Genomic DNA, 55,861 nt, shown 5'->3' with positions numbered 1-55,861 from the left:
GATGCGCCTGTTAGGGCGCGGCTGGTAACAGAGCCTTACAGGCGCATTTGAAAAACCTCCGGCTATGCCGGAGGATACTTATTATCACGCCGTCAGCCAAACCAGACGGAAGCAGAAATCGCCGGCAGGGAGAGGATCCCCTCCTGCACGCTCCCTTTCCCCTCTTTTAGCTGCCACGCGCTCACGTTAAGCAGCGGAGAGTCATCCAGCACCACTTCGCACGCCTCGCCCCGGTTCATGGCTACCAGCACGCGCTGCTGGTTATAGACGCGGACAAACACCACCACGTTGTCGTGGGCATAAACCACCTGACAACCGCCGTAGCGCAGCGCCTGGCTCTGCTTACGCAGCTTCGCCAGACGCTGGTACAGACTGAACAGCGCTTTGTCCTGCTTCGCCGGATCCCATGGGAAGGTTTTGCGGCAGAACGGATCGTTGTTCCCGTCCAGCCCCACCTCATCGCCGTAATAGATGCACGGCACGCCCGGCCAGGTAAAGAGCCAGGTCACCGCCAGCGGCAGGCGCGCGACATCCTTACCGAGCAGGGATTTAAATCGCGCGGTGTCATGGCTGTCCAGCTGGTTAAACATCCGTAACTGCTGCTGATGCGAAAGACTGGCGCGGTAGTTATCCATCCATGCCATGCAGGTTTCCGCATCAATATGCTGCGGATCGTAGGAAATATCGGTGTTAGCAAGGAATCCCCACAGCGGGAAGGTAAAACCGCGATAGTTCATTGCCGCATCTTCCGCGTCCGCCTGCAGCCACTGGCGCGCGTCGCCAAAATGTTCGCCAAACACGAACGCCTCGGGCTGCGCGGCTTTTGCTGCACGGGTGATCCCGGCGACGTGCTGAAGATTATTACGCGCCCCGCCCGCTTCACCGAGCATATGCACCACGTCAAGACGCCAGCCATCCATATTCCATGGCTCACTCAACCAGTGGCGCACAATGCTGTTTTCACCGCCGTAAATCTCGTTCACCAGCGTTGCGGACTGGAAATCCAGCTTCGGCAGGCTCGGATAGCCCAGCCAGTCCAGCGCGCGCCCCTCCTCGTTGAAGCTGTACCAGTCGCGCTGGGGTGAATCCGGGTTATGGCACGCCCCGCCCATCGACTGGTTATGACGGTCAAACCACGCGTGTGAGTCGCCGCTGTGGTTAAACACGCCATCCAGAATCAGACGCATGCCCTCTTTTTGCGTATTTTTACGCAGACGAAGCAGCGCGTCATCACCGCCAAACTGCGGGTCAACGTGGCGATAATCGGCGGTATCGTATTTATGCACGCTCGGTGCTTTAAACACCGGGTTAAGGTACAGCGCCGTCACGCCCAGCTTCTTCAGATACGGTAGCTTTTCGCTGATGCCGTCAAGATCGCCGCCGTAGAACGTCGAGCCGCCCGCCTGCGCGGTTAACGGCTCATCCCATTCTTTCAGGATAATGTCGTGTCCTGCAGCGTGGTGGTAATAAACTTTATCCTGCCCGGCGGTGCGCGTTTCGCTGCGCGCAAAGCGATCCGGGAAGATCTGATAAAAGACCTGATCGTTAACCCACTGCGGGCCAGCGTCCGGGTAATCGACGGCAAACTGCTCCAGCCGCGCCGGAGGAAAACGGCTAAATCCCTGCGGGGTAAACCACAGCTGGCGGTTATTCCAGAGCAGCTTAAAGCTATAGCGTCGGCGCGGCTGGCCGCTGCGCAAGTCGATGTTTGCCCGCCATGCCGTTACGCCAGGCTGCGGCTGGCTGCGCTGCTTGTGCATTTTCAGCGTGGTTTCTTCATTATCGACTTCAGCGCGTAGCGTCACGCGTTCAGGCTGATTTTCCCCCGCCAGCCAGAGCGTAATCACAAGGTTGTCTTTGTTTTGCTTAACAAATGGGGCAACCGGAAGGTGCCAGGCGTTTAACATCACGAATCCCCTTTGATGAAATTGACGTCACCTTGCCACAGGGTGATTAAGGTTAGCTCACCATGACGTGATTTATTGGGGGAGGAGAAAGGAGGAGGAGACAAAATTCCCTCTCCCACAGGGAGAGGGCATAAAATATTACTGCGCCTGCGCCAGCTGACGGTCGCGGCGGCATTTAAACACCCAACCCAACAGCAGCAGCACGATCCACGCACAGCCCACGTAGAGGGAAATACGGGTATCAGGATGGTAGCCAATCAGGCCGATGATAAACACCAGGAAGATCAGCCCAACGACGGTCGTCGCTACCCCGCCTGGCACTTTAAACTTCAGCGCTTTTGCCTCCTCAGGGGACAGACGGCGGCGGAACGCAATCTGTGACAGCAGGATCATGATCCACACCCACACGGTCGCGAAGGTCGCCAGAGAAGCGATCACCAGGAAGACGTTTTCCGGCATGATGTAGTTCAGGTAGACCGACAGCAGCAGCGCAACGGTCATCACCATAACCGTCACCCACGGCGTGCCGCGACGGGAGGTTTTGGCAAAGACCTTTGGCGCACTGCCCTGCTCTGCCATGCCGTGCAGCATGCGGCCCACGCCAAAGACGTCACTGTTGATCGCTGAAAGCGACGCGGTCAGGACCACAAAGTTCAGGATGCTGGCCGCAAAGGCGATGCCCATATGCTGGAAGGTCAGCACAAACGGGCTACCGTTGGTCCCCACCTGGTTCCACGGATAGATAGACATAATGACGAACAGCGTACCCACATAGAACACCAGAATACGCATCGGCACCGAGTTGATGGCGCGTGGAATGGATTTCTCCGGGTCTTTGGCTTCCCCGGCGGTAATCCCGATGATCTCAATCCCGCCGTAGGCGAACATCACCATCTGGAGCGACATCACCATGCCGAGCCAGCCGTTGCTGAAGAAGCCACCGTTGCTCCAGAGGTTATGAATACCGGTTGGCTGGCCCCCGTTACCGATCCCCCAGATGATGATGCCGAAACCGGCCACAATCATGATGATGATGGTGGCAACCTTGAAGAAGGAGAACCAGAACTCCAGCTCACCGAAGACCTTCACGCTCATCAGGTTGACGGCGCAGATAATCAGCACCACGCTCAACACCCAAATCCAGTGTGGTACCGCCGGGAACCAGACGCCCATGTAGATGCCAAAGGCGGTGACGTCGGCAATGGCCACAATCAGAATTTCGAAGCAGTAGGTCCAGCCGGTGATAAACCCGGCCAGCGGGCCTAAATTCTCCTGCGCATAGCGCGAGAATGAACTGGCTGAAGGGTTATGAACCGACATCTCTCCCAGCGCACGCATGATGATATACGCCGCCACGCCGCCGATGATGTAGGCCAGCAGAACGCTTGGACCGGCCATTTTGATGGCATCTGCCGAGCCATAAAAAAGACCGGTACCGATAGCGGAGCCGAGCGCCATAAATCGAATGTGGCGCGTGCTCAGCCCACGTTTGAGTTTGTTAGTGCTTTCCATTTAAATCTTGCCATTCAACACGAAAAAAACAAAAAACCACGGGGCCTTAAGCCCCGTGGTTAAACAGTTTGTTGCCGTTGATTAATGGGCGTTCGATGTAACCTGACGCCCTGCAGCACGGTCCCAGATAATGGCCAGAACCAGTGCAACAACGGTAGGCATCAGCCAGGCCAGACCTTGCTCAGACAGCGGCAGACGCTGTGTCCAGGCTGGCAGGATGTGAGCAAACGCTGATGCTTTAATCCCGTCAAGGATACCAAAAATCAGGCTGATAAACATGGCTGGCGCAATAATTCGCGAGGAGTTGTTCCACCACGGGCGCGTAAAGCTCAACACCACCAGCACGATACACGGCGGATAGATGGCCGTCAGCACCGGAATGGAGACCTGAATCAGGTGGCTCAGACCGAGGTTAGACACCGCCATGGAGAAGATGCCGAGGATGAATACCAGCGTGCGGTAAGAGAGCGGCAGATACTGCGCAAAGAACTCCGCACAGGCACAGGTCAGGCCAACCGCCGTCACCAGACAGGCCAGGAAGATCAGGGCCGCCAGCAGCATGCTGCCCGCACCGCCAAAGGTGTGCTGAACGTAAGCGTGCAGAATTGCCGCACCATTCGCGTTCTGATCGACCAGCGTGGCGCTATCGGAACCCAGGCGGAACAGCGCCAGATAGAGCAGCGTCAGGCCCACACCGGCCATCAGACCAGCCCAGATGGTATAGCGGGTCAGCAGACGCGCTTCGGTTACGCCACGAGAACGGGCAGCGTTCACGATAACGATACCAAACACCATCGCGCCCAGCGTATCCATGGTCAGATAGCCGTTCACAAATCCGTTAGAGAAGGCCGCGTTTTGATAGGCATCCATCGCGCTGCTGATAGGACCCGCAGGCCAGATAATGGCCGCAACCGCCAGCACGATCAGCGCGATAATTTTAAGTGGAGCCAGGAAGTTACCCACGGTATCCAGCAGTTTGCCCGGATAGAGGGAGACCAGAATCACAATAGCGAAGTAAACCAGACTGTAGATAAACAGCGGCATCGCACCGTCACCGGTCAGTGGCGCAATCCCCACTTCGAAGGAGACTGTCGCGGTACGCGGGGTCGCAAACAGCGGGCCAACGGCCAGATAACACACCGTTGCCAGCAGAACGCCAGCCACTTTGCCAATTGGGGTGCTGAGGCTATCAACGCCGCCGCCAACTTTCGCCAGCGCAACCACGGTCAACACCGGCAGGCCCACGGCAGTGATCAGGAAACCAAATGCTGCTGTCCAGACGTGTTCACCCGCCTGTAAGCCAACCATTGGAGGAAAAATGATGTTGCCTGCGCCAACGAACAGCGCAAATGTCATAAAGCCCAGCGCGATGATGTCACGCGATTTTAAGTGATGGGTCATAAAACCTTACTGCCTGTGGATGTGGTGTTGAATATATTGAGATTTTCGCCATCCCCAATGGGACGATACAGCGGAAATTTTGCTCAATTTCAGCGGGATATGCTCCCGTCCTGGCGTGGAGAAGAATAGTTTTTCGATTTACCACGCAAATACAGTCGGTCTGACAGTATCTGGGGGGCAATTTAAACGCTTATAACGTTTAAAGGCAAGGAGGGATCGTAAAACCAGAACAATATGCCAGCATGAAAATACCAACCAGAATAATTCGCTAATATCATGAAAAAGCCATGGCTAATCATGCGAACAAAAAAGCACCAGCCGTATAAAATTCATTCGCGTTTCGCTTTACTGCAAAGCAAACGGGCCAGCAATAGCTGGCCCGTGGAAAGGTAAAATGACACACCCGCCGTCAGGCGATCTTTTTGGCAATTAATCGTTCCGGTATAACGAAACTGAAACGGGTGCCTTTGCCCAGCGTGCTTTGAATATCGAGGCGGCTTTCATGGTGATTCACCGCGTGCTTCACAATGGCCAGCCCCAGCCCGCTTCCCCCCGTCTGCCGGGAACGGGCTTTATCTACCCGGTAAAACCGCTCGGTCAGACGTGGAAGATGCTCAGGCGCAATGCCCGGCCCGTTATCCTCGACGCTAAACTCGGCACCCGTTGGTGTCTGCTGCCAGCGCACCATAATATCCGTTCCTTCCGGGGTATGATTAACCGCGTTATAGACCAGGTTAGAGATAGCACTCCGCAGTTCATCCTCGCTCCCGAGCACCTTCAGATTGTTATCGACGTCAAAGGTCAGATGATGTTTTTTATGGCTTAAGGTTTGCGCTTCGCGCTCCACTACCCGCAGCATCATCGGTACGTCGATAGTGTCATTTAAGGCAAGCGTCGGGGCCGCCTCAATCTTCGACAGCGTCAGCAGCTGTTTCACCAGCCCTTCCATACGGTGCGTCTGCTCGCGCATGGTATGCAGCGCCTTCTCACGCGGCGCACCTTCAAGCGTCTGCTCCTGCATCATCTCCAGATAGCCCTGCAGCACCGTCAGCGGCGTGCGCAGCTCGTGGCTCACGTTGGCGAAGAAGTTGCGTCGTGCCCCTTCCAGCTGGTGCATCTGGGTGACGTCACGCGCTACCATCAGCCATTGCCGATCGCTGTAGGGCATCACACGTATTTCAAGATGACGGCCATTGTTGAGCTTCAGATTGTGCGGACGCGTGAAATCACGTTTTTTCAGATACTGCGTGAACTCCGGATAACGCAGAAGGTTGAGGATGTTCTGGCCATTATCGTCCGGCCAGCGCAGGCCCAGCAGCTGTTGGGCGAGACCGTTACACCAGAAGATTGTCCCCTCTTCCGTGGTCAGAATCACCGCATCCGGCAGCGATTCCGCACCGCTGCGAAAGCGTTTAATCAGGCTTCCCAGCTCGCGACGGCGCTTTTTATTACGCATCTGCATCTGGTGCAAGCCGTAAAGCAGCGGCTCCCAGCTCCCGCTTCCCGGGGGAGGCGTCATACTTCTGTCAACCCACAGCCACCAGGAGAGGCGCAGTAAGTTCCAGAAATGCCAGATCAGCAGCCCGGTCACAGACGCCAGCAGAAACCACGGCAGGTATCCAAGAAAGGCCCCCAAAATGAAGGCCGGAATACAACATAAGATCAGTTCAAAGACGAGCCTTTTCCATGACAGACGTTCCAGCACGCGTCACACTCCTGTCATTGTTCAGAAACGGGTAGAAAAACGATAACCCGTGCCGCGGACCGTCTGTACCATGCGATCGTGGCCGCTCAGTTCCAGCGCTTTACGCAGGCGGCGGATATGTACGTCAACCGTCCGGTCTTCGACATACACGTTAGTTCCCCAGACGTTATTCAGCAACTGCTCGCGGCTGTAAACACGCTCCGGGTGAGTCATAAAGAAATGCAGGAGTTTGAATTCGGTAGGCCCCATGTCGAGGGGATTTTCGCCCGTCATAACACGGTGTGAGGTAGGATCAAGGCTCAGGCCCTGCATCTCAATGACCTCTTCCACCGCCATCGGTGAAATACGGCGCATCACAGCTTTAATACGGGCAACCAGCTCTTTCGGTGAGAAGGGTTTGGTAATGTAATCATCCGCGCCGGTCTCAAGGCCGCGCACGCGATCTTCCTCTTCACCGCGCGCGGTAAGCATGACAACGGGGATATCGCGGGTCATCGCTTCACGCTTGAGGTGTTTGATAAACTGCAGTCCGGAGCCGCCAGGCAACATCCAGTCAAGCAGGATCAGATCGGGCCAGGGTTCATTCAGCTGGTTCACCGCGCTGTCATAATCTTCCGCTTCAACCGGCTGGAAGCCATTTTGTTCGAGCACGAAGCACACCATTTCACGAATTGGAGCTTCATCTTCTACGACCAGAATACGTCTCGCCATACTTTGCCCTGTCTTATCTTATTTAAGTTACAAGTTTGTAATGCGGCGTCATTATGCGTCAGATTTATGACAGATTTATGAAAAACAGTACCACGTAAAATGGCAAACTGTTGTTTTATTACAGCGGTTATTTTCCAGCTTCTGAAAGTTTATAATCCCCATTCCCTTTTTTTGCCACGGATTCGCTATGCGCATATTACACACCTCGGACTGGCATCTGGGTCAAAACTTTTACAGCAAAAGCCGGGCAGCGGAGCATGAAGCGTTCCTGAACTGGCTGCTGGACACGGCCCGATCGCACGAGGTGGACGCGATTATTGTTGCGGGTGACATTTTCGATACCGGTTCGCCGCCAAGCTATGCGCGTGAGCTCTACAACCGCTTCGTGGTAAATCTGCAACAAACCGGCTGTCATCTGGTGATTGTCGCCGGTAACCACGACTCCGTCGCAACGCTGAATGAATCCCGCGATATCCTGGCCTTCCTTAACACGACCGTGGTAGCCAGCGCCGGTCATGCGCCGCAGATCCTGAAAAAACGTGACGGTACACCGGGAGCGGTGCTGTGTCCGGTGCCCTTCCTGCGCCCACGCGATATCGTGCAAAGCCAGGCGGGGATGTCCGGCGGGGAAAAGCAGCAGCATCTGTTGCAGAGCATCACGGACTATTATCACCAGCAACATACGGATGCCTGCGCCCTGCGCGGCGAACAGGCCATTCCGGTGATTGCCACCGGGCATCTTACTACCGTCGGTGCGAGTAAAAGTGACGCGGTGCGTGACATCTATATTGGTACGCTGGACGCCTTCCCGGCGCAAAATTTCCCGCCAGCGGATTATATCGCGCTCGGGCATATTCACCGGGCGCAGGTCATCGGCGGCTGCGAGCACATTCGCTACTGCGGCTCGCCCATTGCGCTCAGTTTTGATGAGACCGGCAAAGCCAAATGTGTGCACCTGGTGAGCTTTAATGAGGGCAAACTCAGCGCCGTGGAGTCGCTGGAGGTTCCCGTCACCCAACCGCTGGCGGTGCTGAAGGGCGATCTGGCGGCGATTACCGCCCAACTGGAGCAGTGGCGCGGTGTCGAACAAAATCCGCCCATCTGGCTGGATATTGAAATCACGACCGACGACTACCTGCATGATATGCAGCGTAAAATTCAGGCATTGACGGAAGATCTGCCCGTCGAGGTCTTACTGGTTCGCCGCAGCCGCGAACAGCGCGAGAAAATTCTGCTGGGTGCACAGCGTGAAACGCTCAGCGAACTGAGGGTGGAAGAGGTATTTGAACGCCGACTGTCGCAGGAAGAGATTGACGACACCACGCGCGCAAGGCTTAACGAGCTGTTCCTTCATACCCTGCACGCGCTCAGTGATGAGGAAGAAAACGCATGAAAATTCTGAGCCTGCGTCTGAAAAACCTCAACTCCCTTAAGGGCGAGTGGAAAATTGACTTTACCGCCGAGCCGTTTGCCAGCAACGGGCTGTTCGCCATTACCGGCGCGACCGGTGCCGGGAAAACGACCCTGCTCGACGCCATCTGTCTGGCCCTTTACCACGAAACGCCGCGTCTGCAAAAAGTCTCCCAGGCACAAAACGACCTGATGACCCGCGATACCGCCGAGTGCCTGGCCGAGGTGGAGTTTGAGGTAAAAGGCATAGCGTATCGTGCGTTCTGGAGCCAGAACCGCGCGCGCAATCAACCAGACGGAAACCTGCAGGCACCGCGCGTTGAACTGGCGCGTTGTGAAGACGGTAAAATTCTTGCAGATAAAGTGACGGACAAACTGGAGCAAACCGCCGCGCTCACCGGGCTGGATTATAGCCGTTTTACCCGTTCAATGTTGCTCTCCCAGGGGCAGTTTGCCGCCTTCCTCAACGCTAAACCGGGCGATCGCGCCGAACTGCTGGAAGAGCTGACCGGCACCGAGATCTACGGTCAGATCTCAGCCATGGTGTTCGAGAAACATAAGGCCGCCCGTAACGCGCTTGAGATGTGCGAGGCGCAGGCCGCAGGGGTGGTGCTACTGAGCGAAGCGCAACAGCAGCAGTTACAGCAGAGTTTGCAGGCACTTACTGACGAAGAGAAAACCCTGCTGACTCAGCAGCAGAACCAACAGCGCGATTTTCAGTGGCTGACGCGCAACGACGAGCTTATTCGCGAGCAGCAGCGGGTTATGCTCCTGCAACAGCAGGCGCAGCAGGCGCTGACCGACGCCGCGCCTGAGCTGGCCAAGCTCCAGCTTGCGCAGCCCGCCGCCCAGCTTCGCCCCCTGTGGGATAGCCAGCAAGAACAAACCACGCGCCTCGCGCAGACAAAGCAGCGCATTGTCGAAGTAAATACTCGCTTACAGGCCAAAGTCGCGCAGCGCTCACGCATCCGTCATACGGCGCTGCGTACCCATGCGCAACTGCAGAGTGACCTTATGACACAGGCAACATGGCTGGCGGAGCATGAACGTTACCGCGTGTGGGGCCAGGAGATTGCTGGCTGGCGCGCCCATTTTGCGCAGTTGAACCGCGATAAACATCAGATTGCCACGCTTGCAGCCCGTATTGCTGAATTACGTCAGAAGCTCGCCGGGATGCCGGAAAATCCCCTGACGCTGACGGCGGATGACGTGGCAGCGGCAATGGAGCAACAGTCCCGGTCACGTCCTTTACGCCAGCGCCTGACCACGCTTCATGCCCGCTATCAGCCGCTGCAAAAACGGCTGCAAGAGAACGCGGATACCCGGCAAAAAGCGCAGTCCGAGCAGGTAAAACTCAATGAAACGCTGACGCTGCGCCGCCAGCAGTACAAAGAAAAAAACCAGCACTATGTCGATTTGAAAGCGTTGTGTGAAAGCGAAGCGACGATCAAAAAGCTGGAAAGCTATCGCTCGCAGCTTGAGGCCGGAAAACCCTGCCCACTGTGCGGCTCCAGTGAACATCCCGCCATTGAGACGTATCAGGCGCTTGAACTCACCGATAACCAGCGACGCCGGGACGCGCTGGAAAAAGAGGTTGCCGCGCTTAAAGAGGAGGGTCTGCTGGTGCTGGGACAGGTCAATGCCCTGACGCAGCAGATCCAGCGAGCAACAGACGAAGCGCAGGCGCTCTCTCAGGAAGAGCAAGCACTCACTAAAGAGTGGCAGGAGGTCTGCGCCGACCTGAATATCTCATTGAATATTCAGGAAGATATCGCCCCATGGATGAACGAACAGGAACAGTACGAACGTCAGCTCTATCAGCTCAGCCAGCGCCTGACGCTGCAAAACCAGCTTAACGAACAGCAAGCGCAGGAGCGTCAGTACCAGCAGCAGCTGTCGGCTACGCGTCAGGCACTGGAAAACGCCCTGCTCGCGCTGTCGCTGCATGTTCCTGAAGAGGGGGAAGAGACCGCCTGGCTGTACGCCCGGGAAACGGAATTCAACCTGTGGCAGGAAAAACAGACGCAGCATGCTGCGATTCAGGAGCGCATTAATACCCTGAAACCGCTGCTCGACACGCTTCCGGCAGGCGATGACACCGAGGCAGAACCGGCCATTCCTGAGAACTGGCGCGAGATCCATGACGAATGCCTGTCCCTGCAAAGCCAGCTTGCCACCCTGCAGCAGCAGGAGAGTCTGGAAAGCGAGCGGCTACAGCACGCCACAGCGCAATTTGCCACCGCGCTGGCGGCAAGCTGCTTCGCCGATCGCGAGGCCTTTCTCGCCGCGCTGCTGGATGAGGAGACCATCCGCCGTCTTGAACAACGCAAGCAGACGCTGGAGAGCCAGCTTCAGCAGGCAATTGCGCTTAGCGGGCAGGCTGAACAGCAGCTACAGGCCCACCAGCATCAGCGACCGGAAGGGCTGGACGCCGACGCGCAAACCCTGCATGCGCAGCTACAGCAGTTGGCGCAGCAGCTCCGTGAGAACACCACTCATCAGGGGGAGATCCGCCAGCAGCTTAAGCAGGACAGCGATAACCGCCAGCACCAGCTGGCGCTGATGCAGCAAATTGACGAGGCCTCACGTCTGGCCGAGGACTGGGGTTATCTGAATGCGCTGATAGGCTCCAGCACCGGCGACAAGTTCCGTAAATTCGCCCAGGGTCTGACGCTGGATAATCTGGTCTGGCTCGCTAACCAGCAGCTTAACCGCCTGCACGGGCGCTATTTGCTGCAGCGTAAAGTCAGCGACGCACTGGAGCTGGAGGTGGTCGATACCTGGCAGGCCGATGCCGTACGCGATACCCGCACGCTTTCTGGCGGCGAAAGCTTCCTCGTCAGTCTGGCGCTGGCGCTGGCACTTTCCGACCTGGTGAGCCACAAAACGCGAATCGATTCGCTGTTCCTGGATGAAGGTTTCGGCACGCTCGACAGCGAGACGCTGGACACCGCGCTGGATGCGCTCGACGCGCTGAATGCCACCGGGAAAACCATCGGCGTGATAAGCCACGTCGAGGCTATGAAGGAGCGTATTCCGGTGCAAATCAAAGTTAAGAAGATTAATGGACTGGGGTATAGCAGGCTGGATAAGGAGTTTGCGGTGCAGTGAAAGGCGGATCGGCGCGGTCTGGTGCCCTCACCCTGGCCCTCTCCCACAGGGAGAGGGTACAAACATAAAAAACCGCAACGTGCGTTGCTGTTTTGCTTTTATTCCGGCCATAACCACGCTGCGCCGCGCACGCCGCTGGAGTCACCGTGGACGGCTTTGCGGATTGGGGTTTCGCATTCACCGCCGAAGACCCACTGTTTGACGAGAGCAGGCACCGTCGCGTACAGCCGGTCAACGTTGCTCATCCCACCGCCCAGCACAATCACATCAGGATCGAGAATGTTCACCACATGCGCCAGCGATTTCGCCAGGCGCATTTCGTAGCGGCTCAACGCCAGTTCCGCCACGGGATCCTGCTCCTCAACCAGACGCATGATCTCGTTACCCTTAAGCGGCTGACCGCTCAGCCGGTGGTAATCGGTGGCAAAACCGGTGCCGGAGATAAACGTCTCAATACAGCCCTGCTTTCCACAGTAGCACGGTACTTCAGTACGGTATTTAAGTTCGTCTTCATCCATCCATGGCAATGGGTTATGTCCCCACTCGCCTGCCGTACCGTTACCGCCAATATGCGCACGCCCGCCGAACGCCACACCGGCCCCGCAGCCGGTACCGATGATGACAGCAAAAACGGTCTGGGCACCGGCCGCCGCACCGTCAATCGCCTCTGATACCGCCAGACAGTTCGCATCATTTGCCAGACGCACCTCACGCTGCAGACGCGCGCTCAAATCTTTATCAAAAGGCTGGCCATTGAGCCAGGTGGAGTTGGCGTTTTTCACCACCCCGGTATAAGGCGAAATGGACCCGGGAATGCCCATCCCGACGGAGCCGGTCTGTCCTGTCGCCTGCTCTGCCATCTCAACCAGCCGGGCAATCGTCTCGATAGTCTGGTGATAATCGTCGCGCGGCGTGGGCAGGCGGTGACGGAAAAGCTGCTCCCCCTGCTCGCTTAGTGCGATAACTTCAGTTTTGGTGCCGCCCAAATCAATCCCAATACGCACAAGACTCTCCTCATTATTTTGATTATCAACAGAGTAGAAGCACGCTTCCCGATTAGCAATGCAAGCGATGCGACAATTCGTTATCATGCCCGCTGATTTAACGACAAGGCCGTGGAAATTATCATGCTGTGGTTCAAAAATTTGATGGTTTACCGTCTCAGCCGCGACGTTTCGCTGCGTGCAGAAGAGATGGAAAAACAGTTAGCCGCTTATACCTTTTCCCCTTGCGGAAGCCAGGATATGGCAAAAACCGGTTGGGTTCCGCCAATGGGTTCACAAAGCGATGCCCTGACCCACGCCAGCAGCACGGGTCAAATCATCGTTTGCGCCCGTAAAGAAGAGAAAATCCTGCCCACGCCGGTGGTGAAGCAAGCGCTGGAAGCGAAAATTTTTAAGCTTGAAGCCGAACAGGGCCGCAAGCTGAAAAAGACCGAAAAAGATTCCCTGAAAGACGAAGTGTTGCACTCCCTGCTGCCGCGCGCGTTTAGCCGCTTCAGCCAGACCATGATGTGGATCGATACCGTCAACGGGCTGATCATGGTGGACTGCGCCAGCGCCAAAAAAGCGGAAGATACGCTGGCCCTGCTGCGTAAGAGCATCGGCTCTTTGCCGGTGGTTCCACTGGCGCTGGAAACGCCTATCGAGTTAACCCTGACCGAATGGGTTCGCAGCGGCACGGCGGCGCAAGGGTTCCAGATCCTCGATGAAGCCGAACTGAAAGCCCTGCTTGAGGATGGCGGTGTCATTCGTGCGAAAAAGCAGGATCTGGTGAGCGATGAGATCGCCGTCCACATTGAAGCAGGCAAAGTGGTCACTAAACTGGCGCTCGACTGGCAGCAGCGTATTCAGTTTGTGATGTGTGACGATGGCTCTGTTAAGCGCCTGAAGTTCTGCGATGAACTGCGCGATCAGAACGAAGATATCGATCGTGAAGATTACGCCCAGCGCTTTGATGCGGACTTTATCCTGATGACCGGCGAGCTGGCCGCGTTGATTCAAAATCTGGTAGAAGGCCTCGGCGGCGAAGCGCAGAGATAATTTCGTCTCAACCTGACCCTCTCCCCAACGGGGAGAGGGAAGAAGATTATTTCAGATAACGGCACAGATAAGAGGTCGGTTCAGCAACCTGCAGATGGAACTCACTGTGGCCAGGGACGTTGAAAACTTCGCCGGCAGAGTAAACTTTCCATTCCGTTTCACCCGGCAGTAAGACGTTAAGCGCACCACTTACCACCGTCATCTCTTCAGCTTCGGCCGTACCAAAGGTGTATTCCCCTTCAGCCATCACGCCGACACTGGCGCGGCCAGTGCTGCTGCTGGTAAAACCAATGGATTTCACTTTACCGGAAAAGTATTCGTTACTTTGAAGCATGAACTGGCCCTTATATTTTTAGATAAAAATTCACTATAGGGGCCATGCTCATGACCTGTCACGCAAAATCATCAGGTAAGGAGTTCTGAGGCCAGACGCGCCATCAGAACGTTCGACAACAGTACCGGCACATCCAGCGCTTTTTGCAGTAGATCGCGGTGATGCTGGTGGAACCCCAGGCAGTCGAGGATCAATACATCAGCCCCGCGCTCCAGTAACTCCTTCCCGGCCGCAATGAGTTTGGCCTCACTGTCCCAGAAGGGATTGGCCAGCGCATACAGGGGCGTTTTTTCAAGCACGTGCCATTTTGCTTCCTGGTTGTCCATGAGTTCTTCAATGGGCACAATCACCCCCACCTGGTGTCCGTCCACAATGGATGCCACCAGCGGCGGAATGATTCGCATCGGCTCGAGTAAAATCGCATTACGCGCCATGAGCCCCTTAATGGGAGCAGTACTCATCAGCAAAATAACGTCATACTCTTGATTATCGAGCACTTCTATTACTGCCTGCAGCGAGCGCTCAATTTTCTGTCGCGAAACATGCGCCAGTTTACCGTCGCTTAATAACGTCGCCAGGGGATCCTCCCCCGCCTCTACAGCGTAGTCCTCCATGACCTCTTCCCGGCTCATCTTCCCCAGCAGGCTGAGATGCGTGATCTGTTGTTCAGATACATGCTCGGTTAAGAGCGGTAACACTTCGCTTACAGGGACCACACCAATAGTGATGATCGCCAACGTTGCCTTCATCGTCTTCGCCTTCCATTACTACAAAAACTTATTACACAGGTACAGGCTCACTACGCTGCACAGTTCGTTTTTTCAACAAAACAGCACCAAGCGTAGCAGGTGATCTCCATCCCGAAATGTAAAGATCACCTGCCGGTAGCGGAGCTACCTGTAATAACTAAATATTAACTCCTGCTTAACATTAGCGATGAGTAAAAAGTGTGATTCAGGCACGGTATTGGAGCGTTTAGGAAAACATCTATGACTTATCGGGATCTTCGTAGCGCCGTTTCGCATCCAGCGCTTCCTGTTCAGTCTCATGTTCACTGATGAGAGAGTCGGGTTTAGGGTGATCGGCACGCAGTTGATACCAGGTCACGGTTTGATCGCCATTGCCTTTTTCAACGGTAACAATACGTGCTTCACGCGGATAGGGAGGTCTGGTTGGCATAGCTCATCCTTTTTTTATGTCAGAGCTATAAGTATAGACGGCGGTTAGCTGGCACAAGCCAAACGCAGGGCGGTAATAATCTGAATCACAACCTCTTCGGGCGACGCGGAAGCATCCACCACGTGATGTGCCGCTTCGCGGTATAACACATCGCGCTCCGCCAGCACTTCGCTCACCTCTTCGCTGAGCGGTCTGGAGGTCAGCGCAGGGCGTTGCCCCTCTTCCGGAAACGCTTCCAGACGCCCCACCAGCGCAGCCACGGGTGCACAGAGATAAATCACTATCCCTTTTTCACGCATAAAGCGGCGGTTATATTCCGCCAGAATAATTCCGCCGCCTGTGGCAATTACCGCATCGGGTGCCGTTACCGCTTCCAGCGCGGCCGTTTCACGGCAGCGAAAGCTCTCCCAGCCCTCTTTTTCGACGATATCCGCGATGGTTTGTCCGGCCTGAGTCTGCAGCCAGTGGTCGGTATCAACAAAATGACGTTGACAGGCACGCGCCAGCTCCAGGCCAACGGTGGTTTTCCCACAGCCGCGGGGGCCAACTAAAAAGATGGGTTGGGTCATAACCAGGTGTTTCCCCTTGATGCCGGATGGCTGAAGAGTGTAAAGAAATAATTGCAGAAGATGTTGCGTTTACTTTACTGCAAAGCGGTACGGAATGACAACCCTGTCACTGCCATACTGTACCACATATTGACAATGATTATCATTTAGCAGTGCGACGTTTCACTTCCAGCAGCCACTTATCCAGCTCTGCGGCAAACTGCTGGCGGTCACGTTGAGATAAACTGTCTGGCCCGCCGGTCTGCACACCGCTGGCGCGAAGCGTATCCATGAAATCACGCATGGTCAGTTTTTCCCGGATGGTTGCTGGTGAGTAACGCTCCCCGCGCGGGTTCAGCGCTGCGGCGCCCTTTTCCAGTACCTCTGCGGCCAAAGGAATATCCGCCGTGATCACCAGATCTTCCGCGCTGCACAGCCGTACGATCTCGTTATCCGCCACATCAAAACCGGCAGGAACCCGCAACGCACGAATGAATCGGGAAGGCGGTACGCGGATATTCTGGTTTGCCACCAGCGTAAGCGGCATCTGAACACGCTCGGCAGCGCGGAACAAAATCTCTTTAATCACATTCGGACATGCGTCCGCATCAACCCAAATCGCCATAATGTCTCCCCTATTGATACTGGCGACTATTGTCGCCTGCATTTCGTTGTTAAGCTATCAATCAGAGAAAACAACGCATAACGACGGAGAAACGTGATGGATAAGAAAATCGGGTTTATTGGCTGCGGTAACATGGGCAAAGCCATCCTGGGTGGCCTGATCGCCAGCGGGCAGGTCCTGCCGGGTCAGATTTGGGTCTATACACCATCACCGGATAAAGTCGCGGCGTTACGTGATGAGTATGGTATTAACGCAGCCGAAAGCGCGCAGGAAGTGGCCCAGGTCGCCGATATCGTCTTTGGGGCGGTTAAACCGAATATCATGATCAAAGTCCTGAGCGAGATCACCTCCAGCCTGAATAAAGACACGCTGGTGGTGTCGATTGCCGCAGGCGTGACGCTCGATCAGCTGGCCCGTGCACTGGGTCATGACCGTAAAATTGTTCGCGCAATGCCCAATACCCCTTCACTGGTCAATGCCGGGATGACCTCCATCACCCCTAATGCGCTGGTGACCACGGAAGATGTGGCCGATGTGCTGAACATTTTCCGCTGCTTCGGCGAAGCGGAAGTGATTGCCGAGTCGATGATCCATCCGGTTGTGGGCGTGAGTGGCTCTGCTCCTGCGTATGTCTTCATGTTCCTGGAAGCGATGGCGGATGCTGCGGTGCTTGGCGGTATGCCACGTGCGCAGGCCTATAAATTTGCCGCACAGGCGGTGATGGGCTCAGCCAAAATGGTGCTGGAAACCGGTAAGCATCCAGGGGAACTGAAAGATATGGTCTGCTCGCCTGGCGGTACCACCATCGAAGCGGTGCGGGTGCTGGAAGAGCGCGGATTCCGTGCGGCGGTCATTGAAGCGATGGCGAAATGCATGGAAAAGTCAGAGAAGCTGAGTAAGTCCTGACCAAACTAAGCCGGATGTCAGGCGGCCACCTCGGTACGTCCGCGTCCGGCATTTTTGGCTTTATAAAGCGCGATATCTGCCGCTTTTAACCACTCGCGGTAGTGGGCAAACTGTGTTCCCCATGGCGCAACCCCCACGCTGATGCGAAGCCGTTCGTTCGGGGCACAGGGTAACGACAGTTTTTTTAGCCGCTCGTGGACGCGGGACATCGCCGCAATTGCACTTTCTGCCGGGGTCCCGGACATGATGATCGCGAACTCATCGCCACCGAAACGGCCAATATAATCCCCGGCCCGCAGCGTCATCTGCAGTTGACGAGTGATAGCAATGATCGCTTCATCGCCCACATCATGTCCCCAGGTATCATTGATGCTCTTGAAGTGATCGATATCGATAAGCAGGATCGTGGTTTGACAATGATCCCGTCGGCACTTTTCATACTCCATCCGCAGCAACGTTTCCCAGTGGCGCCGGTTATAAACGCCCGTCATGCCATCGCGGGTACTCATCAGCTCAAGTCTTCGCTTATTTTCCGCCAGGCGAATGGCCGTCTGATGGCTCACCCAGGCAAAGAGTATTGGGTAGATCATCAAGACAGGCAGCGTCAGCCACCACTCCAGCGCTCCGGAAGAGAGCACCACAACATTTCCGGTTAGCTTCAGCGTCACGACAGCGGATAACGTGGTTATGGCAATGCCTGCGAGAAACAGGCGACAGCCGCCGGATCCCATCATATTCATGCCCATCATCATAACCAGCGCAGCCGATGGCAGAGCGTTCACGCCCATCAGGCCAATCCAGATCCCGGCAAAAATAGCGTCGATCTTCAGATTGAAGATTTCACATTGATAAGGTTGAGATGAACGGCAGGTGAACTGCCAGGCAAGATGCGGCCAGATAAAAACCCAGCTCACCAGTAATAACCACCAGCCGCCGGGCAGAAAATGCGTGACCAGAACGCCGGCAACAGGAAAAAACATCGCCGCCAGACCCACAATCCGCCCCAGCCGGACGCGCCGGGCAAAGCGTATGCCGGTACGGTGCGCGTCATCCTGAGAAAGGTTTTGAAGCCACTCTTCCCCGATACGCTCTTTATTGTAAAAGTTTTCGTCGTTCATCATATTTTGGGAATATTCTGAAACATTTTCCCAAATTATAGAGAGGGGGGATGCGGAGAAAGTATGAAATTTCGGGTGAGTCACCGTAAGGACTCACCCGATAGGACTATGCCTGTTTCTTCAGACAACCACTCATAAACTTGCTGCGATCGTCGCCTTTCAGCATTTGTTGCGTGGCCTGAGCGTTACATTCACGCATTTTTTGCTGCTGCGGCGTCAGGCTTTTTTCATCTGGTTTGGATGCACCATTTTTGAGGCAATCGCTCATATATGTCTTACGGACATCCCCTTTCAGCGCTTTTGCTGTCGCCTGTTGGTTGCAGGTTGTCATACGCTGCTGTTGAGGTGTTAAGGTTTTCTCTTCCGCATGCGCTGAGGCGATCAGGCACAGGCCGGAAAACAGGGTAACCAGTATTGTTGTTTTCATTGCACCATCCTTTATGTGAAGTTCCACATTAAGTCTGGTTCGTTGCGGGAAAAAAACCACCCTGCGACAATGATTTTCTTCGGGTTTATGGATTATTTCATCTCTGGCGCGGCACGCTGTTCATTACCCGGTTTCGCCTGACGCGTTAGGGTATTTAATAGCGAGAGGCATGAGATGAAATAGAGGCTCTGTTTAAATTCTTTTCTCCCAGTGCGAAGGCCAAAAATAAAAACAGAGCGACGACAGGCATCCTGCATGACCATTCTATGACAGGCCATTCTCTTTCAGCAGGCTAGCTGCGAGGATGCCTTAATAGCTTCTTTACGTATTGCTGAAGCATCTCCGCGTCTTCAGCGGGGACCAGCGAATCGGGACGAGCCTTGTCCAGCGCGCTTTCTACATTATCGATTAACGCCTGTTGCTGCGGTTGTGTCATTTGTCGGAGCAACGCCGTAACGACAATTTCCAGCGCCTCGACCTGGGCGACCAGTTCTTTTGACTCTTCTTCCTTTTGTGCAAGCTTGACCAGCAACTCAGCAATGAGATTTTTCATCGTGCTATTTCCTTATGCGTTTTTTCTGAACTTAGCATTCAGAATGAATAATGCAAAGAGGAGAAAAGTATTATCTTATGCAAAAGTGATGCTGCTGCCAAAATAAAGATGAATGGCAAGCAGCGAAACGTTTTTCTCTTTAGAAAAAGCCGCATTTAGTTATATAAAAATGCGGCAACCATAAGAATATATAATACATTACGTCAGAAAATTAACGCGCTGCTCTCGCCTGCTCTAATTGGCGACGGCGTCTCAGCGCAATCGCCAGCTGGATAATATTGATCAACACCACAATCGCCGTGGCCGCAAATACCCAACGAAAACCGGCCATCGCCGAAACGGATGCGCCAATAAGCGGACCGGCAACATTACCTAAATACATAAATGACTGGTTATAGCCAAAAATACGCCCTGTCACCTGGTCACTTGAATATTTCACCAGCAAGGTCTGCACCGCAGGTAACATGGCGCCATCGGCAAAGCCGAGCAGGAATCGCAGCACGCCGAGCTGAAGCGGTGAGGTGACGAACGACATCGCAAAAAAGAGTACCACGGCAAAAATCAGCGTGGCCATCAGGATACGCGCCGTACCGATCCTGTCGCCCAGTTTTCCCAGCCGCGGCGCAGAGATTAACGCCGATACGCCCGGCACGGCAGCAATCATCCCGCTGAGAAACGCAATATTGCTGCTGTCTGGCTCCATCGATTTTATAAACAGCGCCAGAATCGGGCCTACCGAACCGTTACAGAGCTGGATCACCATGGTGGTTACGAACAGGCTTATCATCAGACCGGGATACGGCAGCGAGGCGAAGACCGCTTTGCCGCTCAGGCGTTCAGATTTACTGACCACCGGACGTCCCCCCTCCTTGATCAGAAACAGCGTCACCAGAAAACTGATCACCAGCAGGATAGCGGTAATGAAGAAGACGGCGCGCAACCCTACGTGGTCGGCCAGAAAGCCGCCTAACAACGGGCCGCCGATAACGCCACTGATCTGTGCGGTGGAGAGCGTACTCAACGCCCAGCCGCTACGTTCACGCGGCACCTGTGAAGCGACCAGCGCCATGGCGTTCGGAATATAGCCGGATGTCAGCCCCATGATCGCCCGCAGGATAAACAGCTGCCAGACGTTAGTGGCAAAGGCCTGCAGCAGGATGGCTATTGCCATTCCCAGCGAAGCGCGCAGCAGCATCAGTTTGCGCCCTTTTCGATCCGCCAGGCTCCCCCACATGGGTGACACAATGGCGGAAACCAGAAACGTCACGCTGAACGTCAGCCCCGACCACATGGAGAGGGCTTCATGCGAGGTCACGCCCAGCTGCGAGACGTACAGCGGCAGAAAGGGCAAAATCTGGCTGATGGCCAGCCCGGTGAAGAAACACCCGAACCAGACCGAGATGAGGTTAACTTTCCAGGATTCCATAAAAGAAATAGTCTTCATTTTTAGGCAAATGCGCCGACAGATTAGCAAGTTACCGGCATCTACGCCGTGCCAGAGATGCGGCCTTGCTGACTTTGGTGTTTTATCTTCCCAGTCATCATATTTGTGAAATATGTCACAAATCATCCAATTTCTGGCGGAAGATTATGCTTTAGCGGCAGAGTCCAAAGCCGCGCATTCCCAGATGGAAATGGTTGGCGTGCGCCGCGTTATACTCCGGCCCCAGGCCGTTCCCGTAGTAGCCGCAGCTCTCCGTCAGCAGCGCCTGTAGCCACGGCTGCGTTTTGGTCGATCTCCAGCCGTGCAGAATGGTGACCCGTTCACCGTTCGCCAGCCGAAACGCGCTGATATCCAGCGCCTCTGCCGTGGCATGTTCGCTGCGTCTTGCATCAGGGCGGTGGTAAATATTGCGACAGGCGTAGCTGCCCAGGTGCTCAATGCGCACCAGCTCGCTTCCGGTCCAGGTTCTGGTGAGTGGCCGGGCCTGCTGGCTGACAAACAGTGCAGAACTCAGCGCCAGCGGGCAGCTGGCAAGAAAGCTGCTGTTCAGGCTGACCGGTCCGAAGTCACGCACGCGCACCACGTTGTGAAGGGGGCATGCTCCGGCGCTGTCGGCGACAGGCTGTGTGCGAATAAGGGCCTTCTGATTGGCCTGCGATAACAGGCTGGCACACGCCTCGGGGGTAAGGCGCCGCAGTTTGTACTGAGTGATTGGGCCTGGCGGGTCGTCAAGCGAGAGCGGCGTAAAAGGGTTGTAGTGAGACGGCAACCAGCGGTAACCCACCGTTGCGACTGCCACCAGAATGAAAACGATCAGCAACGTTTTGCCTTTCACACTCCCCCCTCTTTACTCCCAAAACATTATGGCAGAAGGTCGCGAAACCCGCAGGGCATCGTGGTATGTTATTGGCTTTTCGTCAGACTGGAAGAGAGTGAGATGGCAAAGCAGCGCGTAGGTATTGTCTTTGGGGGAAAATCAGCGGAGCACGAGGTTTCATTGCAGTCGGCAAAAAATATTGTCGATGCGATTGATAAAAACCGTTTCGACGTAGTGCTGCTGGGCATCGATAAACAGGGCCAGTGGCATGTGAACGATGCGAGTCAGTATCTGTTAAACGCCAACGATCCGGCACATATCGCCCTTAATCCTTCTGAAATCAGCGTCGCCACCGTCCCTGGCGTAGTGAAGGGGCAACTTATCGACGCCGGTAATGCACAGGCTCTTGCTCAGATTGACGTCGTGTTCCCAATCGTCCACGGCACGCTGGGCGAAGATGGTTCGCTGCAGGGTATGCTGCGCATGGCTAACCTGCCGTTTGTCGGCTCCGATGTGCTGGGCTCCGCCGCCTGTATGGATAAAGACGTCACCAAACGCCTGCTGCGCGATGCCGGGCTGAACGTTGCCCCGTTCGTGACGCTCACCCGCGCCAACCGCGATAAATACACCTGCAGCCAGATTTCCGCCCAGTTGGGTCTGCCGCTGTTCGTGAAGCCTGCGAACCAGGGCTCCTCCGTTGGCGTCAGCAAAGTGACAAGCGAAGCGCAGTTCACCGAAGCCGTTCGTCTGGCTTTTGAGTTTGACCACAAAGTCGTGGTTGAGCAGGGTATCAAAGGCCGTGAAATTGAGTGCGCGGTGCTGGGCAATGATTTCCCACAGGCAAGCACCTGCGGTGAAGTGGTGTTAAACAGCGATTTCTACTCTTACGACACCAAATACATTGATGATAAAGGCGCTCAGGTCGTCGTGCCGGCAAATATCGATCCGGCCATCAACGATAAGATCCGGGCGATCGCCATCAACGCCTGGCAGGCTCTTGGCTGCTGCGGCATGGCGCGTGTGGATGTGTTCCTGACGCCAGATAATGAGGTGGTGATTAATGAAATCAACACCCTGCCGGGCTTTACCAACATCAGCATGTATCCAAAACTGTGGCAGGCCAGCGGTCTGGGTTACTCTGAGCTGATCACCCGTCTGATCGAACTGGCGCTGGAGCGTCATGCCGCTGACAGCGCACTCAAAAGTTCCGTAAACGGTTAATCGGTTCTTTTCACCGTCTCCGTCTCATCCGCTGTCGTCTCTTCCGGACGACGGCGGATAATTAACCCAGCCAGCCAGAAACTGATCACCCAGGTCACCAGCCCGACAGCATAGGTTTGCCATCCTTTGGCTTCAAACCCCAGCAGCCCTACGACACCGTTAAGAATAAAGATCAGCCCGATAGCAAAGGCGTAGTAGTGCCAGTCACGGCGTAGTTTGGACGTGAGCTTCATAACAACTCCGGCAGGAAAAAAAGACATCCTCTCACAGTTTTACGATCGGGTCTGTGGCAGATGGGGAAAATCTGAAACACGACGCAATTTCAGTTAAGTAATGAATTTGTGATGTGCTGCAGAAATCGACAATCCAGGAGAATTCCGCAGGGGAAATTACCACGATTCTGATATTGACAAATGCTATGACCTGTCAAACTCACCGTGTGCGAAGCGTATTAACAGAGTGATATTTCCGGAGGTCTTTATGGCTGACTTTACATTGTCGAAACCGATTTTTGGCGGCACACCACCAAAAACCTCCACTGCGGGTAATATTGCGTATGCCCTGTTTGTCCTGTTCTGCTTCTGGGCAGGCTCCCAGCTTCTCAACATGCTGGTTCACGCGCCTGGCGTCTATGAACATCTGATGCAGGTGCAGGATAACGGACGCCCGCGGGTTGAGATTGGTTTGGGTGTGAGCACCTTGTTTGGCCTTGTCCCCTTCCTCGCGGGTTGTCTGATTCTCGGTGTTGTCGCGTTAGTCGTACGCCTGCGTCGTCGCCATTAACGTCCCATGCAACGAGCCCGACGATCGTCGACGCGTTTGGCGAACCATGCCGTTGTCAGGTTACGCGTGATTTTCGGGCTTTCCAGTTGAATACCCGGCAGGATTGCCCGCGGTAACGCTTTTCCACTCTTCTTCTCGGCCAGCGCGAAAACCTTCTTGTAGAGATCCGTCTTCTCGAACGCCAGGCTATCCCCTTTCTCCAGCTGACGGCGAATGTCGCTATCGCTCATGCCAAGCGTTGTTGACAGTTTGCGCACCGCCAGTTCCGTAGTGCCCGCCTTGCTGCTGCCGTAGGCGATGAGATCGCCGTCCAGCGCCAGCTTCACCCCGCTGGCACGGCTGACCGCACTCTGAAACGCCGCGTTTCGGCTGGCATACCAGCCCGCGTTAAAGTCAGCAAAGCGGTACAACGGCTCGCTGTAGCTCGCCGGATAGTTCAGCAGATGGTACGTGCCAAACCACAGTCCGCCACGCAGGGAGAAGACTTCCTGGCGCACCGTCCCGTCGATTTTCCACGGATAACCGTCCGTATGCTGCTCGGCAAACGCAATGCTGACCTGCATCGGGCCGCCGGTGTGCACCGGATTAAGCGAGCCGAACAGTTTCTGCCCCATCGGCACCATATTGATGAAATCATCAAAAATGGCGCTCAGCTGTTTCTCGGTTTTCACCGTGTCCAGCCGATCGCTGTAGCTTTTGCCGTTTGGCGAGGTGATTTTAAGGGCGGTATGCACCAGGAACACCGGGATATGCATCGATTCCGCGCGACGGTCGATCTCTTTCCAGGCAATTTTGTTCAGCCCCGGCACCACCGGATCTGACTGGTACATCGACTCCTGCTGCGCCACTGCCAGCACCGAGCAGATATTCTCCTCGGTAGGGGCAATTTTCTGACTTTCAAAGGTCTTCGCTAACGCCTCGGCCCACGCATTGCGGTCTTTCACCGTAGAGGGCATTTTTTGCCGCACCACGCTCGCCACATCTACAGGTTTCTCACCTTTATTAAGCGGGGCGGCCCCTTTTTCGGCACACCCCGCCAGCACGAGTGCGGCGAGTAAAGAGAGCGATAATGTACGCGGTACGGCAAAAGACATAGCAATTCCCTTTTTAGCTAAATGTATTGGTGACTTCCTGCAGATCCCGATCGTCCAGCTCGCGTTCAAAGCTGCGCAGACGTTTGTAGATGGACATCAGTTCCACCAGCGTGGTCCAGGAGCTAATCAGATACTGGAACGACCCGCGAACCTGACCAAATACGTTGGTGATCTGTGTCATCAGACCCAGCGTTATCGTACCCGCAACAATGGACGGGAACAGCAGGAACAAACCGAAAACGTTATCCACCTGCAGATACAAAATGCGCGCAATGTTGAAGTACATATAGTGGAAGTAAAGACGGAAATAGTTGCGACGCACGGCGCCAAACAGTTCACGTACGGTTGGCGGCGAGGCGCGGTTGGCGTCATCTTCACCATACACCAGCTCTTTACGATACGCCGCTTCGACGCGCTGATTTTTAAACTCCAGCCCAGGTAGCTTGATCCCCACCACGGCCAGCAGCCCCGTTCCCATTAATGACCAGACAATAGCGGCAATCACCAGGCCATACGGCAGATGACCAACAATCGGCAGGTCTGGCACGTGCGCCGAGAGCGTCACCAGCACCGGCAGGAAGGCAATCAGGGTCATAATGGCATTGATAAAGCTCACGCCCATGTCTTCAAGGGTCGAGGCGAAACGCATGGTGTCTTCCTGCACACGCTGTGCGGCGCCTTCGATATGACGCAGGTGTTGCCAGTGCGCCATATAATGTTCGTTCATCGCGGTACGCCAGCGGAAGACGTAGTGGCTGACAAAGAAATTGTTCATGACGCCAATCACCACCGCAATAAGGGCAATACCGAGGAAGATGCCAACTTCATGGTAGAACTGATTGATAGTCACCTTATGCGGTGAACTCAGCGCACTCTGGATCAGATCGTAGAACGGGGCATACCAGGCGTTAACCGCCACCCCCACTTCCACCAGAAACCAGGTGACAAAGATGATCAGCGACGTGCCCAGAATCGACCAGTACTGCCAGCGATGTGGCGAATAGACAAACCAGAACAGGGCAAAAAGCCCTACGCAGACCATGTAGTAGGCATAAAACAGCAGATAGCTCAGCGACCAGAAACGCGCCGCGCTAATGGGAACCTCGCCCGTCGCGCCCGTGATACGCGTCAACCACGCTCCGCCGCCGGCCTGCCAGAAAATGACAGCGATCAGTGCCCAAATAAATGCCGACAGGAAAAATGGCCCCGGCTTTGGGAAAAAAGACTTAAACATGATACATCCTTCTTGTTGTTATGGCTGTTGCTGTGCTCAACACATCACCACACGAAAATCTTGCCTGGGCCAGGTGCCTGGCGCAGGCAAAAAGGTCAGACCCGAGGGTTTATTATTAGTTCGCTTTCCAGTTTTCAAGAATTGTTTCGGTGCGTTTCACCGCGGGCGGGTTTGCGGGCGCAATGAAGTTGCGCCAGACGTCGTTGTAGTGGTTAATCAGAATGCGGGCTTCGGCCGCCGGGCGATTCGCGGTGGTATGCGCATCCTCCGCCACGGTGATGTGGTAGCCCCGGCTGACGCCATTCTTGAACGTGGCATCGACACAGTAATCGGTGGCACAACCGCAGATGACAAACTCCCGGATCCCCTGCTCGCGGAGCAGTGCCTCAAGCGTGGTGTTATAGAATGCATCGCAGGCCGTCTTGGTCACGTAAAGGGCATCAGCAGGTTGATGCAGTTCAGGCAGCAAGGCAAACCCTTCACTGCCCTCTTCCAGACCGCCGGGCTCGGTATGCTGAATAAAAATCACCCGATCGGCTGCCTGCGTAAGCTGATTGATCAATGAAACACATTTTTCACGCTGATGACGAGGCGTTTCGAACACCCCCTGCTGCATATCGACAACCATAACCACACGCTTTCCGGACATACCCTTCTCCGCAAGATTGAGTAACACAGCCCCCTATCATAAGGCCGATGTCACAAAATGGGAGACTGACGGTAAGTAAATTCTTCTGATTTACTCGCAGTTACGTTTTTCTGGTTATCGTTATGTAATTCGGGGCATTGCACCGTACGGTTTAGTAGTATAAATACCCATTACTTTCCTCATTCACACTATGGATGCTTTTCGTTGAAACGTTGTCTGCTCTTTTTCGCCGCGCTGTGTGCGGTGAGCTTCTCAACCGCCCAGGCAGCCCAACCGCTGACGGCGCCCGTTCTGGCATCAGATATTGCCGATCGCTACGCGAACCTGATTTATTACGGCAGCGGCGCGACGGGAATGGCGATGGTCGTCATCGACGGTAATCAGCGCGTGTTTCGCAGTTTCGGTGAAACGCGTCCCGGTAATAATGTTCATCCGCAGCTGGATTCCGTCATCCGCATCGCGTCCCTGACCAAGCTGATGACCAGCGAAATGCTGGTGAAATTGCTGGACCAGGGCGTGGTGAAACTCGACGATCCGCTCAGCAAGTATGCTCCGCCGGGCGCACGTGTCCCGACGTATCAGGGAACGCCGATAAGGCTGGTCAACCTGGCAACGCATACCAGCGCCCTGCCTCGCGAGCAGCCAGGGGGTGCGGCGCATCGCGACGTTTTTGTCTGGCCAACGCGTGAACAGCGCTGGAACTACCTGAGCAAAGCCACGTTGAAGTCCGCGCCCGGTTCTCAGGCCTCTTACTCCAACCTGGCGTTTGACCTGCTGGCCGATGCGCTGTCGACGGCAGCGGGCAAACCGTATACGCAGCTGTTTGAAGAGCAGATCACGCGCCCGCTGGGCATGAAGGACACCACCTTCACCCCATCACCGGATCAGTGCCGCCGTCTGATGGTCGCCGAAAAAGGTGCCAGCCCGTGTAACAACACGCTGGCAGCCATCGGCAGCGGCGGGGTTTATTCCACCCCTGGCGACATGATGCGCTGGATGCAGCAGTTCCTCTCATCAGACTTCTACTCACGCAGCCATCAGGCCGACCGAATGCAGACGCTGATTTACCAGCGCAGCCAGTTGCACCGCGTGATCGGTATGGACGTGCCGGGCAAAGCCGACGCCCTCGGTCTGGGCTGGGTATATATGGCACCTAAAAATGGCCGTCCGGGCATTATTCAGAAAACGGGGGGTGGTGGAGGATTCATTACCTATATGGCAATGATCCCCCAGTCCAACGTGGGCGCTTTTGTGGTGGTCACCCGCTCGCCAAATACCCGTTTCGTCAATATGAGCGATGGCATCAATAACTTAGTGGCTGAGCTCAGCGCCAATAAAGCCCAGGTGCTTACCGCCTCCGTCCAGCCTTAATATTCCGTGGGCAAACGGTTGATGCTAACCAGTTTGCCCCGGCTCATATTGATGTAGTTCCCCTGTCGAAGCGCAGCGAGTACCTCTGCCACGACCGAACGCGAAATGCGCGTGCTTTGTTGAATATGATTCATCACACCAATTTTTGAGCGCAGGGTTTCATCCCATTCGGCCATATTCAGCAGCATGGCGCGGATTTGGTGATAGGAGTTATTTCCTACCAGTTGCCTGTCCCGCTTTTCCAGAATGGATTTAATCCAGGACAGCCAGCAGAAAGCTTCTTTCCAGAGAGAACTTTGCTGAATAAGCTGCAGAGAGGTCGAAGCAGGTAAATAAAAGCCTGTGCACGGATTTTTGGCAACGACCCGATATTCCTTGCTGTAATCAAGCATGCCTGCAGTCAGCCCCAAAATAAAGGGCGCGGTGGCAATGCCAATCAGCAACTCGTCAGAACGGCGATAGATTTCAATAACGCCGGTCTGTAATACAAAGGTGCTGGGTTCATCATTATCATCATTTGAAATAATCTGCTGGGGAGCAGATTTAAATGGGGTACTGGCTACTTTCAAACACTGTTCGAGCCGGCTTAATTCAGAAAGTGGTTTCGCATTAACTTTCATGCAGACCTCTGGACATCCGTATTTGTCGGTTCAATATTATTTTTTTTAGATGACAAAGCGGGGGATATATTCCCCCGCTTTTATACTTTACCAGGTATATTTCACACCCAAATTGGCGCCCCAGTTCTGGTCAACGTCACCGCCGCCCAGGTAAGTGGCATCCGTGTATGCACTGAAGTTTTTGGTGAAGCTGAACTGTGTGCCCAGACCCACACGCACCGCAGAGCCTTCAACGCCGTTATCAATGCTGTCGCCATTCACGTTCGTATTGTTATCAGCATCGTCATACACATACGCCAGTTTGACGTATGGCGTCAGAGCCTGATCGCCGCCGTAGTTGAAGGTATACCCTGCGTCGACACCGAGTTCATAGCGCAGGCTGTCGTAAGACTGGCCATCAATTCGCATGTCATTGCTCAAGCGGTAGTCGTCACCCGACTGGAACAGCCCAGACACTGCCGCATAAGGCGTGACGTAGCCGGACAGGTTTGGTTTCCAGTCATAACCCAGTTTCATACCGAAACCAACCGCATCTGTCGTGGTATTACCGTCCACGTACTGACCGTTACTCATGGTCGCGGAGAGATCGTTATTGAAGCGGGTGTAGCTCAGGGAGCTGTCGAGGAAGACATCGTTGGCAAACTTCGCAGAGGCATAGATCATCGCCGTCTGGCTATCCTGATCAACCTGACCGGTACGATCGCTGATATCCCCCTTCGCGAAACCTGCCGCGCCACCCACGATCCACTTCGCGTTGTTACCGTCAATCTGCGTATCCAGACCAACCATAATCCCGCTTACGTCCTGATCGTAGCTGATAACACCATTGTCAGCGTCAAAGTTGCCGCCGAAGTAGCTCACCCACGCCCCGCCGTTATCGGCCAGACCGTGACGGCTGTTAGTCAGACGGGTTCCAACGGTATCCTGCTGCAGATCCCAGATATTGGTATTCGCTGACGGAATGCTCAGCGCCATATTGGCGTAGTCAGTCAGCGCTTTCTGCTGCAGAACAACCGTGTCACCCTTCTGCTGCGCCTGGTAGGTATAGGCACCTAAATCGGCTTTGTTTGCTGCCGTAAAGCGGGCCGCAGTGTCTGCGTTATTGTCATAAACGCGGATGATCTCTTTGTTTTTATAATCAGCAACAGAACCGGCGCCGGTCGCATCGTCGATACGCACGGTGTAGTTACCTGCCACATCACCGTTCACCGCCAGATGACCGTCTGAGTTAAGCGCCACGACGCCATAGTCGTAATCTGCTTTGCTCTTGTCGTTGGTAATAAAGCGAGCGTTGTTCAGATCGCTGTTCAGCACGTAGTCACGGCTGGCAACGTTCAGCACACCGCCATCGGTCAGCACCATGTTGTGCGTGTCCACCTGACCCAGGCCCAGTGCCAGTTCCGCACCGTTGTCGACGGTGATGGTGTTGGCATACAGTTCAGCCGTTTCTTCCGTCAGCGCGGCACGGCTATAGCTGTCCAGATACAGGCTGTCTGTCGCCACTGCACCGCTGTCGCCAATATTCAGGGTAGAGGCGTTGGTCAGGGTGATGGAATCCGCCAGCAGGCCAGAGTCTTCAACATTGACCTGCGACTGGTTATTCACTGCCAGCGTGTCGATGTTAGACAGTTTGCGGGTATCCCACTCTGAACCGTTGTTCAGGGTGACGTTGAACAGACCGCTCTGGTATACCTCTTCACCTGCAACGTGACCGTTGGTGTCGTAGGTGGAATCAGGCCAGATGCTGTTTGGAGACAGGGTTCTCCAGTCAACGCTGCTGTAACCCTCACCATACATCTGCGCGGTGCCGATCGCTTCAACGCTGGATTGTGCTGCGCCAACCCATTTGCTGCCGTTGGTCAGTGTGACATCCAGCTTATCGGTACCATCCCAGCCGTTGGTGGTTGGGTTATACACACCGTCTTCGGTGGTATCGGTTGCCGGGTCGCCATTCTCGTAGAAGTTATTGTCGAAGGTGCTGGAGAACAGGATATCGCCGGTAACGGTAGAGTGATCGAAGGTGGCGGTGGTTTGCATGGCGTTGTCAGACGCGCTGGCCGCGACGATCAGTGCCGCGTCATCTGCGCCGGTCGCGTTGGTTTCACCGTAGTCGCTCGGCTTCGCGGTTTGACCATAGAACCCGCTGGTACCCAGATCGCTGTATGCGCCGGAGGTCAAAACAGAGTCTTTGACCACCAGGGTGTTAGTAAAGACATTACTGCTATCCGCAACGCCTTCAACGCCGTCATACGGGGTATTGTCCAGCTCATGGTAACCCTGAGTCAGCGTGATACCTGCAACGTGGGAGTTGTTCTGGATAACAATATCCGATTCCACATCCAGCGTAATCGCATTACCCAGTCCATAGGTATCCAGATAGTGGGTTTCGGTGTTGTCACCATTCAGAACATCATACGCATAATGCTCATAGGTATCGTTAATGGTGGAGTGATCTACTGTCAGGCTAAAACGATCGTACTGTGTATGGGTCGTATCATCGGAGTCTACGCCTCCAGTACATGTAGTAGTCACGCATCTTTCCGAGGTGATCATGCCATTAATGGTGCTGTTAGAAATGCTCAGCGCATTCGCTCTTCCATTGACACCATCGTCAAGGTAGTACGTCGAAATAACACCGTTCACCGTTGACTTATTAATCACCGGATAAATGTCACCGTCGTGGGTTACATCCGAGTAATCCCAGTCAGCGTAGCCATAATACCAAGGTGTTGATGCTGTATTATCATATCCGAAGGTATTATATGTGGTACCAGAAATATCTTTCGCATTGGCCTGAGAAGCGATAGCCAGGGTGCAGGCTAATGCAAGTTGTGATACAACCAGTTTCTTTTTCCATGTTTGCATTGGGTCATCCCTCCTCAGGGACGTAAGCAAGTTTGTCCATCAAATCATTTGGCAACATTGTATTGCGGAGGGAATTATGCATTTTCATTTCGAAAAGGTTCAATGAATGATTCCATTAAGTCCGTATACAGACTAATAACATGAAAAAAATGCAACGACATTAAAAATTATAAATAAACACTATAAAAACAGCGAATTAAAATCATCTGATATAAATATAGAAAATATAATAAAGAATAATAGATCATTATTAATGATATATTTACTTCAATTTAGAAATCGCACCAATATCTCGAGCGTGTGAAAAACAGGCTGACGTTGGTTATATATATTGACCATGTGAAACATCGCAAACCCCATTTCGCATTAACAAAAAGCCTACTTTCGTAAAACCCTCTCCTCCACTTTCATGTACACTAGCCTTCTTTGTTCCACAAACGTCAGGCATATCATGACCGATTTAATTGCTCGTCCCCGTCGTCTGCGCAAGTCACCTGCACTGCGCGCTATGTTTGAAGAGACAACACTGACCTTAAACGATCTGGTGTTGCCGATTTTTGTTGAAGAAGAGATCGATGACTACAAAGCCATCGACGCCATGCCAGGCGTGATGCGCATTCCGGAAAAATATCTGGCGCGTGAGATCGAACGTATCGCCAACGCGGGGATCCGCTCGGTGATGACCTTTGGCATCTCCCACCACACTGACGCTACCGGCAGCGATGCCTGGAAAGAGGACGGTCTGGTCGCCCGGATGTCGCGGATCTGCAAAGAGACCGTGCCGGAAATGATCGTCATGTCAGACACCTGTTTCTGTGAATATACCTCTCATGGCCACTGCGGTGTGCTGTGCGATCACGGTGTCGATAACGACGCCACTTTGCTGAATCTCGGCAAGCAGGCGGTGGTAGCTGCAGCAGCCGGTGCGGATTTCATCGCACCTTCCGCTGCCATGGACGGGCAGGTTCAGGCGATCCGCCAGGCGCTTGATGCGGCCGGATTCACCGATACCGCCATCATGTCCTACTCCACCAAGTTTGCCTCTTCGTTCTACGGTCCGTTCCGTGAAGCGGCCGGTACAGCGCTGAAAGGCGATCGCAAAACCTATCAGATGAACCCGCTGAACCGCCGTGAAGCCATCCGTGAATCACTGCTGGATGAAGCCCAGGGCGCAGATTGCCTGATGGTGAAACCAGCTGGCGCGTATCTGGATATCCTGCGCGACATTCGCGAGCGCACCGAGCTGCCGCTGGGTGCATACCAGGTGAGCGGCGAGTACGCGATGATCAAATTCGCCGCGCAGGCGGGTGCGATCGACGAAGAGAAAGTGATCCTGGAAAGCCTGGGCGCGATCAAACGTGCTGGCGCGGATCTGATCTTCAGCTACTTTGCGCTGGATCTGGCCGAGAAGAAAATTCTGCGTTAATCCGCTTTAGCGCCGGGTGGCGGCTTCGCCTTACCCGGCCTCCTCTCTGCGCTAATCTTCACCAAACTGCAATACAACCGACATCTCTCCCTTCTACTGTCTGAGCAAGACGGCAGGAGGAGTAACCATGTTTAGTCTCGATAGCGTTCTCGACGACCTTTGGCCTCAGGCGAGGCCTGCACCCTGGCAAAAAAGTCTGTTAAAAAGACTGTTCTACGAAGAAGAATTCCAGCAATTTGCCGCGACACACCGCCATCTGAAAGGCCTGGATATGGTGGAGCAGGTTCTGGAGCACCTCGATATACTCTGCACCGTTTCCGCCCGCGATCTCGAACAAATCCCTGAACATGGCCCGCTGGTCATTATTGCCAACCACCCAACCGGAACGCTGGACGGGCTGGCGCTGATGTATGCCGTTTCCCGTGTACGGCGCGATGTGAAAGTCGTCACTAACCGGATGCTGACCCACCTTGAACCGCTTAGCTCGCTGTTTATTCCGGTGGACAACATGGGCGGCAGAACGGCAAAAACGTCCCTGATGCAGATGGAACAGCATCTGCAAAACGCTGGGGTGCTGATCTTCTTCCCGGCGGGAGAAGTGTCCCGTCCTACGCGCAAAGGGATCCGCGATAAAAAATGGCACCCCGGCTTTATTAAACTCGCCAGTAAGCTGCGCGTACCGCTGCTGCCGGTGCATATTCAGGCACACAACAGCCTGCTCTTTTATGCCAGCACGCTGGTGTCCCCCACCGTATCGATGCTCTTGCTGATGCAGCAGATGTTCCGCCGCCGCCACAGCCAGCTACCGATAAAGATCGGCCAGCAGATAGCCTGGCATCACTGGTATAGCACAACCCTTTCATCGCGTGAGATGGCCGAGCAGTGCCGTCAGCACGTGATACGTCTTGGCAAGGGAGTGCCTGGCGTCTTTAAAACCCAATGCGCCATTGCCCGTCCGGAAGACCGGGCCACGCTGAAGCGCGAACTGGCCCAGGCCGAATGTCTGGGCAAAACCAGCGATGGCAAAACCATTTATCTGTGGCAACGCAACGGACAGGAAGAGGCTCCCCTGCTGCGCGAGCTGGGACGCCTGCGCGAGATCGCGTTTCGCGCCGTGGAGGAAGGGAGCGGTAAACGTCGGGACACCGACAGTTACGACGATGACTATCTGCACCTGATCCTGTGGGATGAAGACGATCTGGAGATCGTCGGCGCCTATCGCTTTATGCCCACTGCCAGACAGGTCGAGCAACGCGGTCTGGAAGGGCTTTATAGCTACAGTCTGTTTAACTACGACGATAAAATGCAGGGCGTGCTGGAACACGGTATTGAACTGGGGCGCAGCTTTATTCAACCACGCTACTGGGGTCGTCGCGGTCTGGACTATCTGTGGTCCGGTATTGGTGCCTATCTGGCGCGTTATCCGCACTACCGCTACCTCTTTGGCCCGGTCTCGATTTCCGGTGGCTTACCGCCTGCCGCACGGGATCTGCTGGTGGCGTTTTACCGCCTCTGGTTCCCGGCGACACATCCCTTAGCCGCGTCACGTCAGCCTTATCCGGCCTCCCTGCCGGACGTGCTGGCACAGTTTGGCGGGGTCGATTACGTGGATGACCTGACGAAGCTGAAATCCCTGCTTGGTAATCTGGGTTGCGGTATTCCACCGCTCTACAAACAGTATTCCGAGCTGTGTGAACCCGGCGGCGTGCAGTTTATCGATTTTGGCAGCGATCCGGCGTTCAACAACTGCATCGACGGGCTGGTGCTGGTGGACTTGTGCTACCTCAAGGCAAACCGCTATCAGCGGTATATTGAGGCGCACCTTTAACTGTGCGGTTTTTTGTAGGCCGGGTAAGCGCAGCGCCACCCGGCAAGAACGGTGCACATTTGCCGGGTGGCGGCTACGCCTTACCCGGCCTACGGGAGCGATGGTTCAAGGACGGTAAAACGGCTTATCCCCCAAAATTGTCGCCCGCTGCATAATCCGACGCTGTGGCAGATAATCCGCATTCGCATAGTGCTGCGTCACGCGGTTATCCCAGATCGCCAGATCGTTCTCCTGCCAGCGCCAGCGCACCTGAAACTCCGGTTTGGTGATATGCGCAAACAGGAAACGTAACAGCGCCTCGCTCTCTTTTTCCGTCACGTCCACAATCCGCGTCGTGAATCCCTCATTCACAAACAGCGCCTGCTTGCCGGTTACCGGATGGGTGCGCACGACCGGATGCAGCAGCGGCGGATGTTTCGCAACCGCCTCCTGCCAGCGTTGATGCTCCGCTTCTGTTTTGCGGTACTTGTACTCCTGGAACGATTTTTTGAAGTCATGCTCCGCCCGCAGGCCGCTCAGCAGGGTACGGAAGGGTGCGGATAGCGCCTCAAAGGCCGCAATGCCGCTGGCCCACAGCGTATCGCCGCCCGTCTCCGGCAGCAGCTTCGCCGAAAGAATCGCCCCTGCAGGTGGCGTCTCGATAAACGTCACATCCGTGTGCCAGTTGTCGTTGTCCGGCGGATTATCGTTATGCGTGTCGAGCACAATAATCTCCTCCACCCCTTCCGCATGCGGATAAACCGGATGGATATGCAGATCGCCAAAGCGCAGTGCCAGGGCGCGTTGCTGCTGCGGGGTGATTGCCTGTTCGCGCAGGAATACCACCTGATGGCGCAGCACCGCATGATAAAGCTGCTCAAACTGGTTATCGCTCAGCGGACGGGTCACATCCAGGCCCGACACCTGCGCACCAATATATGGCCCCAGCGGGGTAATGGTCAGACGTTCACTCATTGTATTTCTCCATGCCAGGGCGTCAGACGACGCTGCAGCGCACGCAGCCCCAGTTCTAATCCAAAGGCGATCACGGCGATAACCGCAATCCCGGCCAGTACCACGTCAGTCGCCAGAAACTCCCCCGCCGACTGCACCATAAACCCTAACCCTCGGGTGGCGGCGATCAGCTCTGCCGCCACCAGCGTTGACCAGCCCACGCCAAGGCCGATGCGTAATCCGGTTAAAATCTCCGGCAGTGCGCCCGGTAAAATCACAAACAGCAGCACCTGTGTCCGGCTGGCTCCCAGCGACTGCGCCGCGCGGATCCGCACCTGCTGAGCGCTTTTAACACCCGCCAGAGCCGACATGGCAACCGGGGCGAAAATCGCCAGATAAATCAGCAGGATTTTTGACGTTTCACCGATGCCGAACCAGATCACCATCAGCGGCAGATAGGCCAGCGGCGGCACCGGACGGTAAAGCTCAATCAGCGGGTCGAGGATGCCGCGCACCGTCGGGCTTAAGCCCATCGCGATCCCGACCGGAATGCCGATTATCACCGCCGCCAGTAGCGCCACCAGAATGCGCGCCAGGCTTGCACCTAAGTGTTGCCAGAGTGTGGCGTCCATAAAGCCCTGCGGCCCGGCAATGGTGATGAGTTTTGCCAGCACCTGTCCCGGCGGCGGCAGAAACAGTGGGCTGATCCATGCCTGCGCGGCAACCAGCCACCAGACCGCCAGCAGCACCAGCAGTGTGCCGACACTGAGTGTTATCTGGCGCGAGAAAGGCCAGCGTAAGGCCGGGCGCGCGCGTCGCGTTTTCTCGCTGAAGACGATGCTCATGAGAAGGCCTCCCGTTGTTCAAACACACGGCTTAAGACGTATTCACGCTGTTCAATAAACCGCGGATCGGATTTGATGCTGCGCACCGGCTCCCCCGCGACATAGCGACGGGCAAACTCAAGCGGCAGCCGCTCCAGCACGCGCCCCGGGCCAGGGGACAACAGCACCAGCTCGGTCGCCATAAACACCGCCTCTTCGATATCGTGGGTGATCAGCAGCACCTGTTTACCCGTTTCATGCCACAGGCGTAAAAGCAGGGTTTGCATCTGCTCGCGGGTAAAGGCATCCAACGCCCCGAACGGCTCATCCAGCAGCAAAAGCTGCGGATTGGCCGCCAGCGCGCGGGCAATTCCAACCCGCTGACGCTGGCCGCCGGAAAGCTGCCAGATAAACCGTTTTTCAGCCCCTTCAAGACCGACCTTTTTGAGCATGTCCCGTGCTGTTGCCAGCCGTTGCTCGCGGCTTACGCCCGCCAGTTGCAACCCAAACGCCACGTTTTCCTGCACGTTGCGCCAGGGAAGCAGACCTTCGTTCTGAAAGACCACCCCACGCTCAGCGCCCGGGCCCTCCACTTTTTTACCTTCCAGTTGAATGGAGCCATGCTGATATGGCACAAACCCGGCAATCAGATTCAGCAGCGTGGTTTTCCCGCACCCGGACGGGCCAAGCACAACCAGCAGCTCACCGCTGTCCAGCGTCAGGTTGATGTTCTCCAGGGCCGGTTTGCCACCGTAATCAGCAGACAGATTTGTAATATTCAGCATCGCAGCCCCCTTATTTCACAAAGCGATCGGTCACGTACTGGCTGTAGTCCGCCGCCACCGCCGGCACTTTGCCCTGCTCTTTCAGGAACGTGGCGGTATCGACAATCGCTTTGTTTACCGGCCCGGTCAGCTGTTTTACCTGCTGGGCAGGCGTGAGATAGGTATTACCTTTCACCAGCCCCGGAACGTCCGCTTGCGGCACGCCACTCAGACGGGACAGTTTTTCGAGATTGGCAGGCTGCTTCAGCCATGCATCCGGGTTGCTGATATAGGGCTGCTGAGCGTCGATGGCGCTTTTGGCAAAGGCCTTCACGACCTCAGGATGTTTCTCGGCAAAATCTTTGCGCACCACCCACACGTCGAGCGTTGGCGCGCCCCACTGGCCCACTTTTTCGGAGTCGGTCAGCACGGTGCCGTCTTTTTCCAGCTCATTGACGGCCGGTGCCCAGACGTATGCGCCATCAATATCGCCGCGCTGCCAGGCCGCAATAATCGCCGGTGGCTGCAGATTAATGATTTGCACCTGGCCTGGCTTGATGCCCCAGTGTTTCAGCGCCGCCAGCAGGCTGTAGTGAGTGGTCGAAATGAACGGCACGGCGATGCGCTTGCCGATCAGGTCTTCCGGTTTGGTGATGTTTTTCTTCACCACCAGTGCTTCGGAGTTGCCCAACTGTGAAGCGAGCAGGAAAACTTCAATCGGCACCTGCTGGCTGGCCGCTACCGCCAGCGGGCTGGAGCCGATATTACCAATCTGCACGTCGCCGGACGCAAGCGCACGCACCACGGCCGCCCCGCTGTCGAACTTACGCCAGTCGACGTTTGCGCCGCTCTCTTTGGCAAAGGTGTTATCCGCCTGCGCGACTTTCGCAGGCTCTGCGGAGGTCTGATACGCAACGGTGACGTCCACCGCCTGCGCCTGAAATGCCCACAGCGCCAGCGCGCCGAGTAATGTAATTCGCGATGAAATTGCCATCCTGTCTGCTCCCCTTGTTGTTATGAGGGCAGTATTTCCGGCGCGGGAATTTTGATAAAGGAATTAAAACGAATCGCTAATAACGATTCGTTTTTAGAAAAAAAGCGGGAAAGGATAGTTGGTTTTGTGCGGTTGTTTTTTTCCCTCTCCCTGTGGGAGAGGGTCAGGGTGAGGGCATCAGCGCTGCGCGTTAAGCTCAGCAATATCTTTCGGCGTGGTGCGACAGCATCCACCGATTAATCTGGCACCGGCCTCCAGCCACTGGGGCAAATATCCCGCCAGCGTCTCGCACGCTTCACCGTGATGGTGCCAGGTTTTGGTCACCGCATCATAATGCTCGCCCGAGTTCGGATAGACCACCAGCGGCAGTGCCGTCAGGCTGTGCAGGTGTTTCAGCGCCGCGGTGGTGTTTTCCAGCGCGATACAGTTGATGCCCAGCGCCACGACCTGCGAATTATCTTTCAGGGCCGCGACAACTTCCCGCAGCGGTGTCCCGTCGCTCAGGTGCTCGCTGTCGCGCAGGGTAAACGAGAACCATGCCCGGGCGCGGGAATACTCAGCCACAAGTGCTGCCAGCGCCTTGATCTCCTCAAAGGAGGGTAGCGTTTCGCAAGCCAGCAGATCCGCCCCCGCATCCAGCAACGCCTCAATGCGCGGACGATGAAACGCGGTAAACTCTTCGGCGCGACGCACATAATCTCCGCGATACTCAGAGCCATCCGCCAGATAGGCGCCATACGGCCCAACGGACCCCGCCACCAGCAGCGTGCCCGCATGCGGATTTTCCGCCAGATACGCTTCACGCGCCTTACGCGCCAGCTCCACGCTTTTGCCGATCAACGCGCGGGACTGCGCCTCGTCCAGACCGCGCGCCGCAAAGCCCGCAGGCGTGGCCTGATAGCTGGCGGTGATCGCCACCTGCGCACCCGCACGGTAGTAGTCGAGGTGGACTTCACGGATAAGCTCCGGGTTTTCCATCAATACTTTGGCAGACCAGAGGTTGTCTGCAAGGTTGCACCCGCGCGCTTCCAGTTCAGTTGCCATTGCGCCATCCAGCACCACAAACGGCTGCTTTTCAAGGAGGGCGGTAAGCGGATTATTCTGCGACATGTTCAGGCTCCTGCGATGTCAGGTTTCGGGTCAGGTAGTAGGCACCATAACACAGGGCGACGAACGGCAGGCCACAATAAAGGGCAATGCGCTGGCTCGGATCAAACCACAGGCCGATACATGCCACCATGCAGAGGATAAACCCGAGCACCGGCACCAGCGGATACCACGGCGCGCGATAGTGCAGAGCAGACAGCGGCTGTCCGGACTGCAGATGACGACGACGGAAGACAAAGTGCGACGCGCAGATGCTGATCCACACCGCCACCACCGCAAAACCGGAAATGGCCGACAGCGCCACAAACACCGTGTCCGGCGCAACCACGCTTGAGAAGAGCGCCAGCACGCCACCGAGCATGGAAACAGAGAGCGCCGTCAGCGGCACGCCGTTTTTATTGACGCGGGCAAAGCAGCGCGGCAGCGTTTTCTCGTTAGAAAGCGACCACAGCATGCGCCCTGAGGCGTACAAGCCAGAGTTTGCCGCCGAGAGGATCGCGGTCAAAATCACAAAGTTAAAGATATCTGCCGCATACGGGATCCCGACTTTTTCAAACACCAGCACAAACGGGCTCTTTTCCACCCCGGCCTGCTGCATCGGGATCAGCGCCGCCAGCACAAACACGGTGCCGATAAAGAAGATGATCAACCGGGCAATGGTCGCACGGATCGCCACCGGAATAACCTTATGCGGGTTTTCCGTTTCGCCCGCCGCAATGCCGATAAGCTCGGTGCCGGAGAAGGCAAAGTTCACCGCCACCATGGTCATCAGGATCGGCAGGCCGCCATGCGGGAACCAGCCTTCAGCGGTAATGTTGCTCAGACCCGGCGCAGGCGAACCGTCCTGCATCGGGATAAAGCCAAAGATCGCCGCACCGCCAAGAATAATAAAGGCGATGATGGTGATAACTTTCACCAGCGAGAACCAGAATTCGCCCTCGGCAAAGAAACGCGTGGAGATGACGTTAAGGCCAAAAATCACCACGCAGAAGACCACGCACCATACCCAGACGGGCACCTGTGGGAACCAGTACTGCATACAGAACCCGGCGGCGGTAAAGCTCGATCCTAGCGCCACCGTCCAGGTGAGCCAGTACAGCCACGCCACGGTATAGCCCGTCGCCGGGCCGAGGTAACGAGCGGCATAGACGTGAAACGCGCCGGTTTCCGGCATCGCCACCGACAGTTCGCCCAGACACTGCATCACCAGCCAGACTACCAGTGCGCCAATGAGATAGGCCAGCAGCGTGCCTGCTGCCCCGGTTGTCGAAATGATATAACCGGTATTAAAGAATAACCCTGTGCCAATCACGCCACCCAGCGAGAGCATAATCAGGTGGCGTGTTTTCATGGTGCGCTTTAGCTGCCCATTTTCTTGTTGTGTTTGCATATTACCTTCTATACGTATGGACATCTAAACATCCAAAGAAGGTGTGTTATACCGCGATTAACATCAAAAAGCTAGACGACCAGACGCAACCGGGCGCGTCGCGCACTGAGTCGGGGATGGGTTGTGAGGATCACATACAGAATCGGACGCCAGGCCATAAGCACCTCCACAAGCAGATACTTACAGCATGGCGCGGACGGCTGTGATTCTGGCTCAGACAAAAGTTGTATCTGCCCGCTACCAGCTAAACCCTCTGCATGCTTCGCGCAGGCGAATCAAAAACTGACGCGCGTTGGTGGTCATCGCCGACTTTTGCGACCACACCGCGCAATACTGCGCCGACGGCAGTTGGGTGATGGGCAACGCCACCAGCTTGTCATCAAGCTGCAGCGGCTGACACATTGCCCGCGCGACCACCGTCAGATAGTCCGCGTTAAGCACCATATTCAGCCCCGTGATGACGGAATCGGTGCGCAGTGGGGTGATATCCACCTGTCGATAAAAATGGCTGAGCTCATTTTGTAGCTGCTGGTAGTAGCCCATGGATGACTCCGGCAGCAGCCATTTGGCCTGACGCAGCGCCATCAGATCGCGGGCTTCTGCCAGTGGGTGCCCCTTGCGTGAGATGATGCAAAACGGCGAGGTAAACAGCGGTTCGATCATCACCCCTTCCGGCGGCGCCATCGGATCCACCGAGCCGATAGCCATATCTATTTCACCGTTTCGTACGCCAGGCAGGAGCGAGGAGAGCTGCCCCTCCTTCACCGTCAGCAAGACCTGGGGCAGCGTTTTCTTGAACGCCTCGGCCACATCAGGAAAGACGGTCAGCGCAATAAGCGAAGAGAACCCCACCGTCAGACGCCCGTGAGTAAAATGGTTAATCTGCTCCACTTCATCCGCCGCACGCCGCAGCTCTTCAAGCACCCACTCCGCCCGTTGGGAAAACGCCATTCCCGCCTCGGTAAGGGCAATTCCCTCTTTGCTGCGCAATAAAAGTTGGGTGCCTAAAGTTTGCTCAAGCTCACGCAATGTACGGCTCAATCCGGGCTGCGAAACGCCCAGTTCCCGTGCGGCCGAACGGATACTGCCGCTGCGCGCCACCTGACGAAAGGCCTGAAGATGGCCGAGTTTTGGCAGATATTTCATCGCTCGCCCTATAACAAAAAAGCATCACCTATAGCAAAATTATATCTTCCCGCCTGTCTGGTAAACCCCTAGATTCAGAGTGCACACAACAATTCTCATCACACTCTGACGTCAGGCGGAAAACACAATGAAAAGCCAGTCACAGATGATTTTTTTGCTTTTTATCGGCTATGTCGTGGTCTACATCGATAAAACCGTAATGGGTTTTGCCCTGCTGCCGATCGAAAAAGAGTTCGGGCTTACCACCGCGCAGCTGGGCTATATCACTGGGATCTTTTTTCTCGCCTACTCTCTCTTTCAGGTGCCTGCGGGCTGGCTAAACGACCGAATCGGCTACAAAACCATGCTGATCCTTTCTCTGTGCGCGCTGGGGATCTTCGCCCTCTGCTTTGGCGCGCTGGGTATGAGCGTTGGCCTGCTGCTGGTGTTTCGCTTTCTCTCCGGCGTGGGGCATTCCGGCTATCCCTGCTCCTGCGCGAAAGCGGTGGTCAGCAATTTTACGCTGGAAAAACGCACCTTCGCCCAGTCGGTACTGCTCTCCTCCGCCGGGCTGGCGATGACCGTCGGGCCGATTGTGGCCGTCTCGGCGCTGGAACACCTGGGCTGGCACACCTCGTTTGTGGCATTAGGGATCGTTGCCTGCGCCATCGCCCTGTTGATCGCCTTGCGCGTGCCGTATCAGAAACCCGCGCCACGCCAGGCCGCACATGGGCAACGCGAGGCGCTGTGGCGTAACCCCACGGTGCTGCTGCTGTTTTTCTCGGTGTTTTGCATCAATATCCCAAGCTATGGCCTGTTGGCCTGGCTGCCTAAATTCTTTGTCCAGAGCATGGGCATGCCGATTGAGGTGTCCGGTTATATCGTGGCGGCTGGCGGCGCGGGGATCTGGCTTTCGTCGTTGTGCACCGGCTGGCTGGTCGGAAAATACTTCCACCACCGCGAGCCACAGGTGATTTTGATCTGCGCACTGGTGAGCGCTGCTGCCATTCTCGGCATCTTCCACACCGCCACGGCGGTGAGTGCCAGCATCCTGCTGTTTGTGGGGGAGATCTTCCTGATGGCCACCTTTGTGACCGCGTTTACCCTGCCAATGAAACGCCTGCCGGAGAACATCATGGGCTCGGCCATCGGGCTGATAAACACCGGAGGGACGCTGGGGGGCTTCGTTTCACCGGTTGTTATTGGCTATCTCGTTGGAAAAAGCCACAGTTATGAAAGCGCATTTATTTTCTTGTCACTGGCAATGGTGTGCGCGGGCGTGGCGATAGTGCCATTGATAAAAAAACCTGCGCCCTCACTGCCGGTGACTGACTGAAGGAGACTGTCATGAAAAGTAGCACTGAAAACCTTATCCGCGACGTTCACGACGAGGTGATCCGCTGGCGCAGGCATATTCATGCCAACCCGGATCTCTCATTTCAGGAAAAGCCGACCGCAGATTTTATCGCCCGTGAACTGGCTAATCTGCCGGAGCTGACGATTAGCCGCCCGCTGGAGAACAGCGTGGTGGCGGTATTACAGGGTGAAAGACCCGGCCCGATGTGGGCACTGCGTGCTGATATCGACGCCCTGCCGCTGCAGGAAGAGAGCGGTGAAACATTCAGCTCAACCAAACCCGGCGTAATGCACGCCTGCGGTCACGATGCCCACACCGCCATGCTGATGGGCGCGGCGAAAGTGCTTTGCCACCTGCGCAGCCAGCTGTGCGGCAGCATCAAGTTTATCTTCCAGCCTGCCGAAGAAGTGCCGCCGGGCGGCGCGCGCGAACTGGTGGAGAAAGGCGTGGTTGACGATGTCGAGAAGATCTTCGGTCTGCACGTTTTCCCGACCAGTCCTACCGGTAACATTACGCTGAAAGAAGGGGTCTATGTCGCCTCCAGCGATAATTTTGATATCACGATCTTCGGCCGGGGCGGACATGGCTCAATGCCGCAGTTCTGCATCGACCCGGTGGTAATCGGCGCTGAAGTTGTCACCGCGCTGCAAAACGTAGTGGCGCGTAATCTCGACCCGATTAACGCCCCGGTGCTGACCATCTCGACTTTCCAGGCCGGTGACAGCTATAACGTGATTCCGGACAGCGCCCGCCTGGCCGGAACAGTGCGTACTCATAATCAGCAGGTACGCGAGCAGGTACCGCAGCTGGTGCAGCGTATTGTCGAGGGCGTCGTCAGTGCCCACGGCGCGCGCTGTGAGATCCGCTGGCAGCAGGGTTACGCCGTTGGCAACAACCATGCCGACACCAATGCCATCGCCAAAGCGGCGATTGCAGCGCACTTCGAAGAAGGAACGTTGCAGCTTGCCGATCGGGCCCTGTTCGGCAGCGAGGATTTCTCCTCGTATCAGGAGAAAGTCCCGGGAACGTTTCTGTTCATCGGCTGCGGCAACGAGGAAAAAGGCGCGGTCTGGAACGTCCACAATCCACACTTTCGCATCGACGAGGCCGCGCTGGCAGTGGGCGTGAAAACGCACGTTGCGCTGGTGAGCCCGCTGTTTGAGGAGATTTGACCCCTCCCATCCTGACATTGCCCGGCGGCGCGTCGCCTGCGCAGGCCGGCGCAATGGTTGGTAAATCCGTCAATCAGTTCTATAGTCGTCACAGTTTCTTAGTAACCAGGACTGACTGATGCGCTTTAACGGACTGACCAAAGGTTTCTTTATCTTTATTCTCGCCCTCGTGACGTGGGCGTTTTTCGACGTGCTATCGCCCTACTTCTCCGCCATTCTGTGGGCCGCCATTCTGACCGTTATCTTTAACCCGGTAAAAAACAAGCTGCGCGCCGCACTGGGAGATCGCAACGGGCTGGCCTCGCTGCTGACCATCGGCATAATCTGCCTGATTGTCTTTATCCCGTTGATGGTGATCTTCTCCTCGCTCGCCATAGAGCTGAACGTGGTGTACACCAAACTGCAGGAGAACAACACCCAGTTCCCGGAGGTGGTGGCGAGCATCTTTAACCATCTGCCGGACTGGGCCAGCGGTTTCCTCGCGGATCACAACCTGACCAACGCCGCGCAGATCCAGAAAAAACTCTCCGATGTCGCCCTGCAGGGCGGGCAGTATCTGGCGGGCAGCGCGTTTCTGATCGGCAAAGGGACGTTCGGCTTTGCCATTAGCTTCGGCATCATGCTGTATCTGCTGTTCTTCCTGCTGAAAGACGGGCCGTTCCTGGTGCGCCAGATCCTCGACTCCCTGCCTCTGTCCGATTTCGCCAAGCAGCACCTGTTCGCCAAGTTTGTCGGCGTCTCGCGGGCGACGGTAAAAGGCACGGCGGTTGTCGCGGTGGTTCAGGGCACGCTCGGCGGGATTGCGTTTGCCATTGCCGGTATCGACGGCAGCATCCTCTGGGGAGCACTGATGGCCTTCCTCTCCCTGGTGCCTGCGGTGGGGTCGGCGATTGTCTGGGTTCCGGCTGCCATTTTCCTCTTCGCGACGCATCAGATCTGGCAGGGGTTGTTCATTGTCGGCTTCTTCGTGATTATCGTCGGGCTGGTGGACAATATCCTGCGCCCGCTGCTGGTAGGCAAAGACACCAAAATGCCGGACTACCTGATCCTGATCTCAACGCTTGGCGGCATGGAGCTGTACGGCATTAACGGCTTCGTGATTGGCCCGCTGATTGCCGCGCTGTTTATCGCCTGCTGGAACCTCTTCTCCGGTCGCGATCATGCGGGTAACGCCGAAGAGCTGGATGCCGCGTTTATTGAAGAAGGGAAAAATCCTCCAGATTTATAAACCGCTGACGATAACCTTCCCAACAGGCGGCGCTGTGCCGCCTTTTTTTTCGCCTTAAATCAAACGTTTTCTATAATTTGAAAGAACGCCATCCTTCTTTGGTCGTAAAAGGATCACCAGGTGCGAATCGCGACGATAACAAACTGGGCCTACGGTGCCACGGTCTGCCTGACCCTCGCTTCCGGCATCATCATGCTGATGGCGTCCAATGCTGACACCCTTGAGCGTCAGGCCGTTGAACAGCGGCAGAAATTTGATGCGCTCACGGAAGATATCGAAACCGATATCTGGGTGCAGTCTGATTTAGCCCGCCTGTACGTGATTAAAAAAGATCCGCAGATCCTCAGGGAATACAACCAGTCAGAGAACAAGCTGAAGAGTACCGAACTCCGGCTGGAAAAACTGCAGGATGTCGGCGCGTCAGATGATGAGCTGTCCCTGCTGCATGAAGGGATAAAAATCGTCGATGAACTACAGGACGAACAGCAGGTCGCCCTCACCCATACGGCGCAGGGAGAAGATGCGCAGGCCATCGCCCTGCTCTACGGCGCGCCCTATGAGCAGGAGCTGGAACGCGCCCAGAATCAGATCGATCACTTCCGCCAGATACTCGACAAGCGGGTGATCGCTTCCGTTCAGGAGGCAACCAAAAAATCGAAAACGCTGCGGACAATCTCTGAAATGATGGTTGGCCTGACCGCCCTGCTGTTCCTGTTTGTGCTTGGCTTTATCTTAAAACGGCGCGTGCTGCGCCCGGTGGTACGCCTGAGCGATGTGGTGCATCGCCTGGCGTCGCAGGACTATGCCGTAGAAACACCCAATTTCAACCAGATCGATGAGATTGGCGATATGGCACAGGCAATTCGTATCTTTCGTGAGAATGGCCTTGCGCGGCAGCGTCTGGAAAAAGAGCGCGACGCCGACTGGGCCATCCGCGAGCTGCTGGCGCGCATGACCCAGCGGCTGCAAGGGTGTGAGAACTTTGCGGACGTGATTAACGTAGCGGAGCTGTTCGCCCCCAATATCGCGCCGGGAATTGCCGGGCGGCTCTATATCCTCGACCGCGATCCGTGGCAGATGCGCTGCGTCGCGCAGTGGCTTTCGCCGCCAGGAGAGGATACGCCTTTTCATCCCGATGAGTGCTGGGCGGTCAGACGTGGGCAAAGCCATCCTCCGGTGAATGGCGAGCCGGATATCGCCTGCTACCATCTGCCGGCGTCGCACACGCATACGTCGCTCTGTGTTCCTATGATTGCCCAGGGCGAAGCCATTGGGTTGCTCTCCTTCCAGAACATCACTGCGGACAATGCCCCTTCCCGCGCCTATCTGGAGCTGATGGCTGAAGCGCTCGGCCTGGCGCTGGCCAACCAACGTCTGCGCGATGCCCTGCTGGAAAAAGCCCTCTTCGATCCGCTCACCGGCTTGCGTAACCGTCATCATCTGGAAGATACCCTGCGCACCCAAATGGCGCAGGCGGTGCGCAATGAAGAGCCGGTAAGCTGCCTGATGATCGACATCGACCACTTCAAAAGCATCAATGACCGCTTTGGTCATGAAGCGGGCGATCAGGTCATCAAAAGCGTGGCCACCATCATACAACGCGCCGTACACGACAGCGGGCTGGCATTCCGCTATGGCGGCGAAGAGTTTCTGGTGTTGCTTTCCGGCGTCGATGAAGAGGCGGCGCAGGCGTGCGCCAAAGAGATTTATAACGGCGTGCATGAACTGTCGCTGCGCTATGGGCTTTCAGAGATTGGCCCGGTGGATGTGTCGATTGGCGTCGCCAGCTATCCGCAGCACGCTCAGAGCGATAACCTGCTGCGCGCTGCCGACGTGGCCTTATACCGGGCGAAAGAGCTGGGCCGTTCGCGTATTGTGAGCTTTGGGATGCTGGAGGCGGGCTGACGGTGATTTTCGCGCCCTGAGCTTCACCGATTCAGGCGCGCGTGATCGCCCAGAGCACCACAATCCCCAGCGTATTACTCCGCTTTTCCACGTACAGGGTAGAGTTGGAATAAACGTTACCCTTCGGGTTACAGATGCGGATCTCTTTTTTTAACTCCGGCTCGTAGACTTCTGCCCCCGAGCAGCTGTGGCGGGTACTGGATTCATACCGGTAAGGTTTGCTCCATGAGGAATAGTCTCCCTCCAGTAGCCAGGCCGTTGTAAAAATCACGAACATGGCAACCGGCAGGCTGCAAATGAAGAAGCCAAGGTATAGTTTTATCGCGCCAGCAACACGCTTGCCTTTGAGTCGTCCCTTTCTGATAAAAATAACCATCGGCACCAGCGCCAGCAGCAACGCCCCTCCGGCCAGATACTGCTCCCCGCGGATCGTAAGGTATGTCACGCGATAAACGTTAACTGACCAGACCACAAAACCAGATAGCAGTGCTATACCGCCCACGATGAGTGGGAGCCAAAAGGTATAAGTCTCTTTTTTCATGGTGGACATATCCTTGTCATTTTTGGGTGGTGAGAAGATCAATCATCGCCCGGGTGGCCGCCGACTGGCGTCGGTGTGGCGCGAAGAGCACGGAGAACGGCCGCGACCGTCCACGCAGGTGTGGCAGCACCTCGACTAACTGACCGCGCTGTATCCTGTCGCGGACGATAAATTCATAGCTCTGGCAGATCCCCATCCCCTGCTCCGCCAGCGAAACCACGCCGAGTACATCGTCTGAGATTTCGATAGTTGAACCCGGCAGCCAGTCAATATCACGTTCCTCATCACGAAACACCCATGGGGCAATGCGCCCGGTACGCGGCATGATAAAGGGCAGACAGGTGTGGCAATGCAACTCCTCCAGCGTCTGCGGGCTCCCCATGCGGTGCAGGTAATCAGGCGATGCAACCAGCAGCAGCGCTGCGTCTTCCAGCTTGCGCGCGACTAACCCACTGTCGGGCAACTGCCCCAGGCGAATCGCCAGATCGAATCCCTCCGCAATCAGATCAACGTTGCGATTGGTGATGTTCAGCTCCACCTGGACGCGTGGGTAGTGTTGGGCAAAGCGCGCCAGCAGCGGCGGCAGACGGTAGTGCCCATAGGTGGTTGGAACGCTCATTCGCACGCGACCGGTCAGATCGCCTTCCTGGCCCCGCCCCTCGCGTTCGGCGTCATCAAGCAGTGCAAACGCAGACCTCGCCTGTTCCAGATAAACGCGTCCGGCCTCCGTCAGCCCCACGCGGCGGGTCGTTCGCTGTAATAACTGCCGTCCAAGACGCGCTTCCAGGCGGGAAACCGCGCGACTCAGGACAGAGGGTGTGGTGGAAAGGACAACCGCTGCGGCAGTAAAAGAGCCGTGTTCAACGACAGTAATGAAGACTTCAACGTCTCCGAGATAATCGAATTTGCGGCTCATTTTGCTCTTTCAGGAACAAATGTTTTTCAATCTGGCTAATTTATCCCCTCCGGAGTGATGAGTAAAGTGAGCTGCATTCATCATCAGAGGGTAAACACTATGGATCTTAAACTCACCGGTAAGACCGCGCTGGTTACGGGCGCAACCGCAGGCATTGGTTTGGCCATCGCCCGCACGCTCGCTCAAGAAGGGGTTGCCGTCACCCTTACCGGACGCGACCCGGCAAAGCTGCAAAAAGCCGCGGCCACCATCACCGACGCGACGCCTGACGCACAGGTCTCCACCGTTGTCGTTGACCTCGGTACCATGAATGGAGCAGAAACCCTGTTCGCCGCCTGCCCTGATACCGATATTCTGATTAATAACCTGGGGTTCTACGAAGCCAAAGCCTTCGCGGATATTAACGACGAAGACTGGCTGCGCATGTTCAACACCAATGTGATGTCCGGCGTCCGCCTCTCACGCCACTACTTCCCGCGCATGCTGGAACGGAACTGGGGACGGGTGATTTTTATATCCAGCGAAGTGGGCGCCTTTACGCCGCCAGACATGGTGCATTACGGCGTCAGCAAATCAGCGCAGCTTGCTGTTTCGCGCGGTATGGCCGAACTGACCCGGGGAACCGGCGTGACGGTTAACAGCGTGCTGCCGTCGGCGACGCGCTCGGACGGCATTATTGAGTACCTTCGCCAGACCGCGCCTGCCCCGGATATGACCGATCGGGAGATCGAAGCGCATTTCTTCCAGACCTACCGCCCCAGCTCGTTGATTGCCAGAATGATTGAGGCAGACGAGATCGCGGCGATGGTCGCTCTGTTAGCCAGCCCACTGGGCGCGGCATCCAACGGGGCGGCTGTACGCGTCGAGGGCGGCACGTTCCGTTCCATCCTTTAATGCTGAACTCACCGGAGCCTTTTCATGTTCATTCGCACCCGTAGTCTGTCCGCCATTGCGCTGGCGGCGCTGATCGCTTTCCCGAGTCTCGCCAGTGCGGCGACGCTCCAGCCCCTGGAACGCTGGCGCAGCTATGCTGGCGTGAGCTGGGATACCCCGCAGAATGGGCAAACGCCGACGCGGTTTTCCGGCTCGGTTAACGCGCCCATTGCCGGTATCCATTTTGATGCAAAGGGCCGGGCCTTTGTCAGTACGCCCCGGCTGGTTTCTGCCGCCGCCCCCGCCACGCTGAGCATTCTGGATACGACTGTTCAGTCCGGCCCTGCCCGCCTGACGGCGTTTCCGTCACGCGAGGGGAACGCGGTAAACACCGATCCCGCGCAGAACCTGCGCAACGTGCTTGGCTTTTATATTGATCGTCAAAACGGCTGGCTATGGGCGCTGGACATGGGGTTTGTCGCAGGCGAAGCGGAGTCGCCCGTGGGCTCGCAGAAACTGGTCGTGCTGGATCTCAACACAGGCCGCACCCTTAAACGTATCGCCCTGGATGGCGTGGCGGACCGCAAAGCCAGCTTCCTGAACGATGTGGTTGTCGATGAGAAACGCCGCGTCGCCTATATCTCCGACAGCGGCTCGCGGAGCGCACCGGAAAACCGCGTGGGCCTTATCGTCGTAGATTTCACCACCGGCACGGCGCGACGCGTGCTCGACCGTCACCCTGCGCTACAGATTGAGCCGGGCGTCAAGGTGGTTTCACACGGTGCGGAGGTCTGGCCGGGTAAACCCTTATTAATTGGCATCAACGGTATTGCGCTCTCCCCGGATGCGGACACGCTGTACTGGACGGTCACAACGGGAACCCATGCCTGGGCAGCGCCCACGGCATTGCTGAGGCAGGCAGGATCAACCGATGCGCAGATTGCCGCCAGTATCCAGGATCTTGGCGTGGTGGGCGGTAACACCGACGGTCTTGTAACCGATGCAAAGGGCAACCTCTATATCACGGATGTTACCCGCAACGGCATTGTCCGGTTTGATCCGAAGCACCGCGCTATGTCGCTTATCGCCGCCAGCGAAGACGTTTACTGGCCAGACACACCGGCAATCCGTCCGGACGGGGATTTGATCTTTACCTCGAGTCGCCTCAATGACCACTTCGCGGGAGCCGTTAAACCCGGAGAGGAACGCTATGATTTGTGGCGTTTGCCTCTCGGTGCGTCACATAATACGGGCGAATAATAAAATACCCGTGGCTGGATAATCGCGAACGATTATTGATGCGAGTCAAAGGAATGTGGCTGATTGACTAAAGAACAGGGTCAGGGAGTCGATATTTATCTGGATAGTTGTCAGCCTGTGTCTGCAGGCTGGCAACTCTGTCGGGCAAGATAAACGGCCCTTTTCGGCTCAGGAACATCCACGCAGCCACCTAAATAAAATTATCTCATGGAGAGAAAATGAAAGTTCGTCTTCTAGCGATTGTATCTGCATCCTTAATTCTTGCGGGCTGTGCTGGCTCGGTAAAACCCGACACCGTGAAAGCGGCAAATGGCAGCGCAATTGATATTTATAGCGTATCAGCACTGCCGGAACTGAATGACAACCGTATCGCCGACAATACATTGCGCGAAGTGACCCCGACGCATGCCGCAGCCGGTATGGGGCTTGCCGTTCTCGGCGCGTTAACCGGTAACATTAACTCCGGTGACTTTGATAAAGAGAACTATAAAGGGACAGCGATCGAAACCCTGCAAAACCCGACGAACAGCTGGTTTGTTCCTAAAGCGAAACAAAATATCAGCAAGTGGCTGAACGAAAAAGGCAATGGCCACGTTTACAAGCAGCCGCTCTATATTGGTAAAGCAACCTGGGCGCTGATCTATAAAGACGCCACCGCGACCACACCTCTCTATCAGCTGAAATACAAAGTCCTCTTCTATAAACGTCCGGAAAGCGGAAATATGTTCTCTGCATTTACGGTAGCGGAATGCGCCCCTACGCCAGTTGAAGCGCCACTGAGCGAGTGGAGTGCAAATAATTACCAAAAAGTGACCAGCCAAACTGAAAGCTACATGAAAAGCTGCCTGCTTGAGCTGGACAACCAGCTGCCGCGTTTGCTGAAGCTGTAATGTGATGTGCTGTACGGCCCGCTTCGTGCGGGCTTGTGTGGGAGTACGCTCATCCTGAAATACCATGAGGTTTCAGGATGAAAAAGCTAGATAGCCGGACCACAGGCTTACCTTTTCACTTCCAGCCTGCCGGGAATACAACATTCTGGCGCCGCCCCCTACCCTTCTGGATCACACTTTTTATCCCTGGCTATTCACTTACCAAAAAGCGGTGTTATCATTCGCCTCGTAAATACCTTTCAACTCTACCCGAGGCTTTGATGCTGGAGAATGTAATCATCTGATAATCAGCACCCCGACCTTTCAGGCCGGACTGATTATCAATGCGCTGAAATCGAATGCGGACACCGCTGTGTGTTTGCACGTTTTGCACATGATGATTAAACAGGTTTTCCAGTATGAATTTATCCCGTCAGGAACAACGTACCTTACACGTTCTCGCTAAAGGTGGACGTATTGTGCACGTCCGCGATGCATCTGGCCGCGTCACTTCTGTTGAATGCTACAGCCGGGAAGGGCTTCTGCTCACCGACTGCACACTCGCCGTCTTTAAAAAACTCAAAACCAAAAAGCTGATCAAATCCGTCAACGGTCAGCCCTACCGCATCAATACCACCGGGCTGAACAACGTTCGCGCCCAGCCTGATAATCGATAAGGAGAGGATTATGGATATCCCACGTATTTTTACTATCAGCGAAAGTGAACACCGCATTCACAACCCCTTCACGCCAGAGAAGTACGCCACGCTGGGCCGCGTGTTACGCATGAAGCCAGGCGCGCGCATTCTCGATCTCGGCAGCGGCTCGGGAGAGATGCTGTGTACCTGGGCACGTGACTACGGCATTACCGGTACCGGCATCGACATGAGCCCGCTCTTCACTGCTCAGGCAAAGCTGCGCGCTGAAGAGCTTGGCGTCAGTGAACACGTTCATTTTATTCATAACGACGCGGCGGGCTATGTCGCGGATGAAAAATGCGACGTGGCGGCCTGCGTAGGGGCCACCGGGATTGCGGGCGGCGTCGCCGGGACGATCGAACTGCTGGCAAAGAGCCTTAAGCCAGGCGGACTGGTGCTTATCGGCGAACCGTACTGGCGTCAGGTACCTGCAACGGAAGAGATTGCCCAGGCCTGTGGCGTTTCATCGGTGGCCGATTTCCTCACCCTGCCCGACCTTGTCGCCTCTTTCGATGAACAGGGCTATGACCTGGTCGAAATGGTACTGGCAGACCAGGAAGGCTGGGATCGGTATGAAGCCGCTAAATGGCTGACCATGCGCCGCTGGCTGGAGGAGAACCCTGACGATGACTTTGCGCATGAGGTTCGGGCAGAGCTGACGAATGCGCCTAAACGCCATGTGACATATACGCGGGAGTATTTTGGCTGGGGCGTGTTTGCGTTAATCGCACGATAATATGGAGCTGGCGGTATAGCCTTAGCGGGATACCGCCATTTATTCAGACAAGGTATATGCTGACCAAATACACTAATCTCACGCACAGCCACTTATAACTGAAATACCTGCCTTCTGTGTGGTAGTACGCTGAAATACCAACAGGATTATGACACTGAACGTCTGCGGTTCGAACACCAAATCAACACATTGACCGTAACCCTGAGGCAAAGGAAATAAGATGAATTCGGGAGTGGTGTAGTGACGTGGCAATTCAGCGCTCAGCGTTGCCCCTATAGGAATACATTCAATACGCCGATGTTGAAGCAGAGGAAGCAGAGGAAGCAGAGGAAGCAGAGGAAGCAGAGGAAGCAGAGGAAGCAGAGGAAGCAGAGGAAGCAGAGGAAGCTGGTCAGTTCCGGTTAAACCGATGGCTGAGCTTACGCTAGCTGGTTTGACTCCCTTTGTGCCTGAAACAGGCATTGCTTATATTGGGTAATATTTATTCATTGTAACATGTTCACATAACTGAATGAATAATTTGCGTTATGTCATGATTTTACATGCTGAATATGATTGCCGTTACACACAATAAGCAATAATCTATTTCCGGTAAATTATAAAACCACAAAAAAGGGCATAAGGCCAATGGAAATAAAAAAAGTGGGTGGAGCTGGTCTCCATGCAAGTGAACTCAGAGCAATCAGTAAAATGGAACAGCACTTCCAAAGTAGCTGGCATGGCTTTGCGGGTCTAGTTGCATCTGATGCGCAAGGGCCTATGGAAATTGACTGTCTTATAATTACCCATGACCGACTGCTTTTAGTTGAGCTCAAAGAGTGGAATGGGACAATCGAATATGATAACGGGATGTGGATCCAGAATGGTCAAAACCGTGGGAAAAGTCCTTTCGCTATTAAACGAGAACACGCCCTGCGACTGCAAAAGTTACTTGATAGTGAGTTGTCTCACAATCTCGGTTATTGGCTCAGTGTAGAGGCTCACGTAGTACTCTGCGGAAGCGCTACTCCAGAGAATCTCCCCCAAATTGAAAGACCATTTGTACACACCCTCGATGAATTTTTAGCAATTCGTTCTCCTGAAAAGTATGACGATTTAGTCGCGAATAAAAGACTGGCCGGATTCTTCAGCTCCACGGGAAAAGCAAGACCAAACTCCGAAAAGTCTTTGCAGATCATCTACAGATTTATTGAAGGACCAAAAATTCAAAAAAAAGAGCTCGTTGTTGGCAACTTTCAAGCGCATACGAACAAATCTTGGTTCGCTCATAGAAACTCAATCTACAAAGAGTATCTGGCTCAAGATAAAACATTACCATCAGCGAAAGGATTGATCCGCCGTTGGGACTTTAATCAATTGGGTACCATACATGCCTTACAATCGACTTGGTCAGATATTGCTCTGCGTGAAAATCGGATAGGTAAATTCATTCGTGATAACAGCAATATGCGAGATTACCTGCTTAGGTATGTAAACGATGTTTCAGCTGATGACATCACAGAGGATTTTTGTGAGTTATATGAGTTACCTCGAAATACTGAACGTTTGGATGAGGTTATAGCAAGTGATGCTGCATCATGGTCAAAAGAGCAGCGGATTGATAGGGTTCGAGCCCTTCTAGCTCCTTTTGGTGACTTACATTCATTGAATATTGCTCACCGCGATGTAGATCCACACAACCTCTGGTATGCCAATAACCACGGGAGTATTTTGGCATCTGGTTTCGGTGCAGCATTTTTCCCTGAAACAGGAACAGTGGCAGAACATCTAAAATTACTACAAAGCTCACCAGTTGCACTACCTGAAGATGCTATGTGTGAAGGCGAAATCATTGACGCTTTTCGTATAGATGTGTTCCTACTAGCTTCTGTCGCTTATCAGATTTGTTTTAATCAGAAGCTTGAGCAAGTAGATGGTGTTCCTGAATGGACTCCTCCTGTAAACGATCCTTTCGATGGACTATTGGACTCTTGGTTTGAAAAAGCCCTATCTTGGGATGCCTTAGAACGCTTCGACGGAGCCCATAGCATGTTGGGAGAATTCAACTCCCTTACTGGAACATGTCCCGAAGAAGATACAGAATCACAACAAATCTTTGAGCAGTTACTTCATAGCCCTCACCGACGACAAGAACTAACACCATATTTAATACTACAAAACTTCCCACCATCCGCAGAGCAACTACAAAATGCCTTTGCAGCTCTAGCTAGTACAAGCAGTAAGAAATCATTTTTAGCTTATAAAGTGACCTGCTCCCCGTTGATTAGTACACCCCGATGTTAGTAATGTCTTCATAAGCCACATGAGGACATCCCCATGAAGAAGCGT

Annotated in this window: 51 protein-coding genes; 20 read left to right on the top strand and 31 right to left on the bottom strand. The window is 55.2% G+C overall.

The features are described from left to right. Nucleotides 1-92 precede the first annotated feature (92 nt). From malZ to phoB, 5 genes are all read right to left on the bottom strand, one after another. Complete coding sequence (gene malZ, locus AX755_RS14330) at nucleotides 93-1,907, bottom strand: maltodextrin glucosidase (RefSeq protein WP_062856965.1); 1,815 nt, start codon at nucleotides 1,905-1,907, stop codon at nucleotides 93-95. 138 nt (nucleotides 1,908-2,045) lie between these two features. After that, the gene (gene proY / locus AX755_RS14325; RefSeq protein ID WP_013095827.1) at nucleotides 2,046-3,419 is read right to left on the bottom strand and encodes a proline-specific permease ProY; all 1,374 of its coding nucleotides are present in this window, start codon (nucleotides 3,417-3,419) and stop codon (nucleotides 2,046-2,048) included. Nucleotides 3,420-3,500: 81 nt separating this feature from the next. Next, the gene (gene brnQ / locus AX755_RS14320) at nucleotides 3,501-4,820 is read right to left on the bottom strand and encodes a branched-chain amino acid transporter carrier protein BrnQ (RefSeq protein ID WP_038418789.1); all 1,320 of its coding nucleotides are present in this window, start codon (nucleotides 4,818-4,820) and stop codon (nucleotides 3,501-3,503) included. Nucleotides 4,821-5,229: 409 nt separating this feature from the next. After that, nucleotides 5,230-6,525 carry a phosphate regulon sensor histidine kinase PhoR gene (gene phoR, locus AX755_RS14315; protein ID WP_062856964.1) on the bottom strand — a complete coding sequence of 432 codons (1,296 nt, stop codon included), beginning with the start codon at nucleotides 6,523-6,525 and terminating at the stop codon, nucleotides 5,230-5,232. A 21-nt stretch (nucleotides 6,526-6,546) separates the two neighbouring features. Next, a complete protein-coding gene (gene phoB / locus AX755_RS14310) occupies nucleotides 6,547-7,236 on the bottom strand; it encodes a phosphate response regulator transcription factor PhoB (RefSeq protein ID WP_010428026.1) in 690 nt (229 codons plus the stop codon). Nucleotides 7,237-7,423: 187 nt separating this feature from the next. Here phoB and sbcD point away from each other — a divergent pair, with 187 nt between their 5' ends. After that, nucleotides 7,424-8,629 (top strand): exonuclease subunit SbcD, encoded by a 1,206-nt coding sequence (gene sbcD / locus AX755_RS14305; protein WP_020686366.1) that lies wholly within the window; start codon nucleotides 7,424-7,426, stop codon nucleotides 8,627-8,629. Further along, nucleotides 8,626-11,757, top strand: a complete 3,132-nt coding sequence (gene sbcC / locus AX755_RS14300; protein WP_062856963.1) for an exonuclease subunit SbcC — start codon at nucleotides 8,626-8,628, stop codon at nucleotides 11,755-11,757. Before sbcD ends, sbcC begins: the two co-directional genes overlap by 4 nt. Nucleotides 11,758-11,855: 98 nt before the next feature. On the opposite strand, the gene mak is transcribed toward sbcC, so the two are convergent. Continuing rightward, nucleotides 11,856-12,761, bottom strand: coding sequence for a fructokinase (mak, locus tag AX755_RS14295; protein ID WP_032618450.1), 906 nt, complete (start codon nucleotides 12,759-12,761; stop codon nucleotides 11,856-11,858). A 123-nt stretch (nucleotides 12,762-12,884) separates the two neighbouring features. On the opposite strand from mak, the gene rdgC reads away from it, so the two are divergent. Continuing rightward, the gene (gene rdgC, locus AX755_RS14290; protein ID WP_013095820.1) at nucleotides 12,885-13,799 is read left to right on the top strand and encodes a recombination-associated protein RdgC; all 915 of its coding nucleotides are present in this window, start codon (nucleotides 12,885-12,887) and stop codon (nucleotides 13,797-13,799) included. Nucleotides 13,800-13,845: 46 nt separating this feature from the next. Here the strand turns inward: rdgC and ppnP are convergent, their stop codons facing one another. From ppnP to AX755_RS14265, 5 genes are all read right to left on the bottom strand, one after another. After that, nucleotides 13,846-14,133 (bottom strand): pyrimidine/purine nucleoside phosphorylase, encoded by a 288-nt coding sequence (gene ppnP / locus AX755_RS14285; RefSeq protein WP_013095819.1) that lies wholly within the window; start codon nucleotides 14,131-14,133, stop codon nucleotides 13,846-13,848. Nucleotides 14,134-14,204: 71 nt separating this feature from the next. After that, nucleotides 14,205-14,882 carry an AroM family protein gene (locus tag AX755_RS14280; protein WP_013095818.1) on the bottom strand — a complete coding sequence of 226 codons (678 nt, stop codon included), beginning with the start codon at nucleotides 14,880-14,882 and terminating at the stop codon, nucleotides 14,205-14,207. 238 nt (nucleotides 14,883-15,120) lie between these two features. Further along, complete coding sequence (yaiA, locus tag AX755_RS14275) at nucleotides 15,121-15,312, bottom strand: protein YaiA (RefSeq protein ID WP_013095817.1); 192 nt, start codon at nucleotides 15,310-15,312, stop codon at nucleotides 15,121-15,123. Between the two features lie 44 nt (nucleotides 15,313-15,356). Then, entirely contained in the window at nucleotides 15,357-15,881 is a 525-nt protein-coding gene (gene aroL, locus AX755_RS14270) for a shikimate kinase AroL (RefSeq protein WP_062856962.1), read from the bottom strand. A gap of 142 nt (nucleotides 15,882-16,023) precedes the next feature. Next, nucleotides 16,024-16,485, bottom strand: coding sequence for a YaiI/YqxD family protein (locus AX755_RS14265; protein WP_013095815.1), 462 nt, complete (start codon nucleotides 16,483-16,485; stop codon nucleotides 16,024-16,026). 96 nt (nucleotides 16,486-16,581) lie between these two features. On the opposite strand from AX755_RS14265, the gene proC reads away from it, so the two are divergent. Next, nucleotides 16,582-17,391, top strand: coding sequence for a pyrroline-5-carboxylate reductase (proC, locus tag AX755_RS14260; protein ID WP_013095814.1), 810 nt, complete (start codon nucleotides 16,582-16,584; stop codon nucleotides 17,389-17,391). Nucleotides 17,392-17,408: 17 nt separating this feature from the next. Here the strand turns inward: proC and adrA are convergent, their stop codons facing one another. The 5 genes from adrA to AX755_RS14235 all read right to left on the bottom strand — a co-directional run bounded on the left by adrA (nucleotide 17,409) and on the right by AX755_RS14235 (nucleotide 21,768). Next, nucleotides 17,409-18,512, bottom strand: coding sequence for a diguanylate cyclase AdrA (adrA, locus tag AX755_RS14255; RefSeq protein ID WP_062856961.1), 1,104 nt, complete (start codon nucleotides 18,510-18,512; stop codon nucleotides 17,409-17,411). A 103-nt stretch (nucleotides 18,513-18,615) separates the two neighbouring features. Further along, the gene (gene psiF, locus AX755_RS14250) at nucleotides 18,616-18,936 is read right to left on the bottom strand and encodes a phosphate starvation-inducible protein PsiF (protein WP_062856960.1); all 321 of its coding nucleotides are present in this window, start codon (nucleotides 18,934-18,936) and stop codon (nucleotides 18,616-18,618) included. 292 nt (nucleotides 18,937-19,228) lie between these two features. Then, a complete protein-coding gene (gene iraP / locus AX755_RS14245; RefSeq protein WP_013095810.1) occupies nucleotides 19,229-19,489 on the bottom strand; it encodes an anti-adapter protein IraP in 261 nt (86 codons plus the stop codon). Nucleotides 19,490-19,700: 211 nt separating this feature from the next. Beyond that, nucleotides 19,701-20,915, bottom strand: a complete 1,215-nt coding sequence (locus tag AX755_RS14240) for a multidrug efflux MFS transporter (RefSeq protein WP_013095809.1) — start codon at nucleotides 20,913-20,915, stop codon at nucleotides 19,701-19,703. Nucleotides 20,916-21,084: 169 nt separating this feature from the next. After that, nucleotides 21,085-21,768 carry an extensin-like domain-containing protein gene (locus AX755_RS14235; protein WP_062856959.1) on the bottom strand — a complete coding sequence of 228 codons (684 nt, stop codon included), beginning with the start codon at nucleotides 21,766-21,768 and terminating at the stop codon, nucleotides 21,085-21,087. A gap of 102 nt (nucleotides 21,769-21,870) precedes the next feature. Between AX755_RS14235 and ddlA the strand changes: the two genes are divergently transcribed. Continuing rightward, nucleotides 21,871-22,971 (top strand): D-alanine--D-alanine ligase, encoded by a 1,101-nt coding sequence (gene ddlA, locus AX755_RS14230; protein WP_062856958.1) that lies wholly within the window; start codon nucleotides 21,871-21,873, stop codon nucleotides 22,969-22,971. On the opposite strand, the gene AX755_RS14225 is transcribed toward ddlA, so the two are convergent. Beyond that, nucleotides 22,968-23,204, bottom strand: a complete 237-nt coding sequence (locus tag AX755_RS14225) for a DUF2754 family protein (RefSeq protein ID WP_020686357.1) — start codon at nucleotides 23,202-23,204, stop codon at nucleotides 22,968-22,970. The genes ddlA and AX755_RS14225 overlap by 4 nt on opposite strands. Nucleotides 23,205-23,451: 247 nt before the next feature. Between AX755_RS14225 and AX755_RS14220 the strand changes: the two genes are divergently transcribed. Further along, nucleotides 23,452-23,754, top strand: a complete 303-nt coding sequence (locus tag AX755_RS14220; RefSeq protein ID WP_013095805.1) for a DUF2755 family protein — start codon at nucleotides 23,452-23,454, stop codon at nucleotides 23,752-23,754. Here the strand turns inward: AX755_RS14220 and AX755_RS14215 are convergent. The 3 genes from AX755_RS14215 to AX755_RS14205 form a co-directional block, all read right to left on the bottom strand. After that, on the bottom strand, nucleotides 23,751-24,848 hold the full coding sequence (locus AX755_RS14215; protein ID WP_062856957.1) for a DUF1615 domain-containing protein: 1,098 nt from the start codon (nucleotides 24,846-24,848) through the stop codon (nucleotides 23,751-23,753). The genes AX755_RS14220 and AX755_RS14215 overlap by 4 nt on opposite strands. Nucleotides 24,849-24,861: 13 nt before the next feature. Further along, the gene (gene sbmA / locus AX755_RS14210) at nucleotides 24,862-26,082 is read right to left on the bottom strand and encodes a peptide antibiotic transporter SbmA (RefSeq protein ID WP_013095803.1); all 1,221 of its coding nucleotides are present in this window, start codon (nucleotides 26,080-26,082) and stop codon (nucleotides 24,862-24,864) included. Nucleotides 26,083-26,197: 115 nt separating this feature from the next. Then, nucleotides 26,198-26,731, bottom strand: coding sequence for an isochorismatase family protein (locus AX755_RS14205; RefSeq protein ID WP_040023336.1), 534 nt, complete (start codon nucleotides 26,729-26,731; stop codon nucleotides 26,198-26,200). Between the two features lie 204 nt (nucleotides 26,732-26,935). Here AX755_RS14205 and ampH point away from each other — a divergent pair, with 204 nt between their 5' ends. After that, complete coding sequence (ampH, locus tag AX755_RS14200; RefSeq protein WP_013095801.1) at nucleotides 26,936-28,102, top strand: D-alanyl-D-alanine-carboxypeptidase/endopeptidase AmpH; 1,167 nt, start codon at nucleotides 26,936-26,938, stop codon at nucleotides 28,100-28,102. On the opposite strand, the gene AX755_RS14195 is transcribed toward ampH, so the two are convergent. After that, nucleotides 28,099-28,722, bottom strand: a complete 624-nt coding sequence (locus tag AX755_RS14195) for a helix-turn-helix domain-containing protein (RefSeq protein ID WP_013095800.1) — start codon at nucleotides 28,720-28,722, stop codon at nucleotides 28,099-28,101. The two genes, ampH and AX755_RS14195, sit on opposite strands and share 4 nt — an antisense overlap. Nucleotides 28,723-28,809: 87 nt before the next feature. After that, a complete protein-coding gene (locus AX755_RS14190) occupies nucleotides 28,810-31,587 on the bottom strand; it encodes an autotransporter outer membrane beta-barrel domain-containing protein (protein WP_062856956.1) in 2,778 nt (925 codons plus the stop codon). 451 nt (nucleotides 31,588-32,038) lie between these two features. Between AX755_RS14190 and hemB the strand changes: the two genes are divergently transcribed. Together hemB and AX755_RS14180 are read left to right on the top strand one after the other, a co-directional pair. After that, entirely contained in the window at nucleotides 32,039-33,013 is a 975-nt protein-coding gene (hemB, locus tag AX755_RS14185) for a porphobilinogen synthase (RefSeq protein ID WP_013095798.1), read from the top strand. 127 nt (nucleotides 33,014-33,140) lie between these two features. Beyond that, a complete protein-coding gene (locus AX755_RS14180; protein WP_062856955.1) occupies nucleotides 33,141-34,841 on the top strand; it encodes a lysophospholipid acyltransferase family protein in 1,701 nt (566 codons plus the stop codon). Between the two features lie 105 nt (nucleotides 34,842-34,946). Here AX755_RS14180 and tauD read toward each other — a convergent pair whose 3' ends face one another. The 7 genes from tauD to AX755_RS14145 all read right to left on the bottom strand — a co-directional run bounded on the left by tauD (nucleotide 34,947) and on the right by AX755_RS14145 (nucleotide 41,999). Continuing rightward, nucleotides 34,947-35,795, bottom strand: coding sequence for a taurine dioxygenase (gene tauD, locus AX755_RS14175; RefSeq protein ID WP_013095796.1), 849 nt, complete (start codon nucleotides 35,793-35,795; stop codon nucleotides 34,947-34,949). Continuing rightward, nucleotides 35,792-36,619 carry a taurine ABC transporter permease TauC gene (gene tauC, locus AX755_RS14170; RefSeq protein WP_020686348.1) on the bottom strand — a complete coding sequence of 276 codons (828 nt, stop codon included), beginning with the start codon at nucleotides 36,617-36,619 and terminating at the stop codon, nucleotides 35,792-35,794. The genes tauD and tauC overlap by 4 nt, the downstream gene beginning before the upstream one ends. After that, nucleotides 36,616-37,383 carry a taurine ABC transporter ATP-binding subunit gene (gene tauB, locus AX755_RS14165; RefSeq protein WP_047023482.1) on the bottom strand — a complete coding sequence of 256 codons (768 nt, stop codon included), beginning with the start codon at nucleotides 37,381-37,383 and terminating at the stop codon, nucleotides 36,616-36,618. The genes tauC and tauB overlap by 4 nt, the downstream gene beginning before the upstream one ends. A gap of 10 nt (nucleotides 37,384-37,393) precedes the next feature. Then, nucleotides 37,394-38,356 carry a taurine ABC transporter substrate-binding protein gene (gene tauA, locus AX755_RS14160; protein WP_062856954.1) on the bottom strand — a complete coding sequence of 321 codons (963 nt, stop codon included), beginning with the start codon at nucleotides 38,354-38,356 and terminating at the stop codon, nucleotides 37,394-37,396. Nucleotides 38,357-38,533: 177 nt separating this feature from the next. After that, on the bottom strand, nucleotides 38,534-39,466 hold the full coding sequence (gene mmuM, locus AX755_RS14155) for a homocysteine S-methyltransferase (protein WP_062856953.1): 933 nt from the start codon (nucleotides 39,464-39,466) through the stop codon (nucleotides 38,534-38,536). Further along, nucleotides 39,453-40,853, bottom strand: coding sequence for an S-methylmethionine permease (gene mmuP, locus AX755_RS14150; RefSeq protein WP_047023480.1), 1,401 nt, complete (start codon nucleotides 40,851-40,853; stop codon nucleotides 39,453-39,455). The genes mmuM and mmuP overlap by 14 nt, the downstream gene beginning before the upstream one ends. A 237-nt stretch (nucleotides 40,854-41,090) precedes the next feature. Further along, the gene (locus AX755_RS14145) at nucleotides 41,091-41,999 is read right to left on the bottom strand and encodes a LysR substrate-binding domain-containing protein (protein WP_062856952.1); all 909 of its coding nucleotides are present in this window, start codon (nucleotides 41,997-41,999) and stop codon (nucleotides 41,091-41,093) included. Between the two features lie 127 nt (nucleotides 42,000-42,126). Here AX755_RS14145 and AX755_RS14140 point away from each other — a divergent pair, with 127 nt between their 5' ends. The 4 genes from AX755_RS14140 to AX755_RS14125 all read left to right on the top strand — a co-directional run bounded on the left by AX755_RS14140 (nucleotide 42,127) and on the right by AX755_RS14125 (nucleotide 47,640). Then, the gene (locus tag AX755_RS14140) at nucleotides 42,127-43,314 is read left to right on the top strand and encodes an MFS transporter (protein WP_062856951.1); all 1,188 of its coding nucleotides are present in this window, start codon (nucleotides 42,127-42,129) and stop codon (nucleotides 43,312-43,314) included. Between the two features lie 11 nt (nucleotides 43,315-43,325). After that, on the top strand, nucleotides 43,326-44,507 hold the full coding sequence (locus tag AX755_RS14135; RefSeq protein ID WP_062856950.1) for an amidohydrolase: 1,182 nt from the start codon (nucleotides 43,326-43,328) through the stop codon (nucleotides 44,505-44,507). Between the two features lie 118 nt (nucleotides 44,508-44,625). Further along, complete coding sequence (locus AX755_RS14130) at nucleotides 44,626-45,735, top strand: AI-2E family transporter (RefSeq protein ID WP_013095768.1); 1,110 nt, start codon at nucleotides 44,626-44,628, stop codon at nucleotides 45,733-45,735. A gap of 120 nt (nucleotides 45,736-45,855) precedes the next feature. Beyond that, nucleotides 45,856-47,640 (top strand): diguanylate cyclase, encoded by a 1,785-nt coding sequence (locus AX755_RS14125; RefSeq protein ID WP_062856949.1) that lies wholly within the window; start codon nucleotides 45,856-45,858, stop codon nucleotides 47,638-47,640. 31 nt (nucleotides 47,641-47,671) lie between these two features. On the opposite strand, the gene AX755_RS14120 is transcribed toward AX755_RS14125, so the two are convergent. Continuing rightward, nucleotides 47,672-48,181 (bottom strand): hypothetical protein, encoded by a 510-nt coding sequence (locus AX755_RS14120; RefSeq protein WP_062856948.1) that lies wholly within the window; start codon nucleotides 48,179-48,181, stop codon nucleotides 47,672-47,674. 16 nt (nucleotides 48,182-48,197) lie between these two features. Then, a complete protein-coding gene (locus AX755_RS14115) occupies nucleotides 48,198-49,097 on the bottom strand; it encodes a LysR family transcriptional regulator (RefSeq protein ID WP_062856947.1) in 900 nt (299 codons plus the stop codon). 99 nt (nucleotides 49,098-49,196) lie between these two features. On the opposite strand from AX755_RS14115, the gene AX755_RS14110 reads away from it, so the two are divergent. The 7 genes from AX755_RS14110 (at nucleotide 49,197) to AX755_RS14085 (ending at nucleotide 55,816) form a co-directional block, all read left to right on the top strand. Beyond that, entirely contained in the window at nucleotides 49,197-49,991 is a 795-nt protein-coding gene (locus AX755_RS14110) for an SDR family NAD(P)-dependent oxidoreductase (RefSeq protein ID WP_062856946.1), read from the top strand. A gap of 24 nt (nucleotides 49,992-50,015) precedes the next feature. After that, entirely contained in the window at nucleotides 50,016-51,230 is a 1,215-nt protein-coding gene (locus AX755_RS14105) for an L-dopachrome tautomerase-related protein (protein WP_062856945.1), read from the top strand. 218 nt (nucleotides 51,231-51,448) lie between these two features. Then, nucleotides 51,449-52,120 carry a hypothetical protein gene (locus AX755_RS14100; protein WP_058661767.1) on the top strand — a complete coding sequence of 224 codons (672 nt, stop codon included), beginning with the start codon at nucleotides 51,449-51,451 and terminating at the stop codon, nucleotides 52,118-52,120. 398 nt (nucleotides 52,121-52,518) lie between these two features. Further along, nucleotides 52,519-52,776: a YjhX family toxin gene (locus AX755_RS14095; RefSeq protein WP_013095761.1), complete on the top strand. Its 258-nt coding sequence runs from the start codon at nucleotides 52,519-52,521 to the stop codon at nucleotides 52,774-52,776. Between the two features lie 10 nt (nucleotides 52,777-52,786). Continuing rightward, nucleotides 52,787-53,533, top strand: a complete 747-nt coding sequence (locus tag AX755_RS14090; protein WP_062856944.1) for an SAM-dependent methyltransferase — start codon at nucleotides 52,787-52,789, stop codon at nucleotides 53,531-53,533. Nucleotides 53,534-53,647: 114 nt separating this feature from the next. Further along, nucleotides 53,648-53,752, top strand: coding sequence for a hypothetical protein (locus AX755_RS26085; RefSeq protein ID WP_442856030.1), 105 nt, complete (start codon nucleotides 53,648-53,650; stop codon nucleotides 53,750-53,752). Between the two features lie 408 nt (nucleotides 53,753-54,160). Then, entirely contained in the window at nucleotides 54,161-55,816 is a 1,656-nt protein-coding gene (locus tag AX755_RS14085) for an NERD domain-containing protein kinase family protein (protein WP_231883363.1), read from the top strand. Nucleotides 55,817-55,861: the final 45 nt, after the last annotated feature.

The organism is Enterobacter sp. SENG-6 (genome assembly GCF_001605945.1).
GTDB classification, from domain to species: Bacteria; Pseudomonadota; Gammaproteobacteria; order Enterobacterales; family Enterobacteriaceae; genus Enterobacter; species Enterobacter cloacae.
The sequence above is the reverse complement of the archived record's forward strand: the minus strand, read 5'-3'. Positions and strand labels throughout refer to the sequence as shown.

What these genes read in the sequence shown, in the direction of transcription:
- malZ (WP_062856965.1), bottom strand. Translation starts at nt 1,907, where the DNA reads ATGTTAAACGCCTGGCACCTTCCGGTTGCCCCATTTGTTAAGCAAAAC.
- proY (WP_013095827.1), bottom strand. Translation starts at nt 3,419, where the DNA reads ATGGAAAGCACTAACAAACTCAAACGTGGGCTGAGCACGCGCCACATT.
- brnQ (WP_038418789.1), bottom strand. Translation starts at nt 4,820, where the DNA reads ATGACCCATCACTTAAAATCGCGTGACATCATCGCGCTGGGCTTTATG.
- phoB (WP_010428026.1), bottom strand. Translation starts at nt 7,236, where the DNA reads ATGGCGAGACGTATTCTGGTCGTAGAAGATGAAGCTCCAATTCGTGAA.
- sbcD (WP_020686366.1), top strand. Translation starts at nt 7,424, where the DNA reads ATGCGCATATTACACACCTCGGACTGGCATCTGGGTCAAAACTTTTAC.
- sbcC (WP_062856963.1), top strand. Translation starts at nt 8,626, where the DNA reads ATGAAAATTCTGAGCCTGCGTCTGAAAAACCTCAACTCCCTTAAGGGC.
- rdgC (WP_013095820.1), top strand. Translation starts at nt 12,885, where the DNA reads ATGCTGTGGTTCAAAAATTTGATGGTTTACCGTCTCAGCCGCGACGTT.
- ppnP (WP_013095819.1), bottom strand. Translation starts at nt 14,133, where the DNA reads ATGCTTCAAAGTAACGAATACTTTTCCGGTAAAGTGAAATCCATTGGT.
- AX755_RS14280 (WP_013095818.1), bottom strand. Translation starts at nt 14,882, where the DNA reads ATGAAGGCAACGTTGGCGATCATCACTATTGGTGTGGTCCCTGTAAGC.
- yaiA (WP_013095817.1), bottom strand. Translation starts at nt 15,312, where the DNA reads ATGCCAACCAGACCTCCCTATCCGCGTGAAGCACGTATTGTTACCGTT.
- aroL (WP_062856962.1), bottom strand. Translation starts at nt 15,881, where the DNA reads ATGACCCAACCCATCTTTTTAGTTGGCCCCCGCGGCTGTGGGAAAACC.
- AX755_RS14265 (WP_013095815.1), bottom strand. Translation starts at nt 16,485, where the DNA reads ATGGCGATTTGGGTTGATGCGGACGCATGTCCGAATGTGATTAAAGAG.
- proC (WP_013095814.1), top strand. Translation starts at nt 16,582, where the DNA reads ATGGATAAGAAAATCGGGTTTATTGGCTGCGGTAACATGGGCAAAGCC.
- adrA (WP_062856961.1), bottom strand. Translation starts at nt 18,512, where the DNA reads ATGATGAACGACGAAAACTTTTACAATAAAGAGCGTATCGGGGAAGAG.
- psiF (WP_062856960.1), bottom strand. Translation starts at nt 18,936, where the DNA reads ATGAAAACAACAATACTGGTTACCCTGTTTTCCGGCCTGTGCCTGATC.
- iraP (WP_013095810.1), bottom strand. Translation starts at nt 19,489, where the DNA reads ATGAAAAATCTCATTGCTGAGTTGCTGGTCAAGCTTGCACAAAAGGAA.
- AX755_RS14240 (WP_013095809.1), bottom strand. Translation starts at nt 20,915, where the DNA reads ATGGAATCCTGGAAAGTTAACCTCATCTCGGTCTGGTTCGGGTGTTTC.
- ddlA (WP_062856958.1), top strand. Translation starts at nt 21,871, where the DNA reads ATGGCAAAGCAGCGCGTAGGTATTGTCTTTGGGGGAAAATCAGCGGAG.
- AX755_RS14225 (WP_020686357.1), bottom strand. Translation starts at nt 23,204, where the DNA reads ATGAAGCTCACGTCCAAACTACGCCGTGACTGGCACTACTACGCCTTT.
- AX755_RS14220 (WP_013095805.1), top strand. Translation starts at nt 23,452, where the DNA reads ATGGCTGACTTTACATTGTCGAAACCGATTTTTGGCGGCACACCACCA.
- AX755_RS14215 (WP_062856957.1), bottom strand. Translation starts at nt 24,848, where the DNA reads ATGTCTTTTGCCGTACCGCGTACATTATCGCTCTCTTTACTCGCCGCA.
- sbmA (WP_013095803.1), bottom strand. Translation starts at nt 26,082, where the DNA reads ATGTTTAAGTCTTTTTTCCCAAAGCCGGGGCCATTTTTCCTGTCGGCA.
- AX755_RS14205 (WP_040023336.1), bottom strand. Translation starts at nt 26,731, where the DNA reads ATGTCCGGAAAGCGTGTGGTTATGGTTGTCGATATGCAGCAGGGGGTG.
- AX755_RS14195 (WP_013095800.1), bottom strand. Translation starts at nt 28,722, where the DNA reads ATGAAAGTTAATGCGAAACCACTTTCTGAATTAAGCCGGCTCGAACAG.
- AX755_RS14190 (WP_062856956.1), bottom strand. Translation starts at nt 31,587, where the DNA reads ATGCAAACATGGAAAAAGAAACTGGTTGTATCACAACTTGCATTAGCC.
- hemB (WP_013095798.1), top strand. Translation starts at nt 32,039, where the DNA reads ATGACCGATTTAATTGCTCGTCCCCGTCGTCTGCGCAAGTCACCTGCA.
- AX755_RS14180 (WP_062856955.1), top strand. Translation starts at nt 33,141, where the DNA reads ATGTTTAGTCTCGATAGCGTTCTCGACGACCTTTGGCCTCAGGCGAGG.
- tauD (WP_013095796.1), bottom strand. Translation starts at nt 35,795, where the DNA reads ATGAGTGAACGTCTGACCATTACCCCGCTGGGGCCATATATTGGTGCG.
- tauC (WP_020686348.1), bottom strand. Translation starts at nt 36,619, where the DNA reads ATGAGCATCGTCTTCAGCGAGAAAACGCGACGCGCGCGCCCGGCCTTA.
- tauB (WP_047023482.1), bottom strand. Translation starts at nt 37,383, where the DNA reads ATGCTGAATATTACAAATCTGTCTGCTGATTACGGTGGCAAACCGGCC.
- tauA (WP_062856954.1), bottom strand. Translation starts at nt 38,356, where the DNA reads ATGGCAATTTCATCGCGAATTACATTACTCGGCGCGCTGGCGCTGTGG.
- mmuM (WP_062856953.1), bottom strand. Translation starts at nt 39,466, where the DNA reads ATGTCGCAGAATAATCCGCTTACCGCCCTCCTTGAAAAGCAGCCGTTT.
- mmuP (WP_047023480.1), bottom strand. Translation starts at nt 40,853, where the DNA reads ATGCAAACACAACAAGAAAATGGGCAGCTAAAGCGCACCATGAAAACA.
- AX755_RS14145 (WP_062856952.1), bottom strand. Translation starts at nt 41,999, where the DNA reads ATGAAATATCTGCCAAAACTCGGCCATCTTCAGGCCTTTCGTCAGGTG.
- AX755_RS14140 (WP_062856951.1), top strand. Translation starts at nt 42,127, where the DNA reads ATGAAAAGCCAGTCACAGATGATTTTTTTGCTTTTTATCGGCTATGTC.
- AX755_RS14135 (WP_062856950.1), top strand. Translation starts at nt 43,326, where the DNA reads ATGAAAAGTAGCACTGAAAACCTTATCCGCGACGTTCACGACGAGGTG.
- AX755_RS14130 (WP_013095768.1), top strand. Translation starts at nt 44,626, where the DNA reads ATGCGCTTTAACGGACTGACCAAAGGTTTCTTTATCTTTATTCTCGCC.
- AX755_RS14120 (WP_062856948.1), bottom strand. Translation starts at nt 48,181, where the DNA reads ATGAAAAAAGAGACTTATACCTTTTGGCTCCCACTCATCGTGGGCGGT.
- AX755_RS14115 (WP_062856947.1), bottom strand. Translation starts at nt 49,097, where the DNA reads ATGAGCCGCAAATTCGATTATCTCGGAGACGTTGAAGTCTTCATTACT.
- AX755_RS14110 (WP_062856946.1), top strand. Translation starts at nt 49,197, where the DNA reads ATGGATCTTAAACTCACCGGTAAGACCGCGCTGGTTACGGGCGCAACC.
- AX755_RS14105 (WP_062856945.1), top strand. Translation starts at nt 50,016, where the DNA reads ATGTTCATTCGCACCCGTAGTCTGTCCGCCATTGCGCTGGCGGCGCTG.
- AX755_RS14100 (WP_058661767.1), top strand. Translation starts at nt 51,449, where the DNA reads ATGAAAGTTCGTCTTCTAGCGATTGTATCTGCATCCTTAATTCTTGCG.
- AX755_RS14095 (WP_013095761.1), top strand. Translation starts at nt 52,519, where the DNA reads ATGAATTTATCCCGTCAGGAACAACGTACCTTACACGTTCTCGCTAAA.
- AX755_RS14090 (WP_062856944.1), top strand. Translation starts at nt 52,787, where the DNA reads ATGGATATCCCACGTATTTTTACTATCAGCGAAAGTGAACACCGCATT.
- AX755_RS14085 (WP_231883363.1), top strand. Translation starts at nt 54,161, where the DNA reads ATGGAAATAAAAAAAGTGGGTGGAGCTGGTCTCCATGCAAGTGAACTC.